Source organism: Collinsella aerofaciens (assembly GCF_015546965.1).
Classification (GTDB): Bacteria; Actinomycetota; Coriobacteriia; order Coriobacteriales; family Coriobacteriaceae; genus Collinsella; species Collinsella aerofaciens_X.
The window spans coordinates 57672-115342 of sequence record NZ_JADMUF010000004.1; the positions used below are offsets into that span (position 1 = coordinate 57672).

42 protein-coding genes, 1 tRNA gene and 1 other RNA gene (2 of these 44 cut by a window edge) are annotated in these 57671 nt (G+C 60.2%); 12 read left to right on the top strand and 32 right to left on the bottom strand.

Features of this window, described 5'->3' with window-relative positions; genetic code table 11:
- The 4 genes from I1M21_RS04310 to I1M21_RS04330 all read left to right on the top strand — a co-directional run.
- Window positions 1–296 carry the 3' portion of a hypothetical protein gene (locus I1M21_RS04310; RefSeq protein WP_195192569.1) on the top strand. It extends 781 nt beyond the left edge of the window, so the window shows 296 of its 1077 coding nt (coding positions 782–1077); the start codon falls outside the window, past its left edge; the stop codon is at window positions 294–296.
- Entirely contained in the window at window positions 296–1339 is a 1044-nt protein-coding gene (locus tag I1M21_RS04315; protein ID WP_195192570.1) for a hypothetical protein, read from the top strand. The genes I1M21_RS04310 and I1M21_RS04315 overlap by 1 nt, the downstream gene beginning before the upstream one ends.
- 45 nt (window positions 1340–1384) lie before the next feature.
- Window positions 1385–3562 (top strand): MurT ligase domain-containing protein, encoded by a 2178-nt coding sequence (locus I1M21_RS09785; RefSeq protein WP_229025593.1) that lies wholly within the window; start codon window positions 1385–1387, stop codon window positions 3560–3562.
- Window positions 3563–3860: 298 nt separating this feature from the next.
- Window positions 3861–3937, top strand: a tRNA-Glu gene (locus I1M21_RS04330).
- 279 nt (window positions 3938–4216) lie between these two features.
- On the opposite strand, the gene I1M21_RS04335 is transcribed toward I1M21_RS04330, so the two are convergent.
- Window positions 4217–4978, bottom strand: coding sequence for a 4Fe-4S binding protein (locus I1M21_RS04335; RefSeq protein ID WP_195192633.1), 762 nt, complete (start codon window positions 4976–4978; stop codon window positions 4217–4219).
- Window positions 4979–5161: 183 nt separating this feature from the next.
- The gene (locus tag I1M21_RS04340) at window positions 5162–7249 is read right to left on the bottom strand and encodes a glutamine synthetase III family protein (RefSeq protein ID WP_117645902.1); all 2088 of its coding nucleotides are present in this window, start codon (window positions 7247–7249) and stop codon (window positions 5162–5164) included.
- A gap of 427 nt (window positions 7250–7676) precedes the next feature.
- On the opposite strand from I1M21_RS04340, the gene I1M21_RS04345 reads away from it, so the two are divergent.
- From I1M21_RS04345 to I1M21_RS04370, 6 genes are all read left to right on the top strand, one after another.
- On the top strand, window positions 7677–8549 hold the full coding sequence (locus I1M21_RS04345) for a methylenetetrahydrofolate reductase (RefSeq protein WP_195192571.1): 873 nt from the start codon (window positions 7677–7679) through the stop codon (window positions 8547–8549).
- The gene (locus I1M21_RS04350; RefSeq protein WP_195192572.1) at window positions 8549–9337 is read left to right on the top strand and encodes a hypothetical protein; all 789 of its coding nucleotides are present in this window, start codon (window positions 8549–8551) and stop codon (window positions 9335–9337) included. The genes I1M21_RS04345 and I1M21_RS04350 overlap by 1 nt, the downstream gene beginning before the upstream one ends.
- A gap of 9 nt (window positions 9338–9346) precedes the next feature.
- On the top strand, window positions 9347–11902 hold the full coding sequence (locus I1M21_RS04355) for a homocysteine S-methyltransferase family protein (RefSeq protein WP_195192573.1): 2556 nt from the start codon (window positions 9347–9349) through the stop codon (window positions 11900–11902).
- Window positions 11903–12010: 108 nt separating this feature from the next.
- Window positions 12011–13375, top strand: coding sequence for a PFL family protein (locus I1M21_RS04360; protein ID WP_118205271.1), 1365 nt, complete (start codon window positions 12011–12013; stop codon window positions 13373–13375).
- A 522-nt stretch (window positions 13376–13897) separates the two neighbouring features.
- Entirely contained in the window at window positions 13898–14581 is a 684-nt protein-coding gene (locus I1M21_RS04365) for a class I SAM-dependent methyltransferase (protein WP_229025604.1), read from the top strand.
- Between the two features lie 158 nt (window positions 14582–14739).
- Complete coding sequence (locus tag I1M21_RS04370; RefSeq protein ID WP_006234690.1) at window positions 14740–15039, top strand: YhbY family RNA-binding protein; 300 nt, start codon at window positions 14740–14742, stop codon at window positions 15037–15039.
- A 69-nt stretch (window positions 15040–15108) separates the two neighbouring features.
- On the opposite strand, the gene I1M21_RS04375 is transcribed toward I1M21_RS04370, so the two are convergent.
- The 8 genes from I1M21_RS04375 to ssrA form a co-directional block, all read right to left on the bottom strand.
- Complete coding sequence (locus tag I1M21_RS04375) at window positions 15109–18108, bottom strand: AfsR/SARP family transcriptional regulator (RefSeq protein WP_195192575.1); 3000 nt, start codon at window positions 18106–18108, stop codon at window positions 15109–15111.
- A gap of 448 nt (window positions 18109–18556) precedes the next feature.
- Window positions 18557–19285: a glucosamine-6-phosphate deaminase gene (nagB, locus tag I1M21_RS04380; RefSeq protein WP_022094631.1), complete on the bottom strand. Its 729-nt coding sequence runs from the start codon at window positions 19283–19285 to the stop codon at window positions 18557–18559.
- A gap of 271 nt (window positions 19286–19556) precedes the next feature.
- The gene (locus I1M21_RS04385; protein ID WP_306421699.1) at window positions 19557–20024 is read right to left on the bottom strand and encodes a PTS sugar transporter subunit IIA; all 468 of its coding nucleotides are present in this window, start codon (window positions 20022–20024) and stop codon (window positions 19557–19559) included.
- Between the two features lie 101 nt (window positions 20025–20125).
- Window positions 20126–21463 carry a phosphoglucosamine mutase gene (gene glmM / locus I1M21_RS04390; protein ID WP_195192576.1) on the bottom strand — a complete coding sequence of 446 codons (1338 nt, stop codon included), beginning with the start codon at window positions 21461–21463 and terminating at the stop codon, window positions 20126–20128.
- 123 nt (window positions 21464–21586) lie between these two features.
- A complete protein-coding gene (gene rpsI, locus I1M21_RS04395) occupies window positions 21587–21982 on the bottom strand; it encodes a 30S ribosomal protein S9 (protein WP_022094634.1) in 396 nt (131 codons plus the stop codon).
- A 2-nt stretch (window positions 21983–21984) separates the two neighbouring features.
- Entirely contained in the window at window positions 21985–22428 is a 444-nt protein-coding gene (gene rplM / locus I1M21_RS04400; RefSeq protein ID WP_022094635.1) for a 50S ribosomal protein L13, read from the bottom strand.
- A 193-nt stretch (window positions 22429–22621) separates the two neighbouring features.
- Window positions 22622–23500, bottom strand: coding sequence for a patatin-like phospholipase family protein (locus I1M21_RS04405; protein WP_138339672.1), 879 nt, complete (start codon window positions 23498–23500; stop codon window positions 22622–22624).
- A 554-nt stretch (window positions 23501–24054) separates the two neighbouring features.
- Window positions 24055–24418, bottom strand: a transfer-messenger RNA (tmRNA) gene (ssrA, locus tag I1M21_RS04410).
- Between the two features lie 239 nt (window positions 24419–24657).
- Here ssrA and I1M21_RS04415 point away from each other — a divergent pair.
- Entirely contained in the window at window positions 24658–25092 is a 435-nt protein-coding gene (locus I1M21_RS04415; RefSeq protein WP_195192577.1) for a hypothetical protein, read from the top strand.
- 58 nt (window positions 25093–25150) lie between these two features.
- On the opposite strand, the gene I1M21_RS04420 is transcribed toward I1M21_RS04415, so the two are convergent.
- The 6 genes from I1M21_RS04420 to I1M21_RS04445 all read right to left on the bottom strand — a co-directional run bounded on the left by I1M21_RS04420 (window position 25151) and on the right by I1M21_RS04445 (window position 32278).
- A complete protein-coding gene (locus I1M21_RS04420; RefSeq protein ID WP_195192578.1) occupies window positions 25151–25666 on the bottom strand; it encodes a type II toxin-antitoxin system VapC family toxin in 516 nt (171 codons plus the stop codon).
- A complete protein-coding gene (locus tag I1M21_RS04425; protein ID WP_195192579.1) occupies window positions 25663–26016 on the bottom strand; it encodes a hypothetical protein in 354 nt (117 codons plus the stop codon). Before I1M21_RS04425 ends, I1M21_RS04420 begins: the two co-directional genes overlap by 4 nt.
- A 143-nt stretch (window positions 26017–26159) precedes the next feature.
- On the bottom strand, window positions 26160–28175 hold the full coding sequence (locus I1M21_RS04430) for a heavy metal translocating P-type ATPase (RefSeq protein WP_324248728.1): 2016 nt from the start codon (window positions 28173–28175) through the stop codon (window positions 26160–26162).
- Window positions 28176–28253: 78 nt separating this feature from the next.
- On the bottom strand, window positions 28254–28499 hold the full coding sequence (locus I1M21_RS04435; RefSeq protein ID WP_055250999.1) for a DUF6110 family protein: 246 nt from the start codon (window positions 28497–28499) through the stop codon (window positions 28254–28256).
- Window positions 28500–28693: 194 nt separating this feature from the next.
- Window positions 28694–30451 carry an ABC transporter ATP-binding protein gene (locus I1M21_RS04440; RefSeq protein WP_195192581.1) on the bottom strand — a complete coding sequence of 586 codons (1758 nt, stop codon included), beginning with the start codon at window positions 30449–30451 and terminating at the stop codon, window positions 28694–28696.
- On the bottom strand, window positions 30452–32278 hold the full coding sequence (locus tag I1M21_RS04445) for an ABC transporter ATP-binding protein (RefSeq protein WP_195192582.1): 1827 nt from the start codon (window positions 32276–32278) through the stop codon (window positions 30452–30454). It abuts the gene before it with no gap.
- A gap of 120 nt (window positions 32279–32398) precedes the next feature.
- Between I1M21_RS04445 and I1M21_RS04450 the strand changes: the two genes are divergently transcribed.
- Window positions 32399–33397: a helix-turn-helix transcriptional regulator gene (locus I1M21_RS04450; RefSeq protein ID WP_195192583.1), complete on the top strand. Its 999-nt coding sequence runs from the start codon at window positions 32399–32401 to the stop codon at window positions 33395–33397.
- Window positions 33398–33461: 64 nt separating this feature from the next.
- Here the strand turns inward: I1M21_RS04450 and I1M21_RS04455 are convergent, their stop codons facing one another.
- The 16 genes from I1M21_RS04455 to I1M21_RS04525 all read right to left on the bottom strand — a co-directional run.
- Entirely contained in the window at window positions 33462–34826 is a 1365-nt protein-coding gene (locus tag I1M21_RS04455; RefSeq protein WP_195192584.1) for an ATP-binding protein, read from the bottom strand.
- A gap of 350 nt (window positions 34827–35176) precedes the next feature.
- Window positions 35177–36853, bottom strand: a complete 1677-nt coding sequence (gene gatB / locus I1M21_RS04460; protein WP_195192585.1) for an Asp-tRNA(Asn)/Glu-tRNA(Gln) amidotransferase subunit GatB — start codon at window positions 36851–36853, stop codon at window positions 35177–35179.
- Window positions 36853–38367 (bottom strand): Asp-tRNA(Asn)/Glu-tRNA(Gln) amidotransferase subunit GatA, encoded by a 1515-nt coding sequence (gene gatA / locus I1M21_RS04465; RefSeq protein WP_195192586.1) that lies wholly within the window; start codon window positions 38365–38367, stop codon window positions 36853–36855. The genes gatB and gatA overlap by 1 nt, the downstream gene beginning before the upstream one ends.
- On the bottom strand, window positions 38367–38678 hold the full coding sequence (gatC, locus tag I1M21_RS04470; protein WP_195192587.1) for an Asp-tRNA(Asn)/Glu-tRNA(Gln) amidotransferase subunit GatC: 312 nt from the start codon (window positions 38676–38678) through the stop codon (window positions 38367–38369). Before gatC ends, gatA begins: the two co-directional genes overlap by 1 nt.
- A 326-nt stretch (window positions 38679–39004) precedes the next feature.
- The gene (locus I1M21_RS04475; protein WP_195192588.1) at window positions 39005–39922 is read right to left on the bottom strand and encodes a class C sortase; all 918 of its coding nucleotides are present in this window, start codon (window positions 39920–39922) and stop codon (window positions 39005–39007) included.
- 1031 nt (window positions 39923–40953) lie between these two features.
- Window positions 40954–42714, bottom strand: coding sequence for a SpaA isopeptide-forming pilin-related protein (locus I1M21_RS04480; RefSeq protein WP_195192589.1), 1761 nt, complete (start codon window positions 42712–42714; stop codon window positions 40954–40956).
- A 114-nt stretch (window positions 42715–42828) separates the two neighbouring features.
- A complete protein-coding gene (locus tag I1M21_RS04485; protein ID WP_195192590.1) occupies window positions 42829–44487 on the bottom strand; it encodes a SpaA isopeptide-forming pilin-related protein in 1659 nt (552 codons plus the stop codon).
- Window positions 44480–47524, bottom strand: a complete 3045-nt coding sequence (locus I1M21_RS04490; protein WP_195192591.1) for a Spy0128 family protein — start codon at window positions 47522–47524, stop codon at window positions 44480–44482. The genes I1M21_RS04485 and I1M21_RS04490 overlap by 8 nt, the downstream gene beginning before the upstream one ends.
- A gap of 268 nt (window positions 47525–47792) precedes the next feature.
- Window positions 47793–47984, bottom strand: coding sequence for a hypothetical protein (locus I1M21_RS09790; RefSeq protein ID WP_229025594.1), 192 nt, complete (start codon window positions 47982–47984; stop codon window positions 47793–47795).
- Window positions 47985–48489: 505 nt separating this feature from the next.
- Window positions 48490–49311, bottom strand: coding sequence for an HAD family hydrolase (locus I1M21_RS04495; protein ID WP_195192592.1), 822 nt, complete (start codon window positions 49309–49311; stop codon window positions 48490–48492).
- A gap of 168 nt (window positions 49312–49479) precedes the next feature.
- Complete coding sequence (locus I1M21_RS04500) at window positions 49480–50766, bottom strand: MFS transporter (RefSeq protein WP_195192593.1); 1287 nt, start codon at window positions 50764–50766, stop codon at window positions 49480–49482.
- A 263-nt stretch (window positions 50767–51029) separates the two neighbouring features.
- Complete coding sequence (mobB, locus tag I1M21_RS10010; RefSeq protein ID WP_195192594.1) at window positions 51030–52331, bottom strand: molybdopterin-guanine dinucleotide biosynthesis protein B; 1302 nt, start codon at window positions 52329–52331, stop codon at window positions 51030–51032.
- A gap of 4 nt (window positions 52332–52335) precedes the next feature.
- Complete coding sequence (gene moaA, locus I1M21_RS04510; RefSeq protein ID WP_271762808.1) at window positions 52336–53391, bottom strand: GTP 3',8-cyclase MoaA; 1056 nt, start codon at window positions 53389–53391, stop codon at window positions 52336–52338.
- Between the two features lie 233 nt (window positions 53392–53624).
- The gene (locus tag I1M21_RS04515) at window positions 53625–54662 is read right to left on the bottom strand and encodes a putative endonuclease domain-containing protein (protein WP_195192595.1); all 1038 of its coding nucleotides are present in this window, start codon (window positions 54660–54662) and stop codon (window positions 53625–53627) included.
- A 214-nt stretch (window positions 54663–54876) separates the two neighbouring features.
- The gene (locus tag I1M21_RS04520; protein ID WP_195192596.1) at window positions 54877–56775 is read right to left on the bottom strand and encodes an ABC transporter ATP-binding protein; all 1899 of its coding nucleotides are present in this window, start codon (window positions 56773–56775) and stop codon (window positions 54877–54879) included.
- Window positions 56768–57671, bottom strand: the 3' portion of a protein-coding gene (locus I1M21_RS04525) for an ABC transporter ATP-binding protein (protein ID WP_271762811.1). The gene runs 941 nt beyond the window's last position; 904 of the gene's 1845 nt are visible here — the last part of the coding sequence; the start codon falls outside the window, past its right edge; its stop codon occupies window positions 56768–56770. The genes I1M21_RS04520 and I1M21_RS04525 overlap by 8 nt, the downstream gene beginning before the upstream one ends.

Below are 57671 nucleotides of genomic sequence, written 5' to 3' on the forward strand. Positions count from 1 at the left end.
AGCACTACTTGCGCATCCTCGCACGCTCGTGCCCGCACGCAGCCGAGGCGCTCTACTTCCAAACCGAGTTTCCCGATGGCGTCTATGCCCGCGTCAATGTGGGCGTGGGCTCCACCGATGAGCTCGTCCTTGCCCTGTCCGAGGCGACGCCGGTGCTGCAGGAGGGCCTAGGCGCGCCCGACAACGCCAGCTTTGCCGCCTGGGTCGCCACCAACGACATCGTGCGCTCCCAAATCGACGAGCGCATCCTACGCGCAGCCGAGCAGGGATTGCCGTTTAAGGGAGGAGACCTCTAATGGATCCGAGCGTCTACATCCCCGCCTATCTGGAGCGCACCTATCTGGCATCGCACCCCGAACTCACCGATGCAGCACGCGAGCTTGTCCGTAACGACATCAGCGCAAACCCTCACAAGTATGCGCAGACCGAGCATGCCCAAGCGCTGCTGTCCTATGCCGGTGTTCATCGTCATTTGCTTGACGAGCTTCGCCGCATCGAGGACATGGGCAGCGACGAGGAATTTGAGCAGACGCGCAACCGCCTGTTCGACGACATGCGCGACGAGCTGCTCAAGATTGTTCGCGTCGATGCGCATGTCCTCGATGCCCAGCTGCTCGCCATCATCCTGGCGGACACGCCCGTCGACGCCTGTCTAGGCGACTTGATGAAGCTCGAGGCGACCACAGCCGATTACCTGCAGCAAAGCGTGCCCGGATTCGACATGGAGGCTCCGCACTACTGGGCCAACAAGGTGCTGGCAGACGGCGTGACGGCGGCCCATCTCACCGCAAGCGAGCCGGCGCTTATCGGGTGGCTCCACACGCTCGAGGCCATCTCGCAGCTGTGCATGGCGAGCGCTCGCTACCGTGCTGCCGTCAACTATTCTCGCCGTGTTCTTAAGGCGGAAGGCTATCCCACCCGAGCTGCAGGCACCGTGCTACTCGCCCTCGCTCGTCTGGAAGACGAGGACGGCTTTTTTGCCCTGGCCCACCAGCTCGAGGAGCAGATGGGGGCCGATGCCCTCGAGAACTCGCCGTGGTATTTGCTCGCCCGCACGATCTTGTTGTTCAAGACAAATAAGATGCGCCCGGCGACACGCGCGCTGCGCGAGTTTGCCAACCGCTGCGAGGGCGGCGCATTCTTTTTGCTGAACCCCATGTATCAGACACCGTACCTTCCCTGCCGGCCCGAACCGCACGACCCCTGGGACCTTTCGCATCAGGCAGTTTGGGAAGCCGACGGCATCATCTCGGATACTCCCGACTTTGCCCCCTGGGCCAACGCTTGCGAAGACGTATCGCAGCTTGCCCAGGAATTTGCGCGCCGTTACGGCTTTTAACGGCGCAAACGCCACGACCATGTCATTCACGTTAGGAACGACTTCATGAACTTCCGCTCTTCTCTCGCCTGCACCTCGAGCGATATCGCCCGCTGGGGGCTGCGCTCCGTCCTTAAGCGCCAGGGCGGCGTACTCCCCGGCCGCATCGCCATGAAGATCGACCCCGAGCTGCTGAGCGACCTCGCGGGCCTTGTCGACCGCAGCGTGGTAATCACCGGCACCAACGGTAAGACCACCACCTCCAACCTCATCGCCGACGCCGTTGCCACCAGCGGCGCCACCGTGGTATGCAACCGCGCTGGCAACAACATGGAACCGGGCGTGGTGGGCGCGTTGCTCGAGGCGCGCGGCGATCTTAAGCGTGCCGGCAGCGGCAAGCGCGTAGGCGTTTTTGAATGCGATGAGCTCTACACGGTGCGCGTCCTGCCCAAGCTCAAGCCAACGTACTTCGTACTGCTCAACCTGTTCCGTGACCAGCTGGATCGCTACGGCGAGATCGATCACACCCAGGAGGTCATCGCCCACGCGCTGGAGCTTTCGCCGGCAACGACGCTCGTCTATAACGCCGACGATCCGCTCTGCGCCTCGATCGCCGCACGCGTCCCCAATATGAGCATCGCCTTTGGTATCGACGGTGCCACGGACACCGAGTCCGATCGCATTAGCGACTCGCGTTTTTGCTCGCAGTGCAACGCGCCGCTGAAGTACGACTATGTGCAGTACGGCCAGCTCGGAGCCTATCATTGTCCTTCGTGCGGTTGGGGTCGTCCCGCGCTGGTCCGTCGCGTGACAGACGTTGAGCTCACCTGCAGCGGCTACGACTTTGACCTGAACTTTGGACCCGAGGCCAAAGCGCCCACCACGCACATCGCCACGCGCTACAACGGCCTGTACATGGTCTACAACGTTGCCGCCGCCTTCTTTGCGGCGCGCGAGTTGGGCGTGGACGTTGCACATCTGCAGCCCACGCTCGATGCCTACGTCCCCGCCGGCGGACGCATGGGCCGCTGGGAAATCGCTGGCCGTACCGTCGAGGCAAATCTGGCCAAAAATCCCGTGGGATTCGATCGCCAGATTCAGTCCATTAAAACGGCAGGCGGCAGGCTCTGCGCCTTCTTCCTGAACGACAACGACGCCGACGGCCACGATGTCTCATGGATCTACGACGTCGACTTCGAGCGCATCGCCGATACCCCAGGGCTTGTCGCCTTTGTCGGAGGTACGCGCGCGCACGATATGCAGGTACGCCTGAAGTACGCCGGCATCGACGCCGGCATCATCTCGAATATCGAGCAGGCGATCGGCGCCGTGACAGACGAGGCCGCCGATGACACCTTCTACGCCGTCGCCAACTACACGGCCTTCCCGCCGCTGGTCAAGGAGCTCGACGAGCTTAAGGGCACCGTTGCGAGCTCGGTTGCCTCCTGCGCCGTAACACGCGCCGATGGGAGCGCTGTCCCCACCGACATTGTGCCGGTCGAGCTTTCGCGCCCCCTGCGCATTGTCTACCTGTACCCCGATGCCCTCAACCTCTATGGCGACGGCGGCAACGTCATTGCCCTCGAGCGCCGCTGCGCCTGGCGTGGCATTCCCGTGCGCGTGGACGAAGTCCGTATGGGCGAGTCGCTCGATCTCACCGACGCCGACATCGTCATGATGGGCGGTGGCTCCGACCGCGATCAGTTGGCCGTGGCACACGAGCTGCTCGCTCAAAAAGACAAGGTCGCGGCCTATGTTGAGGACGGCGGCACACTACTTGCCATCTGTGGCAGCTATCAGCTGCTCGGCCGTTCGTACTATATGGGTGATGATCGCATTGAGGGCTTGGGCGTCATTGCCGCCGAAACCGTGCGCGGCTCCGACCGCCTGATCGGCAACGTCGCCGTCAATACCGACCTGGCATCCGAGCCCTTTGTGGGATTCGAGAACCACGGCGGCCGCACCCTGCTCGATGCAGAGGCCACGCCGCTCGGAACGTCCGTCGTCACGGGTACCGGCAACAACGGCGACGATGGCTTTGAAGGCCTCATCTACAAGGGCGTCATCGGCACATACCTACACGGACCGGCACTACCCAAGAACCCCGAGCTCGCTGACTGGCTCATCGCCCACGCCATCGAGCGCCGTGGCGACGCACAGGCCGCCGCCCTGCTGCCGCTCAAGCCCCTCGACGACGCTTACGAGCACGCCGCCCACGACGCCGCGATGAAGCTCCTCCCCTAACGCCCCGCCACCACAAAGGGGACAGGCACCTTTGTGGTGGTTTTGATCTGCCACGTTTGTTTGTCTCGATCTGTAACATCTAGGCCGTTGAAAGTCGTCTTACTGTTACAGATTGAGATGTTCGTCCCGACGCCCGCCGTCTGTCTCGATCTGTAACAGATAGAGCCGATTTGCCTGCCCAGATGTTACAAATCGAGATATTTGAAAATCGGAATAGAAACCCACTCCTGTGTGGTGGTTTTTCAATCTGCCAACGATATGTGAACGGATAGAAAAGTCTGCTATACTCTTTCCCGCTGTCCCCATCGTCTAGCGGCCAAGGACGCCACCCTTTCAAGGTGGATATCGCGGGTTCGAATCCCGCTGGGGGCACCACAGAATCTGAGAAGCCCGTTACCAATTCGGTGGCGGGCTTTTTGCTGCCCATACGCCGGGATTCGAACCCGGCAGGGTGCGGAGCTGAGGAAACGCGAAGCGTTTTCCAGCGCAGCACGCAAGGAGCGGAGCGACGCAGCGGAAGCGGGCGGCGCCAGCCGCACGCGGACATCCCGCTGGGGGGCACCAACTTTAAAAAGAACGAACCCGCCGGATGTAAGGTCCGGCGGGTTCGTTCTTTTTGCCGTTATAAAACGAAAAGCACTCAATGCCCTTGCGCTAGATAAACAGCTCGCACTCCTTCCGCTCGCCACAGGCTTTGCTCAACATCTTGGTAGCTGCAGAGAGCATGACGGGGTTTAGCACGCGAGCGGCATGCGGACACACGGCAACGCAGCGCATGCAAGAGATACAGTTCTTTTTGTCCACCCGCTTGGGATCGTCTTTGTCGATAGCGCCAACGGGACACACTGCGGCGCAAGCCCCGCAGACGGCGCACTTCTTTGTGGCCTTAGGCACCATACCGGTACCCCCGGCTTTCTTATAGGGACGATTACCCGGAATAGCCGGCTCAGAAGCATCTCCTACAGATATCTTTTGCTGAATCTGATCCGCAAACCCAGCGAGCTGCGCCGCGTCCCGTGCATCTGGCCGACCGGCGGCAAACTGGCGAACAATAGAATGCTCGGCGATGGCAGAAACCGCCGCGATTACCCGAAAACCCGCGCCCTTTGCCGCGTCCTCAAGCTCGACCAGCGTGTCCTCATACGCACGGTTTCCGTAAACACAAACCAAAACCGCCTGCGCACCGTTTCCCCGCATCATACCCAAGCGCTCCGCAGCCACAGCCGGAACTCGCCCGCCATACGAGGGCACCGCGATCACGGCTACATCCTCTTTTGTCATCGCAACCGTGCGAAAACCAAGCCCGCTATCGGTCAGATCTACAGCGACGGTCTCCCCTTCTAACGCATTGACAATGTGGTTAGATACCTTTTCTGTTCCGCCGGTCGGGCTAAACACGATATCGAATACCTTCATCGGATAATCCTCCCTTTTATGAACAAACGCCCGAAACGTCCGCATGCCAAAACAGGTTACAACTTCTAAGATGTCCCGCGTGAAACGCCTGCTCGACCGCAAGTTCAAAGAAGGTCCAAACGGCAAAAAAGAAGGGACCTCGCACAGGCGAGACACCTTCGCACGCAAAATCAAACGTGTCTGTTACACATAGAACAGAATGTCGTCGTAGGTCGGAACCGGCCAGTAGTCGGCGGCCACGATCTCCTCCATGGCATCCACGGCGGCACGCAGCGTATCCATAGCGGGAACGACCTCGTGTGCATACACATTGGCCTGCTCCTGGCCATCGAGGGCCTCGGCCTTCTGATGCACGGCGTCGAGCGCCTTGATGGAGTCGTTGATGGCGGTGATACCGTTGCAGAGCTTGTTGAGCGTGTTCTGCTCGCACTGCATGGCGGCCTCAGCACCGGCGGCACGAATAGTCTCAAGGCCCTTAGCGACCTTGGTGGCATAGGCGGTAATGACCGGGCGATAGGTACGACGCGCCTCGCGAACCATCGTGGTAGCCTCGATATTCATGAGCTTGTTGTACTTCTCGAGCTTGCAGTCGTAGCGGCACTGGGCCTCGGCCTTGGTCAGGACGCCCGTCTCCTCAAAGAGCGCGATAGCCTTATCGGAAACAAAGGCGGGCAGGGCGTCGGCCGTGGTCTTGTTGTTGGCAAGGCCGCGCTTCTCGGCCTCGATGGGCCATTCGTCGGAGTAACCGTCGCCGGAGAACAGGATGCGCTGGTGATCGGTCAGCACCTTCTTGCAGTACTCGAGCGCGGCGTCCTGGAACTTATCCTCGGGCGTACCCTCGAGTGCGTCGGCGAAGGACTTGAGCGACTTGGCCACGGCAGCATCGAGCACCAGGTTGGAGTCGGAGACGTTCTGCTCGGAGCCGCAGGCACGGAACTCGAACTTGTTGCCGGTGAAGGCGAACGGGGAGGTGCGGTTGCGGTCGGTGTTGTCCTGCATCAGCTTGGGTAGGGTATCGGCGCCCAGGTCGAGCACGCCGCGCGTGGCATGGACGGAAGCCTTGCCATCGATGATCTTCTCGACGACCTCGGTAAGCTGGTCGCCCAGGAAGATGGACATAATCGCCGGAGGAGCCTCGTTGGCGCCCAGACGATGATCGTTGCCGGCCGAGGCAACGGAGGCACGCAGGAGCTCCTGATAGTTATCGACGGCCTCGATCACCGCGGTGAGGAAGACGATGAACTGCAGGTTGTCGAGCGGGGTGTCGCCCGGATCGAGCAGATTCTCGGACTCGGTGCCAAGCGACCAGTTGTTGTGCTTGCCCGAACCGTTGATGCCCTCGAAGGGCTTCTCGTGCAGCAGACAGACCAAGTCGTGGCGGGAGGCGATGAGCTTCATCTTCTCCATCATGACCAGATTCTGGTCGATGGCCTCGTTGACCTCGCCATAGACGGGAGCGAGCTCATGCTGGCAGGGAGCGACCTCGTTGTGCTTGGTCTTGGCGGGAATGCCAAGCGCCCACAGCTCATCGTCCAGGTCCTTCATATAGGCCGAGACGGTGGGGCGGATAGCGCCAAAGTAGTGCTCCTCGAGCTCCTGGCCCTTGCAGGGAGCAGCGCCAAAGAGGGTGCGGCCGGTGATGACCAGGTCCCTGCGCTTGCGGTAAGCGTCCTTCTTGATCAGGAAGTACTCCTGCTCATCGCCCACGGAAGGAACGACCTTCTTGGGGGTCTTGCCAAACAGCGCCAAAACGCGCTTGGACTCACGCGAGAGTGCGGTCATGGAGCGCAGCAGCGGGGTCTTCTTGTCCAGGGCCTCGCCCGTGTAGGAGCAGAAAGCCGTGGGGATGCACAGGACATCGTCCTTAATGAAGGCGGGGCTGGTGGGATCCCAAGCGGTGTAGCCACGGGCCTCGAAGGTGGCACGCAGGCCGCCGTTGGGGAAGCTGGAGGCGTCCGGCTCACCCTGGATGAGGTTCTTGCCCGTAAACTTGGTAATGGCGGTGCCGTCGTGGTTGGGCTCGAGGAAGCTGTCGTGCTTCTCGGAAGTAATGCCCGAAAGCGGCTGGAACCAGTGCGCGTAGTGCGTCGCGCCCTTGGAGATGGCCCAGACCTTCATGGCGTGGGCAACGGCGTTGGCCACATCCAGGTCGAGCGGCTCACCGTCCTCGAGGGTTGCAGCAAGGCGCTTCCAAATGTCCTTGGGGAGGTAGTCCTTCATGACTTCCTCAGAGAACACCATGGTCCCGAAGCGGTCAGTAAGTTCGGCCATACGGAACTCCCTTCGTATCGGCACCGCGTGAGAAGCGGTGTTGATTACTAACGAACGAGTCATAGCTTAGACTCGCCGTGTTTCCGCGACATTACCGTTATGTTGCCGTCGCGAAACCAATCAATGAGGTTACCGCATCGCGGCGATGTTGCCACCCTCAACAGCCAATCAACTGTATAAATTGCAGACCTCTCCGCATGGTTTAAGGGTAGTCAATTGGGAACGGGGCTCTATTAACTGGTATTTCACATCAGATACCAGTCACTATAGCCCTGTCCTTCATAGACCGCCCTATTATAGGAAGTACCGATAGCGAAGCGTTTTCGATTGGTATCACCAAATCGCGAGAGAAACTCCACCTTAGCGCGGTCGTGCTGTAGAATCCTTGCAACAAAACATCGCACCTAGGCATCTAAAGGAGCACGATATGCGCGTCGACGAGGTTTTTAAGCAGGCAGCATCCCAGGGCACCGCGCCCATTTCGTTTGAGATGTTCCCGCCCAAGGGCGAGCTGACCCTCGACACGGCTCGCGAGGTGGCAGGCAATCTGTGCAAGCTTTCGCCGAGCTTTGTCTCGGTCACCTGCTCGGCCGGCGGCTCGGGCAACGGTGCCACCACCGCCCCCATCGCGCATATGATTACGAGCGAATTCGATACACCCTCGGTGGCACACCTCACCTGTGTGGGCCGCTCGCACGCCGATATCGCCGCCAAGGTCGACGAATACCGCTCCGCCGGCGTAGAAAATGTGCTGGCCCTGCGCGGTGATCTTCCCGCTGGCGCGACCGAGGACGACAAGCCCGCCTCCGACTACGCCTACGCCCGTGACCTCATCCCTGAGCTCGTCGACGCCGGCTTTTGCGTGGGCGCCGCAGCCTACCCCGAGGGCCACATTGCTTGCGAGGATCTTAACCTCTCGGTCGAGCACCTCAAGCAAAAGCAAGACGCCGGCGCGAGCTTCTTTGTGACACAGCTCTTCTTTGATAACGAGTGCTTCTACCGTTTTCGCGAGCTTGCTGACAAGGCCGGTATCACCGTGCCCATTACCGCGGGCATCATGCCTTTTATGGGCAAGTCGCAGATCAGCCGCATGGTCTTTATGTGCGGTGCGTCGCTGCCCTCCCCCGTCATCAAGATTCTCGCCAAGTACGAGAACGACCCCGAGAGCCTGCAGGCAGCCGGTGTAGATTATGCCGCCCGTCAGCTTTGCGACCTTAAGGAGCACGGTGCCGACGGTCTGCACCTGTACACTATGAATCGTCCTGCGATCGCCGCAACCATTATGGAGCGCCTGAGGTAATGGAAAAACCGCACATCGATACAGCTTTTGGTGAACTGCCGACCGACCTTGCGTCGCCGGCGCTCTACCGTATCGATGCCGCCCATCGCCCCCGAGTCGACCGTGCCGAGATGCTGCGCTACCTGGGCTACGGCGGTCAGCAGATTGAGCCCGAGCTGTCGCAGCGTATTGAACTTGTCGTTGAGCGTCTGGAGCTGGACATTGAGCCCCGCGGCGTGCGCCGCATATTTGCCATCGATGCCACGGGAGTCGATGAACAGGGCGATCCTTGCATTCGCTTGGTCGGCACCAACGTTGAGCTGCGCGGTCGCGATATCTATCGCCACCTCAAAGACGCCCGCTTTGCCGCACTCATGGCATGCACCCTCGGCATGGACGCCGAGCGTCGCCTGCGCACCACGGGGGCCCAGCAGCCCCTAGAGGGAGCCGTGCTCGACGCCGCATGCTCTGCCTATGTAGAAGCCGCAGTCGAGCAGATGGACCAGCAGGTCAAGGCTGCGGCCGCCGCACACGGACTCGCCGGCAACTGGCGCTTTAGTCCCGGCTACGGCGACTGCCCGCTTACGGCCCAGCGCTCAATCGTTGCTGCGCTCAACGCTACGCGGCTCATCGGGCTTACCGTCACACCTACCAACCTGCTCATGCCCACCAAGAGCGTGACCGCAGTGATCGGTCTATTTGACGGCGAGGTCCACGACGCCCAGAGCCGCCCTACCTGCAATATCTGCCGCATGCGCGAGCACTGCAGCTTCCGCGCTGCCCACACCACCTGCTATTCCAGCCATTAGGAGCCCTCGATGTTTACTCCGCTTATCACTCATGATCTGGACGGCGCTGCGCTGGCGGCGCCCGTTGATGCCGCACGCCGTAATGGCGCTGCATACAAGACGCGCACGATCGACGACCTTCGCATTAAGGACCATCGCCTGCGCGCCGCCATCGAGGGCACGGGGCACCTGCTGTTCGACGGCGGTATGGGCACCATGCTGCAGGCGGCCGGCATGAAGGCCGGCGCCCTGCCCGAGCTGCTCAACTTTGAGGAGCCCCAGGTCATTACCGACATTCAGCGCCAGTACGTCGAGGCTGGCTGCGACGTGATCACTGCCAACACCTTTGGCGCCAACGCCCACAAGCTCGACGGAGCCGCCACCGTGGCAGACGTCTTTGCCGCCGCCGTCGCCTGCGCCCGTGAGGCCGGCGCCCGCTACGTCGCCGGCGACATCGGCCCCATCGGCGCCCTGCTGCGTCCCCTGGGCACCCTCAGCTTTGACGAGGCCTATGACCTCTTTGCCGAGGAAGTGCGCGCCAGCGTCGCCGCGGGCGTGGACCTCTTTATTATCGAAACCATGACCGACCTAGCCGAGATCAAGGCTGCCGTCCTCGCCTGCCGCGAGAACTCCGACCTGCCCGTCTTTGCCACCATGACCTTTGAGGAAGACGGTCGCACGTTCCTGGGAACGAGCCCCGAGGTCGCCGCCATCACGCTCGACGCTATCGGCGCCGACGTCCTGGGCATCAACTGCAGCCAGGGCCCGGCCGAGCTCCGAGGGCTCGCCGCGCGTATGCTCACCGTCACCGACAAGCCCGTTATGGTGCAGGCCAATGCAGGACTCCCCCGCGTGGACGATGACGGCGATACCGTCTTTGATATCCAGGCCCCCGAATACGCCAAGGCCGTCGCCGGCATGATCGCCGACGGCGTGGGCGTCGTGGGCGGTTGCTGTGGAACCACGCCGGCGCACATGGCGGCCTTGCGCGCGCTTATCGACAACCACACGCCCAGCCCGCGCCGCCGCAAGCCCAGCATGTCGGTCACGAGCGCCCAGACGGTCGTGGACCTTCCCTGCGACGGCCACAAGATCGCCGTCATCGGCGAGCGCATCAATCCCACCGGCAAAAAGCGCCTGCAGCAGGCCCTGCGCGACGGCGACCTGGACTACGTCGTGAGCCAGGGCATCAGCCAGCAGGAACAGGGCGCCGACATCCTGGACGTCAACGTGGGCCTGCCCGAGATCGACGAGGTCAAGATCATCCAACAGGCGACCGAGCAGCTCCAGGGCTCCACGCTGCTGCCGCTGCAGATCGACTCCACCGACCCCGCCGCCGTCGAGGCCGCCGTACGTCGCTACGCCGGCAAGCCCATCATCAACTCGGTCAATGGCAAACAGCAGATCATGGACGAGATCTTCCCGCTGGTCGCCCACTACGGCACCAACGTCGTCGGCCTCACGCTCGACGAAGGCGGCATTCCCGATACCGCCGAGGCTCGCTTCGCCATCGCCGAGCGCATCGTGGCCGAGGCTGCCCGCTACGGTATCGGCCCGGACCGCATCCTCATCGACTGTCTGGTCATGACCGCCTCGACCAATCAACGCCAGGCCGAACAGATCCTGCGCGCCATGTCCCTGTGCAAGGAGCGCCTGGGCGTCAAATGCGCGCTCGGCGTGTCGAACATCAGCTTTGGCCTGCCTGCCCGCCCGCTGCTGGGCTCGGTCTTTTTGGCCGCCGCCTTTGGTGCAGGTCTGGACGCCCCCATCATGAACCCAGGTTCCAAGCGCTTTATGGATACCGTCTACAGCTATCGCGTCTTGAGCGTTGAGGACGAGGGCTCGACCGGATACATCGAGCGCTACGCCGGCTGGACCGATCCGTACAAGATCGCCGCTAACCCGGCAGCAGCTCAAGCAGTATCGAGCGATGCCGCGCCTGCCGCAAGCACCACCGCAAGCGCCGATGACGATCCCATCCGCCACATGGTCGTCTCGGGCCGCAAAGGCGAGATCGCGGCCGAGACCGAGCGTCTGCTGGCGGATCACGACGCCATGGACCTCATCAACAACCACTTTATCCCCGCCCTCGACGAGGTCGGAGTCCTCTTTGACCAGGGCAAGTTCTTCTTGCCGCAGCTCATGGCCTCGGCCGAGGCCGCACGCGTGGGCTTCGACACCATCAAGCGACTAATGCCCGCCGGCGAGATTGCCGATAAGGGCAAGATCTGTGTGGCCACCGTCAAGGGCGACATCCACGACATCGGTAAGAACATCGTCAAGATGCTGCTCGATAACTACGGCTATACCGTCTTTGACCTAGGCCGCGACGTCGACCCGCAAGAGGTGCTCAAGACCGTTAAGGAGCGCGATATCAAACTCGTCGGCCTCTCGGCGCTTATGACCACCACCGTCGTGGCCATGGAAGAGACCATCAAGCTGCTTCATGCCGAGGTGCCGGGCGTCAAGATCATCGTAGGCGGCGCCGTACTCACCCCCGAATACGCCAAGCAAATCGGCGCGGACTACTACGCCAAGGACGCCGCCGAGAGCGCTCGTATCGCCGAAGAGGTCTTTGGGCAGTAACACAACGGAAACAACCGAGCACCAAAACGTGCCGCACGCGCCACTTGGCACGTGCGGCACGTTAGAATAGATAAGACTATGCTCGTTTTGGCAGATAGGAGCGCAAGGATGGCGATCACGCCCGCAGAAATCGCGGAAACCCGCGGCATGGTTGAGGAGCAGAACCTCGACATCAGGACCATCACCATGGGTGTTTCGCTCATGGGTTGCGGTGACGAGAACCTCGACCGCATGTGCACGAAGATCTACGACCACGTGACGCACACGGCTGAGCATCTGGTCGAAACCGCCGAGAATCTCGAGCGCGAGTACGGTATCCCCATCGTCAACAAGCGCGTTTCCGTCACCCCGGTGGCGCAGATCGCCGCATGCTGCAAGGATGAGGACCTCACCCCCATCGCGCATGCCCTCGACCGCGCGGCCGAGACGCTCGGCATCGATTACCTGGGCGGCTTCTCCGCACTCGTCCAGAAGGGCATCGGCGACGCCGACCGCCGCGTCATCCAGTCCATCCCCCAGGCGCTTGCCACCACCAGCCGCGTCTGCTCCAGCGTCAACGTCGCCAGCCTGCGCGCCGGCATCAACATGGATGCCGTGCTCATGGCGGCTCAGACCATCATCGATGCTGCCAAGCTTACGGCGGATGAGGATTCCGTTGGCGCCTCCAAGTTTGTCTGCTTTGCCAACATGGTCGAGGACTCCCCGTTTATGGCGGGCGCCGTCCACGGCGGTGGCGAGGCCGACGCCGTCATCAACGTAGGCGTCTCGGGCCCCGGCGTTATGGCCGCAGCCCTGGAAACGCTGCCCGACTCCGCATCGATGATGGAAGTCGCCGAGAAGATCAAGCAGACCGCCTTTAAGATCACCCGTGCCGGCGAGCTCATGAGCCGCGAGGCCGCCCATCGCCTGGGTGTCGAGAAGGGCATCGTCGACCTGTCGCTGGCCCCCACGCCTGCCATCGGCGACTCCGTTGCCCGCATCCTCGAGATCATCGGTGTTGGCACCTGCGGTGGCCCCGGCACGACCTGCGCGCTCGCCATGCTCAACGATGCCGTCAAGAAGGGCGGCGTCATGGCCAGCTCCAGCGTGGGCGGTCTCTCGGGCGCCTTTATCCCCGTGTCCGAGGATGCCGGCATGATCGCCGCCGTCGAGGCCGGTGCGCTTTCGCTCGAGAAGCTCGAGGCCATGACCTGCGTGTGCTCCGTCGGCCTGGACATGATCGCCATCCCCGGCGACACCCCGGTCGAGACCATCGCCGGCATCATCGCCGACGAGATGGCCATCGGCGTCATCAACAACAAGACCACGGCCGTGCGCGTGATTCCCGCCATCGGCAAGGGCGTGGGCGACTGCGTCGAGTACGGTGGCCTGTTCGGCCGTGCGCCCATCATGCCGGTGAACCCCAACGCCGGCACCGTGCTTGCCCACCGTGGTGGACGCTTCCCGGCACCGCTGAACTCGCTCAAGAACTAGCTGAGGGGTTCGGGCGAGGAGCCCCGGGGAGGGCAAATATATAAGGTCGCCTGCTCGGACAGTCCTGACTCGCACGGAGAGCACATTAAGTGCTCTCCGGCTCGTGCGGAACTCGCGATCGACCTTATATATTTGCCCTCCCCGGGGCTCCCGCACAACGGGACCTCGGTTGAGTTCTATCCCTTTGGCAGTCGCTTCGCTTCTGCCCTACTTGGCTGGTATGGCGGTTTGGCGTTGGAACGGTTCTTTTTCTGATATATGCTGGTTGCGGCTCTTCTTTTGGGGGGAGTCGCTTTTTTGTTGCTAGGAGGTTGGCCCGTGGTTGATGGGGATGCTCGCTCTGAGCTTCTTTCTGCTGATTGGAATGGCGAGTGGATGCGTCTGCAAGCTGATCGGCGGCGGGCTGATGATTCTTTTGAGTGGGATAAAAGGGCTCGGCATTTTCGGCCGTTGGAGACTGCCCCTTATGCTCGGGATTTTATAAAGCTGCTGGCGCTTGAGCCTGGCGAGTCGGTGCTCGATATGGGATGTGGGGCTGGGTCGATTGCTATTCCGCTTGCGCAAGACGGACATTCCGTGATTGCCGCCGATTTTTCCCCTGCCATGTTGGGCACGCTTGATGCCGGCATTGAGTACTACGGGCTCGAGGGGCGCATAACGCCGCTTGAGCTTGCTTGGGATGATGATTGGGATTTGGTTGGACCGGTCGCGAAAGCGGTGGATGTTGCCTTTGCCAGTCGTTCGGTTACGACGACCGATCTGAAAGGCGCGCTTGCCAAGCTTGATCGTACGGCTCGTCGGCGTTGTGCTGTCACGATGGTCGCCAACTCCAGCCCGCGCTATGATCTGCACTTGATGAACGCCATCGGCGCCTCCGTTACCTGCAGCAATGGCTTTGTGTATGCCTTTAACATTCTCATTCAGATGGGTGCCCTGCCGCAGGTTACGTACTTTGAATCGCCCCGTCGCGACACCTTCGATAGCCTTGAGGCGGGCGTGGCAGATTTTTCCCGTATGCTCGAGCACGGCAACGAGGATAAAATCGACTGCCTGCGCGACTACATCGCTCAACACATGATTGAGAACCCCCATGCCGGTGAGCCGGGCTCCAAGGGCGTGCCGCAGGGGCGCTATATGCTCGATCATGTCCGCAAGGTTCGTTGGGCGTTTATTTCATGGGAGCCGGTCTCTGCGCCCAGCTCATAGCCTGTTCGCAGCCCGCACCGCCCACCCGCCCGGCATCCGCATTCTTTTTGAACTGGGCAAACGCGCTCCACACCGCGCCGTTCCTGCGCTATCGTGGGACAGCTCACGTAGATTAAGGCCCCGTCGCGGGGCGCCCCATACATAGAAAGCGAGAACCCATGGCACTGACAGGAGCCCAGGTCAAGCAGCTTCGCAGCATGGCCCATCACCTCAACCCCGCCATCATTATCGGCAAGTCCGATGTCAACGAGGGCACCGTCGAGCAGACGGTCGCCTACCTGGAAAAGCACGAGCTCGTTAAGTGCTCCGTGCTCGATGGCTCCAGTCTTTCCGCCCGCGAGGCCGCCGAAGAGCTCGCTGAGCGCTGCCACGCCGAGGTCGTCCAGGTCATCGGCCGCAAGTTCTCGCTGTATCGCGAGTCCTCGCGCAAGGACATCGAGAAGATCAAGCTCGTCTAAGAGCCAATGATCCGGCAAGCCAACACATAGCAAGCATACGGGTGCCCAAGTACTTCGGGCGCCCGTTTTTTATCGCTCGACCAGCACGCGATTGAGCCGCCCCTCCACCAAACGCTCGTATAGACGCCGCGTCTCGGGCTCGGGCACGCCATTGACCTGCTCCCTCAGATGGTGCATATGCCCGCTGTACAGCTCGACGATATCGCGCCGTCGCCCCGCCGCACTGTAGACGCGCATGGCGCAGCGCACCATATCCTCACGCGCCGTTTCCTGCCGAAGCCCCGACTCCGCCAGCCAAATCGCCGACTGCAGATCGTTTTCTTCTAGAGCGGCATTTGCTCCCTTAATCATGCAATCGATGTACTTTGACTGCATAATGCGTCGCATACGCAAAAAGTAGGTGGGATTACAGCCATTGGGAACATACAGCGGTCCAGCATAAAGCTGCTCAATCTTAAGGCACAGTTCAACTAAATGGGGCCCGCGCGCACCCGTGCGATTTCCCAAAACCTCGCGGCTTATCTGGTCAAACAGCCGTACATCGGTCTTGACGTAGTCGCCGTTGAGTCCGATGCATTCATTTTGGATGAGCACACACGACTTGCCATCCGGCGTCGGCCCCAAGGCCGACCGCAAGCGCGATATCGTCGAGTACAGGTTGTTGCGGGCGCTATTGAACTCGGCATGGGGCCACAGCTCCATGGCCAGCGTCTCACGATCGACGAGCGCATCCATGCCCAGCGCAAGCCGCTCGGCAAGTGTCGCCGCCTTCTTGCGGCGCCACATTTTGTCCGTGATGGGAAACCCGTCGCGCTCGGCGCGAAACGCACCAAACATGCGAATCTCGATATGATCGATGGTATCAACGGCTTCAACCTCGCCGGCCTGGAACAGGCGCTCGCTCTTCCCTTCCAAATCGTCGCGCAGCGAGTACCGCGACAGCTCGCGCACGGGAAGCTTCTTGCGTATCCTGCCCGCCGGCTCGCCCAGACAATGCATGGCAAGGCGCGCAAAGAGCCGATACGATGGCTCTAGAATCCCCGCACGATTCATGGACATCCAGGCCGCAAGGTCGCTGTCTCGCCCCGCACAGGCCAAATGCAGCGCCACCATCCAGGCCTCCGCTCCACCAACCTGCGTCTGGCTTATATCGAGCAACTCCGCTTCCTCGCGCACCGAAACCATCGATGTATTTCGCAGATACGCTGCGCGCTCCAGCAGCAATGCGTTATCGCGCATGTACGCAATCGACTCCTCGGCAAGTTTGAGCACTTGGACCGCACGGAACTTTGCATTAACCGGCCGTCCCTCTGCCAGCGACTGCCAGCCTTCTAGCAATAGGCCAAACAGCTGAATCTGGTTGTCGCGCATGCGCACGGCAAAACGATCGAGCTCGTTGAACGCCGCGTCGTCGGTTACCGGCAAGCCGGAAAGGAGCCGCCGTGCCGCCAACACCATGCGCACCCAGATAGCCATCGCCTTAAGCCCGCGTACGTCGAGCGCCTCCCGCACCACCGTCATCTCGTCGTCGCGCTCGTCGGTTCCCGCAAACGACCCGTCAAAGAGCTCCACCAGCATGCTATCGGCCCGTATAACAATCCCCGCGATGTCGAGCTCGCAGTCGTAGGCCTTGCTCGTTTTGAGCTGCTGTAGAACGCCGCCGTCATCTCCCCGCTCGGTCAGACAGCGCTTGACCTCGATATGAGCAGACAACATATCGAGTGCGGTATGGGACGTCTCTATTTCTGGCACGGCCAGGTTCGTAGGGAGCCCAAGTCCGTTGTCCCCGTAGCAAACAGCCGTCAGCGTCTGGGCCACCCTCCATGAAACTGGGTCTATTTCGCAGGCCGCCCGTTCGCCCCCGCGCTCGATGACCGATGCCATATAGCGAGCGAGCTTTGTATTGGACACGCTGACCGCTGCCAGATATACGCCGAGCGCCTCGGCAGGCGTTGGCTCTGGAGCCGGATCGTCGGCATCGATCGTGCCCAGCGCCGCTCGGCAGATATCGGCCCCGTGCCCCGTCAGAGCCAGATCGACCCCATACTGCCCAGCAAGTTCAAGGACCGCCTCACGGTCCAAAAAGGCGTCCGCCAGGCCCATCGCCGTATCGCATCTACCCGCCTTAAGCAAAATCCGGGCCGCCCTCGGAACAAGTTCGGGGCGAATCTCGGCCACCAACTTACGCAAACGCAAGCGTCCGTTATCCTCCGTGCCCAGACACGTAAAGCTCCGCTCGGCGGGATCCAAGCCAAAGATCGGGTAGTCGCGTACAAAGTAGGACTGGTCGACCATCGACAGCCTTACCCCGCAAGCCTCGAGTTCTGCGATATTGCCCTCGCCCATCAAAACCATGAGACATGCCACGCAAAACAGCGCATTATTGTCGAGCGAAGCCAGATCGACAAGTGCCGCGCCATATACGTTGACAATCTCGTTTTCGAGCAGACCGGCTACGTCGCCTTGGCCATACAGACCCGTCTGCAATGCCGAAACGAGCTCGGGCACGCCCTGCGTGAGCTGATAAAAGTCGAGCGATGTGCTGATCGAAAACGCCGATGCCCACGCCGAATACTCATAGGCATGCACCTTGAGCATCTGCGCATTGATCTTAACCGAATCGCCCAGCCCATGAATCAGCTGACGATTTGAAGGACGGCAGGAGATAAAGACCCCTATCCCCATAGCGCGCAGGCCGCGAATCCTGTCGATGAGGTCTTCGGTATCGTGCTGATCGAGGTTTGGCACATTATCAATCGCGATAAGGGAGTGCGGTTTGTCTTTGAGTTCTTCGGCAACCACCTCGAGCTGCATAAACACCTCGCGCCCAATGGCGCGATCGGCCTCGATAATCCGCACGGGGCCTCGCGTCGGGTCGCATTTAACCTCATGGGTGTACTGAAGCAGCACCGAGGTCTTCCCAAACCCGTCGGGCGCATAAAGAACCACGATGCCGGCCTTTCGGCCCTTGGCGATAAGCTCATTCATCAAGCGTTCGCGTCGCACCATATAGCCTCCGCCCAGCGGCATCAGCTCGAGGTCGTCTATACCGCTCAAATCGTTTACCATGCCCGCTCCTCAACTCGACCGTATGGACACTGTAGCCGCAAGACCATACAAGCCGCGCTATGAATAGAGCGACCTTGTGTTTTAGGTTGTCTTTTGGTACGCAAGCGGCAAGTTTTTGTACAGCGAAGGCCGATTGCTATTAATCCCCCGACTAATCGGTCTTTAAGCAGGTAAATGAGCTTGTCAGCTTGTCCCATCTAAGCGGCAGTGTAACGCAGATGAACAAGGTTCAGCCATGTCATTCAACTCGCCTAGCACCCGCTACCGTCTACGACCTTCTAGTGGCATTTTTGCATAGAATCTGGTATAGAATGAATCAAGCTGTTGGGCATCCGGCATTCGTCAAGCTTGCGGCAAGTTTTTGGTCAAGTGGGCAAAAAGGGATAACAAAAAGGCCCCCGCAAAGCGGAGGCCTTAATCAAGGCTATGTCGAGGTGCAGGATTCGCGCTACTCGCAGAGCGAAAGGGCGGCCTCGTCGGCAACGACAACGCAGTTGGTGTGCAGCTGCAGGATCGAAGCCGGGCACTCGGGCGTAACCGGACCATAGCACATGTCATGCACAGCCTGAGCCTTGGCCTCACCGTTGGCGACGACCAGGATCATGCGGGCATACATAATGGTCTGAGTGCCCATGGTGTAGGCCTGACGGGGAACATCGTCGATGCTGTCGAACAGGCGGCTGTTGGCCTGAATGGTGCTCTCGGTGAGGTCGACGCAGTGCGTGCCCTTGGAGAAGTGGTCATCGGGCTCGTTGAAGCCGATGTGGCCGTTGTTGCCAATACCGAGCAGCTGCAGATCCGGGTAACCGGCCTCGGCGACGATCTTGTCGTACTCAGAGCAGGCAGCGGCGGCGTCGGGGTTGGAACCGTCGGGCACATGCGTGTTGTTCAGGTCGATGTTGATGTGATCGAAGAAGTTCTCACGCATGAAGTAGTGATAGCTCTGGGGATCGTCGTGCGAAAGGCCGCGATACTCGTCCAGGTTGTAGGTGCTGACCTCGGCAAAGTCGACGTCGCCCTTCTCGTACCAAGCAGCGAGCTGCTTGTAGGCACCGATCGGGGTGGAGCCAGTGGCAAGGCCCAGCACACAGTCGGGCTTGAGGATAACCTGCGCCGAGATGATATTGGCGGCCTTGCGGCTCATATCCTCGTAGTCTTTAGCTTTAATGATCTTCATTACGCGTCCTTTCTCGTACAAGAGAGGCAAGGCTCCCTTACAAGCACTTGCCCGCGGCCCGCGTCGGCCGCAACCAACGTGTGCGGCCACCAGGGCGAGGTCGCGTAATGTATGTGTCTCGTGTCTAACCGCGTCGAGGCCCCTGCCCGTCCACGGTGACCCAAAGCCTTTTAGCTTCGGACAAATCCCATCTTGCCACGGAGGGCGTCCTCTTTCAAGGGCGCCCTCCGTAAACGTGTTTGAATTGTAGGCTAATGGCCACGTGCACTTGCTAGCGCTCGCGAGCAACGATGAGCTGGTCCATCTCTTCGACATGCACGCCAACGGAGCCCTTGATGCTCGAGAACTCAACGGAGTTGCACACCAAGATGGGAACCGTCACATCGTAGCCCTCGGCAGCAATTGCCTCGCGATCGAACTCAATGAGTACATCGCCCTTATGGACGATGTCACCCACTTGCGCATGTACGGTAAAGTGCTTGCCCTCGAGCTGAACGGTATCCAAACCAACGTGAATGAGCACGTCCAAGCCATCGACCGTGTTAAGCGCAACGGCGTGTCCCGTGGGAAAAATAGCCTCGACCTTGGCATCAGCCGGCGCGATCACGCGCGTTCCGGTGGGCTGAATCGCCACGCCCTGGCCCAAAAGGCCGGTAGCAAACGTCTGATCGTTTACCTCGGAGAGCGGAATAACGTCACCCGAGATGGGAGCATCCAACGTAAGGACTCGACCACGCATACCAAAAGACCTTAGGACTTTAGTGAACATGCTCCCCCTCGGACATACCGATCAACCAAAATAACCTTAACAGTTTACCACTTGGCACCCGTTTTTGACCATTAGGGAAGTTCGCGCTTGACAACCTCGACGATGTCGTCGACAACGCGCTGGGTCAGCTCGTGCGTCTCGGCCTCGGCCATCACGCGGACCAGCGGCTCGGTACCGCTCGGGCGCACCAGAATGCGGCCGCGGCCGTCAAGCTCCTTCTCGGCAGCAGCAACGGCGTCCCAGATGGGCTGGCAATCGTCCAGACCAGCCTTGTTGTCGGAATGCACGTTGACGAGTACCTGCGGGTACTTCTTCATGATGCCGGCAAGATCGGTGAGGGTACGACCGGTGCGCTTGAGCACGGCCAGCAGTTGCAGAGCCGTCACCAGGCCGTCACCGGTGGTGTTGTGCTCCAGGAAGATGATGTGGCCGGACTGTTCGCCGCCGATGACGGCGCCGTCCGCGAGCATGCGCTCCAGAACGTAGCGGTCGCCCACGGCGGTCTGGACCATCTCGAAGCCCTGCTCCTTCATAGCGATGGAGAAGCCCAGATTGCACATGACGGTCGAGACGATCTCGGAGTTGGCGAGCTTGCCGCGAGCGGCGAGGTCGGAACCGCAGATAGCCAGGATGTAGTCGCCATCGATCTCGTTGCCCTCGCTGTCCACGAACAGTACGCGGTCGGCGTCGCCGTCGTGGGCCAGACCGATATCAGCATGGGTGCGCAGCACGAGCTCGCGCAGGGGCTCAAGGTGAGTGGAGCCGCATTCAACGTTAATGTCAGTGCCGCAGTAATCGGTGTTGATAGCGTGCACCGTGGCGCCCAGGCGCTGCAGCGCGGCGGGCGTAGTCTGGCAGGAAGCACCGTGACCGCAGTCGACGGCAACGACCAGGCCATCGAGCCTCAGGCCATCGAGCGTATCGATGGCGTGGTCGACGTATGCCTTGCGAGCGTCCTTCATCTTGATGATGTGGCCCACGCCGGCACCGGTCGGCAGCGTATCGGCAGCCATGGCTTCCACGGACATGACCCAGGCGCTGATCTCTTCCTCGACAGCATCGGGAAGCTTCATGCCCTTGCGGCTAAAGAACTTGATGCCGTTGAACTCCGGCGGATTATGCGAAGCGGAGATGACGATGCCGCCATCGAGCTCGTTCTGAACGGTGAGCAGCGCCACGGCAGGCGTGGGGATGACGCCGCAGCAGTGCGGACGGCCGCCCTCGGCCATAATGCCGGCGGTCAGAGCGCTCTCGAGCATGGTGCCCGAAAGGCGCGTGTCGCGGCCGATGCAGATGTCCGGACCAAGGAACTTGGTCGCCGCGCGGCCCAGGCGAAACGCGAGGTCGCACGAAAGATCGGCGTTGGCGACGCCACGGACGCCGTCGGTACCGAAGATGTTCTGGGGCATAGGATTGCTCCTTCCCTAGCAGGCGATATGCAACCGCCCACCCTAGTCGAAAAAGAAAAGCGGGACCCGCCGAGGAATCGGCAGGCCCCGCTTGTACATTGTATCTCGAAAGGAGATAAAACCTTAGCGCTTGGAGAACTGGGGAGCGCGGCGGGCCTTCTTGAGGCCGTACTTCTTGCGCTCGACCACGCGAGCATCGCGCGTAAGGAAACCGGCCTTCTTGAGGTCAGCACGGTAGTCGCCAGCGTTCAGAAGAGCGCGAGCGATGCCCAGGCGCAGAGCGCCGGACTGACCGGAGATGCCGCCGCCATCGCACAGAGCGATAACGTCGAACTGACCGGCGGTGTCGGTCACCTTGAAGGGAGCAAGGGCGTTCTCAACGAGCTGATGACGGCCGAAATACTGCTCGGCGTCACGCTTGTTGATGGTCACCTTGCCGGTGCCGGGGACGAGACGGACGCGGGCGACGGCGTTCTTACGACGGCCGGTACCCTGGTAGACAACGGTGTTCTCAGCCATCTTTAAGCCTCCAGCTCAATCTTCGTGGGGTTCTGGGCAGCATGCGGATGCTCGGCACCAGCGTAGACCTTAAGCTTGGTCATCTGGGCACGGCCGAGGGTGGTCTTGGGCAGCATACCGCGAACGGCGCGCTCGATGACCTTCTCCGGGTGCTTCTCCATAGCCTGGCGGAAGCTCTCAGCCTTGAGGCCGCCGTTGTAGCCGCTGTGGCGATAATAGGTCTTCGTGTCGGCCTTGTTACCGGTAAGCTGGACCTTATCGGCGTTGATGACGACAACGAAGTCGCCGCAGTCGCTGTTGGGCGTGAACTGGGGCTTGTTCTTACCGCGCAGGATCATTGCGATCTGGGTGGCAAGACGGCCCAGGACAGCACCATCGGCGTCGACGAGAACCCAGTTGCGCTGGACCTCGCCCTGCTTGGCGTAGTGAGTCGATTTCGAAATCACTTAGACTCCTCCATGTACAGTACGTGTTGTTACAGAGATTCACGGGGCTCTGCAAGTAACCCGTCCATATTACCCCGCTCGCCGTACGAGTCAACAGGTATTTTGGCTCCGACCAGAGTTTCTGCACATGTCATCCACGAGCCATGATTTTTCCAGCTCTTTAGCTGTTTCATTTTTTGAGGGTTCGCCGTCGCTAGCGTTCAACGAACTCTTGGATTTCCGCGAGCAGGCGCTTTGCCTCCTGACGGCCCTGGATATACAGGTCCAAAAGCTTTGCCGAATCGTGCTCGACATGGCCGACCTCGACCGGCTTTTGCGGAGCGACGACCAGCGCACGGCCCTCGCGCTCATACTTCCACAGGTGCATGCGCTGGATGTTGTAACGGTCGTGGCGTGTCTCGATAGCCTCGAGCAGATAGGGGTAGTCGGCATAACGCGCACGCGCGGCCGGCAAAAACTCGTAGGGCTTTTTCTCATACGAACGGTCCTGCGTGACGATGACGACCGCACGGTCGAAGCCCGCCTCCTCCAGCACGTGCTCGATGGGGACCGAATCGGCCACGCCGCCGTCGACGTATTTGTGCCCGTCAATCTCGACCGGCGGCGTCACCAGCGGCAGCGACGTCGAGGCGCGCACGGCATCGAGGTCAAGCACGGCGCTTTTGACCGGGAGATACGTGGCGGTTCCAAAGAGCATGTCCGTCGCGACGGCGAACATCTCGATGGGGCTCGCGTCGAACGTCTCGCTGTCAAAGGGATCCAGGCGGTCCTGGACATCGTTGAAGATGAAGTCGTAACCCACAATGGAGCCCGTGGACGCAAACGATGCGGCGCCCATGAAGCGGCTATCGTTGCAGAAAGCCAGGTTGATGCGGTTGGCACGGCCGATCTGGTGCGACTTGTAGTTCACGCCGTTGAGGGCGCCGGCCGATACGCCATATACCGCCGGAATCTCGACGCCGGCCTCCATGAGAACGTCGAGCACGCCCGCAGTAAACTGCCCGCGAAAACTACCGCCCTCCAGGACGAGCGCGACCTTGCCGGCGTTCTTTGCCTTATCTTCTGCAGTCATGTTGACCTCCTGCGATTGCGTTTTGGCTTTCTTCTACCCAGTTTTGGGATGGCGAGCGCATGGGTTTTTCGAAGCGGCAGGTGAAGCGGAAAGTCTGTCCCAGTTTGAGGCGAGATTCCGGGATGCACTTTCCGCTTGAGGCATCATCCGGAAACTACGTCCCAGTCTGAGCGCGGATTCCGGGATGGGCTTTCCGCCTGGGCTGCCATTGGGAAAGCGTGTCCCGGCCTGCGTTGCCAAGGCGTTTTCCTAACGCCCGCGCCCTACATAGAGTTCGATTCTCCGCGCGTGGGGGGGATCCGTTGATGCGGCGCATGGCAAGCTGAGATTCGATAACATCGCATTTATATAGGGTTGAGGCTTTGCGCGGAGAATCCGCGTATTTGCTTCGCAAATACGCACCGGCTTCGGCCGCCTGCCGACGTCCTCGCCCGCTCGCTACAAACGCTCCGCGTTTGTTTAACGCTCGCGCCCTGCACAGAGTTCGATTCTCCGCGGTACGGACTAGAAATAAAAAGGCAGGTAGATACGAATATCTACCTGCCTGTTGCTTATGGTGGAGGCGCGGAGAATCGAACTCCGGTCCACGAAAGCCCCCTGATTGGCATCTCCAAGCTCAGTCGCTGGTTTAGTCTCGGACGCTTTGCGCGCAGCGACACGCTCGCGGCGTCCTAACCGGTTCGGTCTTAGCCTGCGCCATACCGATTACGTGCGCAGGAGCATTCCCCTAACATGACGTCGCGCCGGTGTCGGGGAAATCACCGGGTTGACGCGCCGCTATAAACTAAGCAGCGAGAGCCATAGGCTCAAAAGAAGAGTTGTTGTCAATTCAATTTGACGGTACCCCTGTTTAACGAGGCGAGGAGACCTCGGCTTGCTTCCTCTCTCAGAGCTATCGTGTCGAAACCAGTCGCCCCCGAATGTTGGGAAAGTCTGGATGGTATCAGGCCTGCAAACACCCGATAACCGTCGACTTTTCAAGGAACACGCGGGGCGAGCCCCGCTCGTGGATAGCTATCTTACCACGTTCTAAAGGCAGACAGCTGTTCTATGCACGAGCTGTGAAGACCCCAATGTGCGCCGCACTTCGCACTTTTGCTACCGATCGCGTCACGTATATTTTCGCCAAGCAAAATTGCCCCGTCGAAAGGACCGTTATGGATACCAAACAGCAACTCGTCAATGCCCTCGCAGGCCTGGGTTCAACCATTACCGAAGCTATGGATGTCATCGAAGGCTTTGTCCCCTGCGGACATCCCGCCCTCACGGTTTCGAACGCCCTTGTTGCGCTGGACGCTGACGATGATGCAGCTCTCGCCCAGCAGCTTGAGACCGTCGAGGGCTTTATCGACCACGTGAGTGAAAACCGCGGCGTGGCCGCCTACCACGGCATCGAGGTCGAGCTCGCGGGTCCCAAAGCCGATCTGCTCGCAGCAATCCGCGAGGTAGGCGCCCTTATGCAGACTGCAGGCGTCAAGAACACCCAGGTCAACGAGTGGGTCTACCGCAGTCTGGCAGCACTCGACAGCTCCGACGAAAAGGCAGTCGAAAAGCTCGCAGAAAGCCCCGCCATTAAGGCCGAGCTTTTGTAAATAGCAGACGCGGGTCCCTTGGCGCATCGTCGTCCAAGAGGCCCGCAAACAGTTCGCGTCAACCGATAGCCGCGCCGCCACGTTCGGCCAAAGCAAGAATCGGCATCATTTGGTGCGGGGTCTTTGCTGCAAGATCGGCATGTTCGAGCAGCTTACGATCGTTGGTCACCAAGTAATCGACCTGCGCGCGCTTGCACGCGGCGAGCACCAAGTTGTCCTCGTAATCGCGATGGAGCGCTAAGTATTTGTCGGCCAGCCAAAGGTCCGACGCATCTGCACCCACGGCCGTAGCGTTTTCGGTCATATTCCGAACAAACGCCAGCGCCGCATCGCCAATCGCGCGGGCAGAAGCCTCGTCGAGCGCTCCCCCGCTGGCAAGAACGCCACGCTTCAGCTCGTGTTGGACAACGTACAGTACGTCCTTAGCGATATGCACCGGAAAGAACAGCGATGCCCCCGCCTCCGTCGCCTGGCCAATAAACGCACGCGCGGCAAGCGACTCGGCATGGTCAACACAAAACGAATCAACCCACACATTCGCATCCACCATGATTTTAAGAGGGGCTCCGCTCACAGGATCATCCCCTTTTGGCGATAGCGCTCGTCCATGGCTTCGGAATAGATTGCGTCCCAATCGCGATCGTCGGATACGGGCGACGCAGCGATGCCCAAATCTGCATAAAGCCGGTCTGCCGCTGCCCACGACGCGGCGAACGGAGTATCGTGCGCGACGGTCTGTTGCCGGTCGTCGACGGCCGCAAGCACTTCCTCGCACTGCCCGCCGCCCTGCGCGACCTTGGCCACGACCTTTTTGATGAGCTCGGGCAGTGATCTGTCCGAAAGCCGCAACGCTTCCTCCGCATGGTCCTTGACCTGGCGATCCACGCGAACGTTCACCTGCGCCATGCCGCTAACAGCACCCACGTTGATCCCGCTCCCTTCAAATGCTAGCACCGCTAGCAACACTATATAGAGAAGCTAGCAAATGGTCAAATGCAAAAGGCCTGCGTCCGGACGACACCGATGCCGTCTGGGCGCAGGCCAGATAACGTGGGCGAACACGTCCGCTAGCGCAGGTAAGCCTTTGCGTTGCCCAGGCTGTAGGCGATCGTTGAGCCGTTGTGCAGCAGCGACGACGCCTGCGGAGTAATCATGCCGGTAATACCCAATGCCAACAGCGCCGAGTTGGTGAGCATCACCTTGGAATACGAACTCGTCAGACGGTCGATAAGCCCCTGACTCATGCGGCGCAGGCGCACGATCGCGGCGAGATCTGTATCGGTCAGGATGATATCGGCGACCTCCTTGGCGATGTCGCTTCCACCGCCCATTGCCAGCCCCACGTCGGCCAAACCGAGTGCCGGCGAATCGTTGACGCCGTCGCCCACCATGGCAACGTGGCGCCCCTCGCCCTTAATGCGCTCAACATACGCGTACTTGTCCTCGGGCAGCAGCTCGGCCTTAAACTCGTCGACACCCGCCTCGCGAGCAATGCGCTCGGCCGTGCGCTCCGAGTCGCCCGTGAGCATGACCACGTGCTTAACGCCCAACGCGTGCAGGTCGGCGATGGCCTCGCGAACCCCGGGCTTAAGCGGGTCCTCGATACCGAGCACGCCCACAACGGTGCCATCGACCGCCAGGTACAGCGGCGACAGCCCCTGCATCTGGGACTCGACTTGCTCCTTAATGTCGGACTCGAGCTGCGCGCTCTCATCCTCAAATACAAAGTGCGCGGAACCGATGATGGCGCGACGCCCTTCAATGGACGAAGCGATGCCGTGCGCCACGATGTACTCGACGGCGGCATGGCGCTCGCGGTGCTCGAGCCCGCGCTCGCGGGCGGCGTTGACCACGGCACGCGCCACCGGATGCGGAAAATGCTCCTCCAAGCAAGCGGAAAGGCGCAGGATCTCGTCCTCGCTCCAACCATCGGTGGTGAGCACGCAGGCAAGACGCGGCTGCGCCTCGGTAAGCGTGCCGGTCTTATCAAACACAATGGTGTCGGCCTTGGCAAACGACTCAAAGTACTTGGCGCCCTTGACCATAACACCCATCTTGGCAGCATCGCTCATGGCAGTCATGACGGCGACGGAACCCGTGAGCTTGAGTGCGCACGAGTAGTCGACCATCAGTGCCGCCGAGGTCTTGATGAGGCTGCGGGTGGTAAGCGCAACCAGGCCCGCGAGCAGGAAGTTCCACGGGACGATCTTGTTGGCGAGGTCTTCCATGTGCGACTGGCCCTCGGACTTGAGCGAATCGGCCGTCTGCACGAGCGAGACGATCGAGCGGAGCTTGGTCTGCGCCGTGTTGGCGCGCACGCGCACCAAGATGCTGCCGTCTTCCACGACGGTACCGGCGAACACATCGTCGCCCACGCTGCGCTCGACGGCCAGCGGCTCGCCGGTCAGGGTCGCCTGGTTGACCATAGCGCTCCCCTGCTCGACAACACCGTCGATGCAAATGGACATGCCAGTGCGCACGGCGACCAAATCGCCGGGCTCGAGCTCGGTCGCGGCAACGCTTACCTCGGTGTCGCCGACAACCTTTTGCGCCTTGTCGGGCACATCGAGCAGCGAGTTGATGAGCTCGTTTTCGCTCATGGCGCGAGTGTAGTCCTCGAGCAGCTCGCCCACGTTGAGCAAGAACATTGTCTGGCCCGCGGTGTCGACATCACGCTTGACGAACGAAATGCCGATGGCCGAAGCGTCGAGCACAGGAACGGTCAGGCGCGGCTGTGCCAGCTCATGAAGGGCAGCGCGCAAAAATGCCATGTAACCGGCCACGACAAACACCGCACGCAGAGGCGTCGGCAAGAACCAACGGCGCGCGTAGTGGGCGCCGATAAGTGTGGCAAGATCCATGACGAGCTTGTGCTTGCGCGGCTCGAGTTGCATCACGTAGCCCGACTTGGCATCGGCGATAGCTTGAGCATCGAGCGCGCCCAAGGCATCGAGCACGCTCGCGCGGCGCGGCTCGTCGTACTCCAGCGCCATCTGGCCAATGCGGCCATACACGCGCACCTTGCGCACGCCATCGATGTCGCCGCCAAGCTTTAGAAGCGCATCGAGATCGCTCTCTGGCACAGGACCCGCCAACTGAAGGCGGGTCCTGCCAGGGATCTCGCTGATAATCGAGAATCTCATAGTTTGTGCCTGGGAGCGCTACTCGGCTGCCTCGTCAGCAGCGGCCTCGCTCTGGGTGATGTAAGCAGCCTCGGCAACCATGTCGTCGACATTAGCCTTGGCCTGCTCGACCATGTCCTGGTAGCCGTTCTTGATGCGCATGCCGCACGCGATACCCTGCACGCAGGCATTCTTTACCGGAGCGCTGGTAAGCAGCTTGATGCCGGCCGTGCCAAGCAGAAAACCGCCACCGACAAGCAGGGTGTTAAACGTCGACTTCTTCATGTTGCTTCTCCCTTTTGCCGCACAAGCGCGGCATGGTGCCTTAGCACCCGAGTTCATTAGTTTGCTCGAGCACGCTTTTGAAATACCTTAATTCTATCTAACTATCTAGGTCAGCCATAGCTAACCTTTTGAAAATTAACGATGCGGAGTAACCGATTGTCAATGTGACAAAGGGACTGTTCCTTTGCCCCTTCTTACAGCTGCCAGGCAGCCGCTTCCTTTTGCAGCGCAACCATGCGGGCGAATTCTCCACCTGCCGCCTTGAGCTGTGCCGGAGTGCCCTGCTCGGCAACCACACCATCCTTGAGTACAACGATCTTATCGGCATTTTCTACCGTGCGCATACGGTGGGCGATCACGATAACTGTCTTTCCTGCGAGCAGGCGGGAGAGCGCCTGCTGCACCACGGTCTCGTTCTCCACATCCAAACTCGCCGTCGCCTCGTCCAGCAACACAATCGGCGCATCTTTGAGCAGCGCGCGGGCGATGGAGATGCGCTGGCGCTCGCCGCCGGACAGCTTGGAGCCGTTCTCGCCGATCATGGTGTCATAGCCCTGCGGCATGCGGCTCACAAACTCGTCGCAGTTGGCGGCACGCGCGGCAGCAAGCACTTCCTCATCGGTGGCATCGCGACGACCAAGACGGATGTTTCCCATCACTGTGTCGTCAAAGAGCAGCACGTCTTGGAACACAATGGCGTAGTCGCGCAGCAGCACCTCGGGATCGACGCTCGCAACATCCACGCCACCCACGGTGACCGTGCCTTCGGTGGCGTCCCAAAAGCGCGCGGCCAGGCGGCTCACCGTGGACTTACCGGAACCCGAAGGACCGACCAGTGCCGTGACCTCCCCTTCTTTGGCGGCAAAGCTCACATCGGTAAGAACTTTCTCGCCGGCGCGGCCGTCCTCGCCCGCACCATAACCAAATGCCACGTGATCGAACACCACGTCATGACCTACGGGCTCAAACTGCTCGCTGCCCCGCGCCACGGGCTCTTCCATGATGGAGCGCATGCGCTTGGCCGACGACTCGGCGGCAAACAGCTCGGACATCAGCATCAGTGCCTGATCGAAGGGCGCATAGATGCGGCTCACCATGAGCAGGAAGGCAAACATCACCAAAAAGTCGACCCGGCCGGAGGCGACCATCGCAGCGCCCGTGACCAACGTGGTGGCAATCCCCAGGCGCAGGATGGCAAAGGCGGAGTTGACCAAAAGCCCGTTGGCGAGCTCGCCTTTGGTGGTCTCGCGCTCCTCGGCATCGATCACGGCGTTGAGCCCCTCAAGATAATGGGCCTCCTGGTTGGTGGCGCGAATCTCGCGCACGCAGTCGAGCGTCTCCTGGATCGCCTCGGTGACCTTGACCTTCTCGGCGCGCACGCGGTCGAACACCGGGGTCATGGGGCCGCGTGTTAGATACAGCACGGCAAAGGCCACGGGCACGCTCCAAAACGCCGCGATTGCCAGCTGCCAGCAAAAGAACAGCGACGCCACGAACACAATGGCGCTTGCGATGACGGCACCCCAAAGCTCTCCCAGCACGTGGCTGTAGGCGTGCTCCATAGTCTGAACGTCGCCCATGATGGTTTCGGTTAGATCGGCCAGATCACGACGGCCGAAAAACGACAGCGGCAGTTTGCGCAAGCGCTCGGCGATCTCCATGCGCTGCTTGCCGCACTCCTCGTAAAAGATGCAGTAGGTGTAGTAATACTGCTGCCAGTTAGAGGCAAAGAGCAACACGAAAAAGACCAGGAGGCCGCCCACGATCGGCAGGGCATCCGGCAGGTCAGCCCCGCTGGCGAGATGCTCGACAAAGCCGGCCATAACCAGGAATAAAAAGCCCATGCCGGCCATGGTAATGAGATTGGTGAGCGTGGTCCAGAAGACGCCGCGTTTTACGCCGGCGACGCCTTTATCGGATAGGAAATACTTCTTTTGGAATGAGGCGAACATTTAGGCCTCGCCTCCCTTCGTGACGGCGGCATCCGCGGTCGCAGCAGTGATCTTCCAGCTCGCGGCCTGTTCGTATTCGGCCCACATCTTGGCATACAGACCCTCTTGGGACAGCAACTCGGCATGGGTACCCGACTCCTGCACGCTGCCCTGGTTGAGCACCACGATTTGGTCTGCGCCCACTACAGTCGAGAGTCGGTGCGCAATCATAATGACCGTGCGACCCGCCGCCAGCTTGCTAAAGGCGCGCTGGATGAGTGCCTCGTTCTCGGGGTCGGCAAACGCCGTGGCCTCATCGAGCACCACGATAGGCGCGTCTTTAAGGATCGCGCGGGCGAGTGCCACGCGCTGGACCTCGCCGCCCGAAAGATATGCTCCGCCAGCACCGAGCATGGTATTGATGCCCTGTGGAAGCTTTGCCACAATGTCGTCGCACTGAGCTGCGGAGAGAGCTGCACGCACTTCGTCGTCAGTGGCCGTAGGCTTGGAGGCGCGCACGTTATCGGCAAGTGTTTGCCGGAACAGCTGGTTGGTCTGGAACACGAAGGCGACCTGGTCCATAAGCTCGTGCGGATCCATATCGCGAACGTCCACACCGCCTACGAGCACTCGACCCGAGGAAACATCCCAAAAACGCGGGATCAGGCTTGCGCAGGTTGACTTACCGCCACCCGAGGGACCCACCAGGGCGAGGGTGCTACCAGCGGAAACGCTAAAACTCGCATGGTTGACGGCAGGCGCTTCGGCGCCCTCGTAGGTAAAGCTCACATCCTCAAATCGCACGTCGCTGCTGGCAGGGTGCTTGGGTTGGGCGGGCACGGAGAGCTGCCTGGAATCCATGATGCTTCGAATACGAGCCAGCGAATCGGCACTCATCTGAGAGGCCTCGCCCACAAACATGAGCTTGGTCATGGCCGTCGGCACCACGGCCGAAAATATCGCGTAAAACGTGAAGTTTGCCATAAAATGCGCGAAGTCCGTCTCGCCCGGCGCCAACAGCAACGCCACGGGCAGCAGGAATGCCACAAGGCCATTGAGCGCGGTAAGGTTGAGTACCTGTGGACCTCGGCAGAACGTGCCCGCATAGCTTTGTGCCATGTCGGCGTATTCGGCAATCGCATCGTGGAAGGCCTTGAAGGAGTAGACCGTCTGCTGAAACACCTTGACCACGGGGATGCCGCGTACGTATTCGGTGCCGGTCTTGTTCATCTTGACCAGCGCTCCCATGTAGGCCTTCATGAACTCGGCGCCTTTACCGCTCATCATGGTGGCCATGGCGCCAAACGAAACGACGACCGAGATAAGGCATGCCGCCCCCAAACGCCAATCGAGCGCGAAAAGCAATACGAGCAGGCCCACGACCATGGCGGCGGCACCTGCGATGTCGGGCAGCATGTGTGCGAGCAAAGTCTCGGTGGAGGCGGCACATCCGTCTACAACACGACGCAGCTCACCGGTGGCGTGCGTGTCAAAGTAGCCAAGCGGCAGCTTAAGCAGGTGCTCGCTCGTAGTCTTGCGGATATTGGACGCACAGCGAAACGCGGACAGATGCGTGCACATGAGCCCCACGAAATAAGCTACGATGCTTGCCAGGGCAAAACCCACGGCCCACCAGCCATACATCGCGATGTCGCAGGCTTCGCTCCAGTTAGGCGCCACGGCGATCAGATCGCGCGCGACAAGCCAAATGCACACGTACGGGCCAAAGCTCAGCAGCTGCGAGAGCGCCGAGAGCGCCATGCCCAAATACGTTAGGAATTTGCGGTCACCGGCATACGCGAGCAACTCGCCGATGCCTCCACCTTCCCTTTTTGATCCCTTTGCCATGAGATTCCTTTCTAACGGCTTGAGAGTTAACCGTACTCAACTTATCATTGATATGTTAGCCAAGGCACACAATCGAGCCAGGCGTGGACGTTTTCGCAAAGGAAGGGGACGCTTTTGAAAATGCATCGGGCTGCGACCGACATAACTGAGCTCTACGCACCACAGTTTGAGCAGTTTGGCCTGGAGCTTTCCGGCAAGGGCGCTGTCTTTACCGGCGAGGTGGCAAACGATCGGGCGCACGGACGCGCATGGATCATGCCTCTCTCCCCTGCCTGCATTGTCATGGAGCATTTCATCACCCCGACGCACGATATGTACCTGGCCGAATACACACCCGAGCCATACGCCTGCGTGAGCGAGGTCAGCGCGCCCACACTTACATGCATGCCCGAGGCTGGCATAACGCCCGCGAACCTTAAACCATTGCATGGACCGTGGCCAAACAATGCCGTTTGCAGCTTTATCCAAGATAGCTGTGGCGAGGAATTAAGCCCGCTGTTTGCGGGACGGCTTTATCACTCGCGCTCGGTGCTCTTTTTGCCCGGATATTTTGACGACCTGGAGCACCGCTATCCCACCGAGTTCGCGGGAACCTTTGAGGCGTTTGCCGAGCCATGGCACGAGGAAGCGACGTCTGCGATCTGCCACACGCTGCGCCGGATTAACGAGGACCGTGCCCAAACCGTAGGCGGACACGTCTATATGCAGGGCATCGTGGAGACCATGGTCGCGGAGCTCGCCTGTTCGCGCGCGGCCCACAAGCAGGCGCGGCAGGCGGCAGACACACGCGTCAGCATAACCATGGCCGAAGAAGCAACGGCAATGATTGAGCGCACGCTCGACAAAGGCAGACATGTGGGTATCAACGAGGTGGCCGAGAGGCTCTACACAAGCCGCTCCAAACTATGCGCCACCTTTAAGGCCCAAACCGGCGAGTCCCTGGGCGCCTACATTCGCAGACGCCGTATGGAGCGAGCGCAGGACCTTTTGGCAGATAGCGCGCTCACGATAGCGCAGGTGGCAGAGCGTCTAGGCTACCCTCAGCAGGCCGCCTTCGCCCAAGCCTTCAAGCAATACACCGGCATGACACCCACGGCTTGGCGAAGCAAGCATCGCTAAGGCCCAAGCTCCCTGGCCGTAACGGAGCGATTAATTAGCCGCCGCCCGTCAGCTCACCCAGGATCTAAACGTCAAGATGCGCACAATCAAGCGCCTTTTTGATAAGAGGGACAGATCGATCAGCCAAATACAACGGAATGTTGAGCACCCCGTCGTCGAGCTTTAGGTTCTTAAGTGAGTAGCGGACCCTCAATGGAGTCGTCTCCGCATGCTTGTCGGCATAGTACTTAAGGCTCTTGGAATGAACGACCTCTCCCGATTTGACCTCGACGGGAACGATTTCGTTTCCGACTTGAATCAAAAAATCGACTTCGTGCTTCGGCTTCTCGTTTGTCCAATAACGCGGAGCAGCATCTAACTGTGAAAGTAATGCCTGAAGCACATAGTTCTCGGCGAACGAACCTTTGAACTCCGAAAATAGCGCATCCGAGATGGCAAAAGCGGACGCATCCAGCCTTGCCATGCGGCGCAGCAAGCCGACATCAAGACAGTAGACTTTAAATGCCTTGAGGTCATCGTACGCAGAGAGCGGCACACCACCGGCAGCATTAAGGCGAACCGCCGTGATGAGCCCAGCATCGGCAAGCCATTCCAGAGCATCCTCGTATTCTCGAGCACGAGCCCCCTCGCGCACCGCACCCCAAACGAACTTTTTGTTCTCGCGCGCCAACTGAGCTGGAATCGAGTTCCATATTTGCGAAAGCTTGGCGAACTGCGCACGGCCACCATGCTTGGCAAAATCGCGCTCGTAGGAATCCAAGAGATCAGACAACACCTTATCGACCTGAACGATATCGCCCGTCTCCACCCACCGGCCAAGAGCCTCTGGCATGCCGCCGCATGCAAAATAACGACGAAGATGCTCGACGAGACGGACATGGAAGAAATCGGGCACTGTCTCGATCTGATCAAGGCCGCCAAGGTATTCGTCGTAGTTTGCAGCGCCCTCGGCTTTCAGAAACTCGGAAAAGCTCATGGGGCGCATCTCCATGAACTCGACCTTTCCCACCGGAAAAGCGCTGGTCTCACGGGACAAGCGAACGCCCAACAAAGACCCTGCGCATGCGACGTGATACTCGGGGGCCTCGTCACAGAAGTATTTAAGGGCGCCGACTGCAGGAGGACAATCCTGGATCTCATCAATAATAAGCAGCGTCTCGCCGGGTTCGATAGGCTGTCCAAGTGCCAGGGAAAGATTTGAGATGATCCGTCGAGGATCGCGCGTACCTTCGAAAAACTGAGCGTACTCGCTCTGTACCCCAGGTGACGGCTCCTCGAGCGTCAGATACACAAAATTGCGGTACGAGGTTCGGCCGAACTCCTTAAGCGCCCACGTCTTTCCAACCTGGCGCGCCCCCTTAAGGATAAGCGGCTTACGATATTCTGACGCTTTCCAAGCGTTAAGCTTGGCAATGATATCTCGCTGCATGGCCGAACCTCCCGCAAAGAAACTTCCGTAAACGTGATATTTCCCACATTTTACCCTAGGTAAAACGTGACATTTATCACATTTACAGAAGTTTTAAGCTCATTTCGCCACACTTTCATCACATTGAAAAGGCGGAGGCGCATTTTGCGCCTCCGCCACCATCTTTCCTATCAGCCCGCCTGACCCGAACGGCCGAGTCGTCACGGAACCCGGGAGCCCCGGCAGGGCGGGTGCTTGCTCAAAATGAGTTCCGCACGCAAAGAAGGCCACTTAATGTGGCCTTCGTCTTGCGCAGGACTGTTCGAAATTTTGAGGAAGCACCCGCCCTGCCGGGGCTCCCGGGTTCCCGCTTACGAGAGCGACGTTCTCAGCAACTCGTTGAAGAGCTTCGGGTTGCCCTTGCCGCGGCTCGCCTTCATGCACTGGCCCACCAAAAAGCCGATGACCTTCTGGTTGCCGTCACGATACTGCTGCGCCTGCTCGGCACAGTTTGCCAGCACCTCGTCCACAATCGGCTGCAGCGCGCCGGCGTCGCTCACCTGACGCATGCCGCGCTCGTCGACGATCTTATTGGGGTCATCACCGGTCTGGGCCATGGCCTCAAAGACCTCGTGCGCCTGGTTGGAGCTGATGGCATCGGTCGCCAGCAGCTTGGCAAGGGCTGCCACCTGAGCCGGCGCGATGCCGGACTCGGTGAGCGACACACCCGCGCCCTTAAGGTAGGCGATCATCTCGTTCACCAGCAGGTTTGCGACCGTCTGGGCCTCCTTGCCGGCCATGCCGGCAGCGGCCGCCTCAAAGAACTCGGCAAACTCGGGGTCGCCGGCAATCTGCTCGGCGTCGGCCGTCTTAATGCCAAAGTCGGCTTCAAAACGGACGCGCTTGGCATCGGGCAGCTCAGGGATCTCGCCACGGCAGCGGTCGATGAACTCGTCATCCAGATCAAACGGCGCCAGGTCGGGATCGGGGAACAGGCGATAGTCGTCGGCCGTTTCCTTCACACGCATGACCACGGTACGCTTACGACTGGGCTCCCAGTGGCGGGTCTCCTGGTAGATGATGCCGCCCTCCTCGAGCACCTCGGCCTGACGGCAGATCTCGTAGGCAAGGCCATCGTGCAGGCTCTTAAACGAGTTGAGGTTCTTGAGCTCGGTCTTGGTACCCAGCTTGGTCTCGCCGCGGCGGCGCAGCGACACGTTGCCGTCGCAGCGCATGGAACCCTTCTCCATGGAGCAATCGGAAATGCCCAGCGTCACAAAGATGCGACGGAGCTTCTCCATAAACAGACGCGCTTCCTCGGGCGTGCGCAGATCGGGCTCGGTGACGAGCTCAATCAGCGGCGTGCCGCAGCGGTTGTAGTCGACGAGCGACTCGGCCGCGGCGGTAATGCGGCCCTCGGCACCGCCCACATGGACCATCTTGGCGGCGTCCTCCTCCATGTGGATGCGCAGAATGCGGATGGGCACCGTGTAGGAACCGTCCTCGCGACGCTCAGGCATCTGCAAGTTGGACGCATCATAGCTGGCCAGGTGACCGGCGCGCTGGTTACCCTCGCGCATGGTCGACGTCATGGACGTGGACAGACCCTCGGCGTTGGCCGAGGCGCTCGCCAGGCTCTGGGCCTCGGCCTCGCCAAAGGCGCAGTCGGGGCGCTCGGCGGCACCGCGACCGGTCACGTCCAGGTCCAGGTGACCGTACATGGCAAAGGCGACCGGACCCTGCGTGGTCTGGAAGTTCTTGGCCATATCGGGATAGAAGTAGTGCTTGCGGTAGAACATCGAGTGGCGCTGGATCTCGCAGTTGGTGGCGAGACCGGCCTTGACGATGCTCTCGATGGCGCGCTTGTTGGGCACCGGCAGGGCGCCGGGCAGGCCCAAGCACACCGGGCACACGTTGGCGTTGGGCTCGTCATCGTGGCTGAGCTTGCAGTTGCAGAACATCTTGGTGTCGAGTGCGGTGAGCTCGGTATGGATCTCCAGGCCGATCACGGCCTCCCAATCCTGCAGGACCTCGGAAAGCTCCTTCATTACAGCTCGCCTCCCTTCCCGGCAAAATCGGGCGCGACGGAAAGCGCGGGCGCACCCGTGGCGGCATCGGCAAAGCCGCGCTCCAGGGCGCGGGCAAACGTGAGCAGCTGACGGTCCTTAAAGGCAGGTCCCACCAGCTGGGCAGAAACGGGCAGCTGAGTATCCTCGCCCAGGCCCAGCGGCACCGAGATACCACCGTTGCCGCAGATGTTGAGCGAGATGGTGTACAGGTCGGAGAGGTACATCTGCGTGGGGTCGCTGATCTCGCCAAACTTAAAGGCCGTGCGCGGCGAGGCGGGCATGAGGATGGTGTCCACCTTGGCATACGCGGCGTCGTAGTCCTGCGTGATGAGCGTGCGGGCCTTTTGCGCAGCGTAGTAATACTTGTCGTACACGCCCGAGCTCAGCAGGTAGGCGCCGAGCATCTGACGGCGCTTGGCCTCGGCGCCAAAGCCGTGGGCGCGCGACAGCGAGCTCTGGTCGGACAGGTTGGCGCAGCCTTTCTCCTGGTAGCCGTAGCGAATGCCGTCGAAGCGGGCCAGGTTGGAGAACGCCTCGGCCGGGCCGATGACGTAGTAGGCGGCGATGGCGGCGTCCAGGTGCGGCAGGTCGACCTCGACCAGCTCAGCGCCCTGGTTCTGCAGCTCCTGGGCGGCGCGCTGAACAGCGGCCTTGACCTCGGGCGTCAGGCCCTCGGCCTCCATAAACGCAGGGATAATGCCCACGCGCTTACCCTCGATGCTGTCGTTGAGATGCTCGGTAAAGTCGACGGCGCAATCCTGGCTGGTGCAGTCGTACGGATCGTGGCCCGCGCCGGTAAGCGCATTCATGGCCAGCGCGACATCCTCGACCGTGCGGCCAAAGGGTCCCACCTGGTCGAGCGACGAGCCAAAGGCAACCACGCCGTAACGGCTCACGGCGCCATACGTGGGCTTAAAGCCCACCACGCCGCACAGCGATGCCGGTTGGCGAATGGAGCCGCCGGTGTCCGAGCCCAGCGAAAGCGCGACCTCGCCCGCGGCAACGGCGGCAGCGGAGCCGCCCGAGGAGCCGCCGGGCACGCGCTCGGTATCCCAGGGGTTGTTGGTGCGGTGGAAGGCCGAGCTTTCGGTAGAGCTGCCAAAGGCGAACTCGTCCATATTGGCCTTGCCCATGGGCAGGCAGCCGGCGTCGAGCATACGCTGGACGCAGGTGGCGGTGTAGACGCTCTGGTAGTCCTCCAGCATGCGGGAGGCACAGGTGGTGCGCGTGCCCACGAGGTTCATGTTGTCCTTAATAGCCAGCGGCACGCCCGCGAGCGGGGGCAGTGGCTTGCCGGCGGCACGGTCGGCATCCACGCGCGCGGCTGCCTCGAGCGCGAGCTCGGGCGACACCTGCAGGAATGCCTGGACCCCACCCTCGCGCGCCTCGATGGCGGCAAGGGAGGCCTGGGCCACCTCGGTAGCGGTAAAGTCGCCGGCGGCAACGCCTGCGGCGATCTGGGCGGCGGTAAGGGAATCGAAGCTTTGCGCCATTACTCGCTCTCCCCCTCTCCCAAAATGGACGGCACGCGGAAGTAGCGGTCGCGCGCGCTACCCGCGTTTTCCAGTGCAACGTCGAGCGGCAGGTCGCGCTCGGGCTCGCGCAGGTCGTCGCCCATCACGTTGGACAGGCTTCCGATGGGATGGAACGTGGGCTCCACGTCGGGCAGGTCATATTGCAAGACGGGCTCGAGCATCTGGACGGCGTCGTTCATGTAGGACGTCATCTGGGTGAGCTCGTCATCGGTCAGTGCGATCTTTGCGTACTCGGCGATGCCGAGCACGTCTTTCTCGCTGAGTGCCATAGGCGCTCCCTTCCGCATAACAGATAAACCGCTCTAGTATACAAGCCAACGGCGCTTGGAGCAGGTGCTTTACCCAAATGCAGCGAAAACGTAACGAGGGCGGCGGGCTGGCAGGCAACGAGCTGGCGGTTCTGCTGCGAAATCGCACCGTCCATAGCGAAAACCGTCCTGTCCACAGCGAAAAGCATCCCGCCCACAACGAAAACCATCACAACATTCGACGCTTTTCGCCAAAATCGCGATTTTCATCGAATGTTGTGATGGTTTAGAAGCCCCCGACCACCACAAAGGCGCCTGTCCCCATTGTGGTGGTTCTGAACGATGTCCTATGCCGAGGCCTTGGCCTTGCGACGCTTGCGGATCGCGTGGATCACGATGTCCAGCAGCAACAGCACAATGGCTACGACCACGATGAGCACGGCAAACTCGCGCTTGCCCCAGTGGCGGCCGGCCAGCGACTTTTGCTTGTCGACGTCCTTCTTGTTGTACTTGGTGCGCACGCAATGCACCAGCAGGCGATGGTCGTTTACGCCGTAGGGCGTGCAGGTGACGAGCGTCACCTTGTCGGCGCCGGGCTCGATGGTCAGCGACTCCATTTCCTCGGGCAGCACCACCTCGGAGTCCACCATCTTGTAGGCAAGCGTCTTGTTCATGGTGTGCAGCAGCACCAGGTCGCCGGGCTCCAGCGAGTGAATGTCGTCGAACATGCTCAGGTTGCGCATACCCGAGTGCGCGGTGAGCACGCAATGCGTCGAGGTGCCGCCCACCGGCAGGCTCGTGCCCTCCAGGTGGCCGACGCCCGCCATGAGGACTTCCTCGCTCGTGCCGTGGTAGATAGGCATGCTCACGTCGATGGAGGGGATCTCGACCCAGCTCATCATGGGGTCGCGGTCAAAGATGAGCTGCTGGGCGTAGGGCTCGATCTGGTCGGCGGGAAGCTCGGTGGCCTCGCCCGCCAGCTGCTCGTTAAAGGAGCGCGCCTGGAGCAGGATGCGCTCGCGCTCCTCGGCAGACAGCGCGTCCACGGTGCTGGACACCGTGCTGATCTGGTTGAACACGCCCGAGGCCTCGAGCCGGTCCAAGATCCACGGCCAGGTCATAAGGCCCACGCCAATAAGGATGATGACGATGGTGATGAGCCGATCGGCCCAGCGCGGCAGTCGCTTGCGGCGGCGCTTGGGCTTTGTTTGAGGTTTGGGTTGAGGGCTTGAGCCACCGTTGTCCGCGGCGTTATTGCTCTTCATATGTTTGGCGCCCTGCACCATCGCCGGTCACTCCTCTATAGCTCAGGTTGTCTAAACAAATAATAGCCGATTAACAGGCTTCTAAACCGGATAACACTGCCAGACTGCATTATCCGGTCGGGCATAGACTCATATTTGAGTTTTCAAAATATCTCGAATCAACTGAGCGATTCGGGATACAATGTCTATAGAAAACGACGCACCCCGCGTAAGTGTTGAGAGCGCGGGCGGCCTAGTTTTCAGCTTTTGTTAAATGCCCGGGCCTCTAACCCCGGGCATTCTTATTTGCGCTTGTTGTGGCGCAAATGCCTTCTACCGTCCGCACCGCGCGTGCGCCTACGGACCTTAAACCGAACCTCATACGAGTCAAAAAACGCGATGACGAACGAGCCCACCGCCGCAAGGGCGGCGAGCACGTTAAGGAATTTCAGCATTTGGGGACCTCCGATCGAGTCGTCGGCCGCCCGCGCACGGAATGCGTCGCAAAGCCATTTTACCGCGAGTACTCGCACTTACAGCTGGTATACGCGATTTTGACAAACATTTGTTCGATAGTCATACGCTCGATCCTTCGGACAGTGAAGCCCAACCGCATTGTCCGGCATATTTGCGTTTTCAAAACAGCCCGGATTGGCGGGGCGATCCGGGATACAATCGTTTCAGGAAACGACGCCCCGCGTAAGCGTTCGAAAGCGCGGGCGACCAGTTTCCGGTGTTGTTAAATGCCCGGACTCCGAACCACGGGCATTCTAATCTTGCACGCGCGGCGCAAATGCCTTCTACCGTCCGCACCGCGCGTGCGCCTACGGACCTTAAACCGAACCTCATACGAGTCAAGAAACGCGATGACGGATGAGTCCGCATCGGACGGTGGAGGCTGTCTGTGTTGTCCAAAAAGAACGGGGCAGACTCCAGCGCGGAGTCTGCCCCGAAAAGAGAATGGCAAAGCAAGAACGTGGATGGACGAGAAAAGTGTCCGCAAGTCTCATGGCCATCACATCCCACCTGCCAAAGGGGTGGGTGAACTAGCGTTACTCCTGCTCGGACTCCTCGGCCTGCTTACGGCTGCGGATGAGGTGCGCCACGCCAATGCACAGCACCGCGCCACCAGCGATCCAAGTGAAGGTCACACCGTTAAGACCGGTGAGCGGGAGGCCAGAGCCCTTCTTGTTCTTGATGGTGACGGGAATCATGGTCGTGGTCGTGCCATCTTCAATCTTGGCAGTGACCATATCGGAAACAGGAGTCACGCTGAGCTTTTTAAGCGTGCCGTCTGCATTGAATTCAGGCGTCACCGTGATTTCGAAGTCGGCGATGGTGTTGTAGCCCGCAGGCGTCTTGCTCTCGGAAATCAGGTATGTGCCCGCAACAAGCCCGGGAATAGAGACCGTGTTGTGCTCCCCCGTGGTTTCAAACGTATAGGCGTCGTTTGCGTTGTTGCTAAAGCTGCCATCTTGCTTCAACCATTTTTCAACGGTTTTATTAGGCCCTTCCTTGATCATTTTGACCGTAAAGCCAGCAAGGAGGTTCGCAGAGGGGTTTTCCGGGTCAATCTTAGTGACATCGAAGCCAAAGACGTAATCAGAGACCTTCTTGGATTCGGAAGTGCCGGTGCCGTTAGACATAGGATCGTTGGAATAGACAAGTTTGACCTCATTGGTGTTACCGGCAGTCGTGTACTCGGCCTCGCTGGTGAGTGTAGCCTGATAGGTCACAACGACATTTTTAATGTCACCGGCTGCAATGCTAGCGTCGTTGGTATCTTCGATGGCCTTAAGGTCAGCAAAAGAGACCTTGAGCAGTTCTGTCTTGGAATTCTTGTCCTTGGTCGCAGTTGCCGTATAGCCCTTGCTAGCATCATACTTGACCTCAGCATGAGTGTCGTCTTTTTTAACGATATAAACCTTAAGATTCAACGGGTTGTCATTGGCATCCTTCACAACATCCAGACCTTTGCTCAGCGTATCTTGGAATTCGTACTGATATGTATCATACGATGCAATATTGTCCGCAACAGTACCAGTCAACTTGTAGTCGATTACCTGCCCAATCCAGGCATCGCCCATGTTCTTCCAGTCATCCGTTGAAGCGCTATCGGCCGTCTTGTCCTTAGTGTCATCGAGGATCTGCTTGCTGACGGTAGGAATGCTGGTCTTCTCGGCAACGACCACGGGATTACCGCCAACAACAGCAAAAATCGGAGAAGTACCAGTGTTCTTCTTGTTCTCGGTCAACTGGCCAATGCCGGTGTCATCGGTCAGGAAGAGGTAATAGCCCGTGTTGGAAGTATTGTCAGCATTCATAGGCTTAAAAGCAGTGCCCGCGCTAAACGAATTGCCCGTCGGCGTGACCTTGTCCTTAACAACCTTGGCAATTTTATTGAGAACGCTGTCCTTGTCGACACGTGTCGTCTTGGTGGTACCCTGCACATTCTTGGTCAACCAGTTGGCGACATCCTCCGGACTGGCACCGTCCTGCAACGCAGTGTCATTAATGGCTTCGATAATGGCCTTCTGGGCGTCAGCGTCTACGCCGTCGGCCCAATTGACGTTGGAGACGATCTTATCAGTCGCCCCCGCCTCAGTAGAATCCACAACATCGGCTTTAAAGATCTGGTATGCCTTGAAAGTGGTGGCCGCGTTGTCCTTATTCTGCGTGATGGTGATGCTGTTATTCGGAAGCGTCGTAGTACCCTCAGCGAACGCCATGGTCACCGGGGCCATCACGCCGCCGAAGCTCAGCGCTGCTGTGAGGCCGGCGGTTACTGCCAGGCGTGCGATGTTCTTGCTCATGCTCATCTTCTTTTCCTCTGCTTTCCTTTTGATTTCCATTCGATCGGTCATCATCTGTCTGTGTCTTAGCATCTACTTCGCTACGTCTCGCCCCGCTCTCTGTGGGGCTGCCAGCTACTCTTTATGGCTGCCACCTCCCCGCTTGACCAGGAGCGCGACCACGATGAGCGCGGCTCCGGCGACCGCTGCGGCGGCCGCGGCGTACATTGCCATATCGCCAGTCGAGGGCATAAAGCCTCCGGTGGTAATGCTAGGGGGTGTGCCGGTGGGCGTGTTGATGAGCGACGCCTCCAGGCTGCCCGTCGACCCGTCCGCGCTGTCGGCGCGCAGGGGCGACTCGGCCGTGATGGTGAGCTTGGGCTTGGCGGCGGCCACCTGATCGACGTCCAGGCCCTCGGCCTTGACCGTCACGGAGCGCGTTCCCTCAAAGGCGGTGTAGCCCTTGGGCGCCTTGAGCTCGCGGACCTCCAGCTTGCCCGAGTCCACGCCCGAGACGGTCACGCGGCCGTCCTCGCCCGTGGTGACGGTGGCCTTGCCCTCCGCATCCCACGTGCCGTCGGCCGCCAGCGTGCGGCCGCGGTCGTCGGCGATGCTCAGGACCGCCCCGGCAAGCGGCTTGTCGCCGTCGCTGCCGCGCTTGGTGAGCGCGAGATCCCAGGTGTAGGCGCACGCATCGTCGCTCGGCGTGCGGGTAAAGCCGGCCTCGCCGGACTGGTCGGCAAAGGGAGAGCGCGGGTAGCGCAGGTAGACCTCGTTGGGGTTGCCCTTCGCGATGCCGTGGTTGCACGCGCTGTTGAGCGGCGCGTTGTACACGGCGACCACGCGGGCGCCCGCGGCAAGGGCGTCGGCCCCGCCGAGCGCGGCGATGAGGTCACCGGTGCGCACGGTGAAGGTCTTGCCGTCGGCCGCTACCTTGGTGGCGCACTGAGCCGTGATGTCGGTCCAACCCTTCGCGGGTTCGGTGCCGGCGCGGCCGTCCTTGTCGGCCGACACGACGTCGAAGCCGCCGTCCGCGCCCGCCGCCACGTACACGCGCATGCTCGCGGCCACCTTGGAGGGGTCGAGCCCCGCGCTCATGGTGTCGACGAACTGCACCGTATAGGTGTCGTAGGCGGTAAGACCCGCCGGGACCGTGGCGGAGAGGCGCCAGTACAGGTCGTCGGCGACCGTGGCGTCGGCGGCCTTCTGCCATGCGGCGGTGCTGTCCTCCAGCACGTGCTTGGCGACCTTGGGGGTCGCGGCCTTGGGCTTGACGGTGACGGCGCTGCCGCCAACCAGCGCCATGATCGGCGCGGTGCCGGCTTCGTTCTGGGAAATGGCGTCGTCGTCGGCGACGATGAGCCAGTAGCCACAGGGCAGCTCGGCCGTCGTGCCCGCGTTAAGGGTCGCAGGCCTGGCGCCAGAGCTCTGGAGGGAACGAGCGAGCTGTGCGCTCAGCGCGCTCGTAAGGTGGGAATCGGCGTTGAGCCACTCGGCAGCTTCCTGCGCGGTGGTCTTGGAATTGGGCATGCCCGCGCTGTGCAGCACAGGCAGGACGGCGTCGCTTGCCCAAGCGAGGTCGGTGGCGATCTTGGCGTCGTTGTCACCGTCGACGACATTGGCGCTAAAGATCTGGTAGGCGTCGTAGCTGCTCGCCACGGTGCCGCTCACCGTAATGGAACCGGTCGAGGTCGGCGCGGCCTGCGCGGAAGCGGGGAACACGACCGCGCAGGTGCCGATCAAGAGGGCGAGCAGCGCAAACAAGATCGGGAAGGAGCTAAACTTCTTATTCACGACGCTCACCTCCCTTCGCATTCGCCTTGCGACGAATGTGCATCCAGGCCGCAGCAGCGCAAAGCACCGCCGCACCGGCAAGGTACGTCAGAGTGACGCCCGACATACCAGAAAGGGGCAAAGAGGTGGAGTAGGTGTTGGTGAAGACCGGAACGCTCTGGTTCTTACCAGTGGCTTCGTCCTTAGCTGGAACGTAGGTGACCTGCTTTTGCTCATTCTCGGGGATATCCTTGTCATCGGCATTGACGATCTTGGTGTAGGTCACATCGCACTTGATCGTCTTATCAGACTGATCAGTTGCCGTGACCGTGATCTTGTAGACCGACTTGTCGTATTTGTAGTTCGTGAACGGTGTGGTCGGCTGCTGTTCGCGAACGTAATAGGTGAAGGTCTTAGAAGCGCCACGACCAGTAGGGTCCTTGCCCTTGTTGAGGTCATTAAGTTTGTACGTGATTTTATCGACAAAACTCAGAGTCTGGGGGTTATTGGTACCGTCGGCCGTTGTCTTCACCGTCTTGGCGTCTTCAAACTTCTCGTTATCCGCAAACTCGAGCGTAAACTCCTTCATCTCGCCACCCTTAACGACCTTAGTCGCCTTAGGAGTCCAAGAGCCGGTAGATTCGTACGGAGTGTACACGTTGGTGAAGGTCTTTTCCTCATTGGAGCCAGCGACCACATAATAATAGCCGTCAGAATCTGCCCGCACAGGACGCGGATTGCTAGTTAAATCACCGGAGTGCTTGGTTACAGTCATGCCCTTGATCGTGTAGTTATGGACTGTAAGCTGTTTGGTCTCGGTCGCATTATCCTGAATCGGAACAGACATGAGCACATCTGGCTTGCCTTCTGCGAGTTCAACCGTAATCTCGTACACGGCCGGGTCGTACGTGATGTCGGAATCAGTGCCAACATTTTCAACCAAATAGTATGTAATCGTGCCAGTCGTACCGTTCGCTGTGAACTGCTCACCAAGGTCAAACTTGATGATGCCACTTGCATCATTACTCGCAGTTCCAACCTCGGTGCAAGCGTCAGGAGTGAATACCCCGCGAGCGATAGGATCACTCGAATCCTTGCGGTAGACCGTAAAGGTGAAATCCCCAGCCTTAAGCTCACGGCCGGTCAACTTCTTGGTCGCCTTCAGCTTAAGGCTCGGGTAGACGTACGTATCCGCAGGCACGCCTAGGTACAAGTCGCCATTCGACATGATGCCGCCACCATGGTCCCAGGAATAGTTGCCCGTGATGAAAGTTCTGGCAGCTTTCTGCGCATTATTCGCTTCATCACTTCCAACTTGGACAGCCGAAGTCAGACCGACGCTCCGATAAATCTTCACGCCGCCATTGGCAGGGATCTTGATAGCCTCATAGAGTTCGTCGTTATCACTGAGTTCTTTGTTATCACTGCGTTCTTTGCTTCCCGAATACTTGGCGTCTCCGTCGCCGAGCATCTTGCCGATTACCGCCGCAAGCGGTTCCTGATGGCCAGCCGCTGCCGCAAGGAAGAAATCGGCATGACCGTTCTCGCGAAACACCTTCGAGTTGTATGCATCTTTATCTTGATTCTTACCACTACCACCACCTGAAAGATGGGGTTTAAGGTCATTGCCGGTATTCTTCTCTTTGTCGTAAGCATTTCCTTTTTCAAAATGAACTTCGTCATGCTCAGCGCCAGCAGACGAATTGTCAAAGATTGCCGTGCCCTCAGTGTTCGTTACCAACGTCTTGCCCGTGGGGCAGACTGCAACGCCACCGCCGTAGCCGCCAGCTGTATTGGCGCTAATGTACGAGTTATATATGAATAGCCTACCAGCAGTATATTCCTTGCCTTGATTTGAGTTTCCCTGAACAAAGATGCCGCCGCCACCCCAGTCAAAGCGAGACATGCAGTGATTGTTAGTGATATAGACTTTATTGTTTTCAGTGCCGTTAATCATCGCGTCGACCATCTGGCCAACGCGGATACCAGCGCCCTCAGATCGGAAGCTCACATTAGAGGCAATTGTTCCTCCCGTAATGTTGAGCCAAGCCGTATCCTTGCGAGACCAGTCTTGTCGACCAACATCGGTAACGTAAACGCCACCGCCAGCTTCCTCGGAATAGTTGCCAGTAATCTGGCCACCGGAAATGGTGACATGGGCGCCGTTATTGGCAGCAAGCCCAGCGCCACCGTGGTTACCGCTGCCATCTTCGCCGCAGAATTTAGCCATTCTATTATTCGTGATGTAACCGCCGGAAACAGCAACGCTTCCGCCTACGGCCATAATACCGCCGCCATAGCCAGCCTGATCGTTTGCCCCATTGAATGTCGCGTTGCCCGAAATGACAGCGTTTTCAGAAATAGAAACGTTCGAGTAAGCCGAGTACACGCCGGCGCCCTGGGGGGCGTAGTTTGCAGCGATAACACCACCGGTCAGATTAAGGGTCGAAGCATTGCCATTCGCATTAACCATAATGCCCGCGCCTTGGCTCTTAGAGGAAGCACCGCAAACGTAGCCACCGCTCATATTGACGGTCGAGCCGTTCTCGGCATAGATGAGACTGCCGACATTGCAGCCCTCTTTCTGCGTAAGCGTACCGCCCTGAAGGTTAAACTTGCCGCCCTCATAGACGTTAATGAGCTTCAATGCGGAATCCTTGGGCGCAGTTGAGACAATTGCACCCTTGATGTTGACCTCATATGTTTTAAGCGTTTCCGTCGTGCCCGTACCCGTACCGTTAACGGACGACGTGGTTACGCAATAGGTGAGCTTGTTCGGGATGTCGTTGTCATAGCCGACCTTGCCATTTTTGCCATAATAATCGGGAGTGAACTTCTGGCCTTGATCATCCAGCACCACGCTTGGTAAGGGCCCATCACCAGCCTGATTAGGATTATCCGTAATTGTAAACTCGGCACCATTACTCACACTGAAAAGCGGCTTGTTCTGGTTTTCGCCCGAGTGCTTTATTTTGAAGCCATTAAGATTAAGGGTGATATTGCTTCCGCTATTCCTGAGAAAAATCTCGCCGTTGTACTCGATGTTCTGCATCAGCATGAAACTGGCGGACTTACCCTCCTGAACACCCTCAAGTTTACTGCGAAGTTCTTCTGTGCTAGTTATTTCCCAAGCAGCCGCTTTAGTTTGCTCGTTTTCCGCAACCGCAGCAACGGCTTCACCATCCGAAGTCGTTGTGTCCTCGTTCTGCTGTTCTTCCTCGGACTGTCCCTCAAGTCGGGCATCGTCGCCAGTCTCGTCGCCCTCGGCGTCGTCGCTATTCTGGTTTTCGGTATCCCCGTTGGTGGTGTTGTCTACATCAGTAGACTCACTTGAGGAACCCCCCCATTACAGTTTCCTCGGTAGGAGCCGTCTGGGCATCGTTGGCGATGGCCTGGGAGATCGGGGGCATGACGAGCGACAGTACCAGGCTCAAAACGGAGGCTCCGCACAAAACGCCTGCCAGTACACGGCGCGTCGCTTTATTACTCTGCTTAGTTTTTTCTGAATTCGCTTTCATCGATGTCTCCTCCCCAAGAGACCGCGATCTTGCTCTTTCACTATCAAACGTATCTGCGCAATCTGTAATTGCGCACGCTTAGTAATCCATATTGTAGCAATTGTTTGAACATCTAAGCAAAAATACCGATAGTTTTGTAGCGAATTCTCAATTCTCTTGACATTTGCTCGGATTTACCTTCGTTTATTCGCTATCTATTTTTTGTTTCTGCTGGTAATTTAGTTGCCTATTATTTTTTAATGGCATTAGATTTATTTGCACAACATTTTGCTCAAGAGCAAACATCCTGTGAACGGTCGAAAATCGACCGTGAGCGGTAGGTCATTAACCGGGAGGAATAGACTACTAAATTGATGGGAATATCTTTAACCCATCGGTAGTTAGAAGCATAATGTTCAGACAACGTTATTTGGGTTTTCGCGCAGATTTTAGGCATCAATTCGCCCAAATCGCCTGAGACCACCGCAAAGGAGCCTGTCCCCTTTGCGGTGATTCTCCCCCGGCGCTACAGCAGATGCTCCTCGATAAAGATCGCGATGCCGTCTTCGTCGTTGCTGGCGGTTACATAGTCCGCAGCGGCGCGGGTGGCATCGCTGCCGTTTGCCATGGCCACGCCCACGCCGGCGTCAGCCACCATGCAGGTGTCGTTATCGGCATCGCCAAACACGCAGATGTTCTGGAGCTCCATGCCATTGAGCTCCGCCACGCGCACAAGGCCGCGTGTCTTGGACACGCGCGGATCCATGAACTCGTAGAGCCGCTGCGTGGTTTGCAGAGCCGCCGCCTTAACAGTGTCATCGACAAACGTCGACGCCCGCTCAATCACCCGCGGCATTACCTCGGGCGCCATGGTAAACATCACCTTGGGCTGCGGCTCGCGCAAAAACTCAGCAAAATCGACCACCTGGTAGGGCACGCCGTCGACGCGCGACAGATGCTCGACGCACGCGTTGCTCTCGGGCACGTAGAACACGCCGTCTCGGGGGCAGACGGGCGTTGCCGGAAGGTCCGCCATGTGTTTGCAGATGCGCGCGATGGTCTCGCCCGGCAGCGGATAGCTTAGCTCGTTGATGTCGTGCGCGCGGTCGATGACCTCGGCACCACCGCAGCCCACTAGCACGTCCACCAGGCCTTCGATACCCCAGAGCTCGTACATGGCCTCGGTCGCGCGGGCGTCGCGCCCGGTGCACAGGCCAAAGAGTACGCCGCGCTTGCGCAGGGCGCGGATCGCCGCCACAGTGCGCGGGGACACCGTGTGCTGGCTCGTGAGCAGCGTACCGTCGATATCGCAGAGTACGGCTTTAATGTGGCTGAAGGTGGCGTCCATGGGGGCCTTTCTGGGTAGTGTGGCGGTGTTGGATGCGCATTCGCGCGTGCAACATGGTATGTCAAAGTTCGGCCAAAGCCAGCTAGAGCAAAAACCACCACAAAGGTGCCTGTCCCCTTTGTGGTGGTTTTGGTGCTAGCGATCCACATCGAATGTTATGATGGTTTCTTACCGTTCTGCAGCACGATCAAAATGTTTGTGTCCAAACAGCAGCAGCGCCGCGGGGACTGCCGTTACGACTATGCCCGCACCAACGAGCGTCTGCTGCACGCCAAATGTCGACGCCAGCCACGGGGCAATCGCCAGCGGGGCCACGCCGGCGAACATGTTGCCAAAGCCCATGACCGAGTTGACGCGACCGACCTGCCCGAGCGGCGCCGTCGTTTGCACGATGGTGTTGTGGAGCGGGTTGACGACGCCCCAGGCCACGCCCAGGGCGATCTGGCCGACAAGGGCCACGACCACGTACGGCGTGCCCACGTAAAGCAGGCTTCCCAGGCCCACGGACATGAGTGCCACGAGCAGTGTTTTGAGGCTGACGAAGCGCGGCGGCATGCGGAGCGCCACCACGGCGCCCAACACCGCGCCCACACCGCTGGCCGAAGAAAGCCAGCCCATCCACTCGACTCCGACGTGCAGGACGTCGCGATAGAAGAACGACTCCAGCGGATCGAAGGCGCCGTAGCCAAAGTTCGAAAGAAAGATGATGCAGAAGAGCAGGGCGAGGACGCTGTTGGTGAAGACCGTCTTGATGCTGGTCGCGAAGGTGGCGCGGGCGGACGTGCTGGAGTTGGAGCGGTTGGCTTGGCTTGCGCGCTCCCCTTCCTCCGCCGAATCGACGTTCTCCTGTCCGGCGACGCGACCTTCCTGCGACTTAAATCCCCAGCCGGCAATGAGCGCAAGCAGGGTGAACAGCATCATGAGCACGAACACCGCGCGCGACGATGAAGCCGCCGCAACAAAGCCGCCCAGCGTGGGGCCGACGATGATGCTCACGTTGGAGAACATGGTGATGGTGGAGTTGATGTCTTTGAGCTCGACGGGGTCGTCGGTGAGGTAGGCAGGATAGGACGTGGCGATGGGCTGGGCAAATCCCATCACAAAACCTAAGAGCGCCGCGCCGGCAAGGACGATCCCGGTCGCGTCGCCAAAGGCGATGATCGCCGCACCCGTTGCCAGCGTGCCGACGATGCTCAACAGAAAATGGTGGCGAGGCCCCCAGGCGTCGAGCGCTGCACCGCCCGCAAAGGACCCCAGGATCACGAAGACGTTCATAAACAGGACGGCCAGCGACGTCGCGACGACCGAAGCGCCGTCCGCATAGGTGAGCGTTCCGATAACGCCGATAAAGTAGCTGGTTTGGAAGCCGGTATAGATGAGAAACCGCATTGCCACCAGGCGCTTGGCCTGAGCAGACAACGACGAGTGAGATTTTGAGATTAGAGATAGGGACATGGGCGCTCCTTGTTGCATACGAATACGGGCCGCGGGCATTGACCGCCGACCATCGACTCAATCTTTTCGCATGCCACGTTAAGGACGCATCGGGCCCCTTCTCTCCGTCTTCGCCCGGATGAACTACTTGGTAGATTTTAAGGCATGTCCCAAAAATCTACCAAAGCAAAAACCACCACAAAGGTGCCTGGCCCCTTTGTGGTGGAAGTGACGTTTGCCCAGATAAAACCTGCCAAAATAAACCTGTCCCTTTTTGGCAGGTTTTAGGCGAGATGATCTTGAATCAAATCACAGATGGCTCGGGCGTCGTTGATGTTGATGGCTCGGGTCGCAAAACCGGCATCGAAGGCCTGACGCGCCAGGGCCTCGTTGCAGGCAAGGGCCAGCGTGTGGCCATCGACTAGGTCGAGCGAGCTCTTGCCGCGCAGACGGTCGACACCGGAGCGCGCGACCACGATATTGTCGAAGCCCTCGGTCTTGTAGCCCTCGATGATCACCACGTCGACATCGTTGTAGCGCGACAGCAGCTCACGCGCGGGCATCTCGTCCTCCTCGCGCGTGTCGGCGTACTCCGCCCAGCGCGTGGCGCAGATAAGGCCCACGTGCTTGGATCCGGCCTGGTGATGGCGCCACGTATCCTTAGCGGGCACGTCGATATCAAAGCCGTGGTGCCCATGATGCTTGAGCGAACCCACGCGCAGGCCGCGGCGGGTGAGCTCGGCGATGACCTTCTCGACGAGCGTGGTCTTGCCCGAGTTTTGGTAGCCGATAAACGCGATCGCGGGGACGGCCGGCGCCGGAGCTGCGGGCGCAACGGCGACGGGTGCGCTCGCGGGCGCGGCACCGTCAGCGGCCACGGCCCCAACAGCAGCGGCCTGGCGCTCTGCACGATCCCACACACCCGAGCGGCCGCCCTCCTTGTGCAGCAGGCGCACGTCGACGATCTCCATGCCGCGATCGACCGCCTTGCACATGTCATAGATGGTCAGGCACGCGGCACTCGCGCCGGTCAGGGCCTCCATCTCAATGCCCGTCTTGCCCGTCACGCCGGCCGTAACCAGTACGTGAAAGCCGACCTGTCCGTCCGCGCGCGCCTGCGCCCAGCCCTCGGGCACGTCCTCGGCCGGCGTCCCCGCCGCAGCGATGGGCGCAATGTCGCACTTGCTCTTGGTAATGAGCAACGGATGGCACATGGGAATGATGTCGCTCGTGCGCTTGATAGCCATGATGCCCGCCACGCGAGCGCAGGCAAGCACGTCGCCCTTTTTGGCGCGGTCCTGCAGCACCATGGTCTGCGTCTCGGGGTGCATGAGGATGGTGCCCTCGGCGATGGCGATGCGGTGCGTCTCGGCCTTGTCGGACACGTCGACCATGCGTACCTCGCCCTTGGCGTCCACGTGCGTCAGCTCGTCGCGACGGGCGTCGCGGGCGGGCTCGGCGACAGCGTTGGCAGACGGCTGCGCGGCTGCGACGGCGGCGCCTTTGTTGGCAGCCGTGACTTTATGGGCAGACATCGCGGCCCTGCGAGCGGCCTTGGTGGCATCGGCGTACCTGCTCTTGGCCATATGATCATCCTCCGATTTGGGACATAAATCGTTGCGTGCCCTCAATTATCGCGTGTTCCTGCGGTTTGTGGGCCACGGCATCGCGCCAAATCGAAAGTACCTGCATATCATCACCACGGTGCAGCGCCTCACGCACCGAATACTCGGCATCGCTGAACAGGCAGGGGCGCACACTGCCGTCCGCCGTCAGGCGCAAACGGTTGCAGCTCGCGCAAAAATGGTTGGACATGGCGCTAATGAAACCGACCGTGCCCGCCGCGCCCGGAAAGCGCCAGTAGCGCGCGGGACCGGCACCGGCGGGGGTGTCGCTCATGTCGAGCGGCTCGAGCTCACCCAGACCCGCCGCCGTCGCCGCGGCATCGATGCGCGCCCGCAGCTCATCGCTCGGAATGGTGTCGCTCGCGTCCCACAGCTCGGGATTGAGCGCAGGCGTATGCGGATCCACGGCGCAATGCGAGCTCGTGCGCTCGTCGCCGATGGGCATGTACTCTATAAACCGCAGGTGAATGGGACGGTCGACAGTCAGGCGCGCAAGGGCCGCCACGTCCTGGTTGAGTCGACGCACGACCACGCAGTTAAGCTTAACTGGCTCAAAGCCCCAGGCCAGCGCCGCATCGATGCCGGCCATGGTTTGCTCGAGCCGACCCAGGCGCGTAATCTTGCCAAACATCGCGGGGTCGAGGGTGTCGAGCGAAATGTTAACGCGATCGAGCCCCGCATCTTTGAGCTGTGGTGCCAGTTGGGGCAACAGGGCGCCGTTGGTGGTAAGCGAGATGTCCTGGATCTGCGGAATCGCGCGAATGTCGCGGATGAGCGGGATGATGCGGCGGCTGACCAGCGGCTCGCCACCCGTCAGGCGCACGCGGCGGATGCCCTCCCCCGCCACCAGGCGCACAAAGCGGGCAATTTCCTCGGCACTGAGGAGTTCATCGTGCGCACGCGGGGCCACGCCGTCGGCGGGCATGCAGTAAATGCAACGGAAATTGCATTTGTCAGTTACGGCAATGCGCAGGTAGTTGATATCGCGGCCAAAACCATCATGTTGCACGCGCCCGTCCACGCAGCCCTCCCCTCGCGCAGCAATTTATTCTTCGGGAAACATAATACCCCACAAGAGAATCGTGCCGACACGCGTACGACAGGACAGGCCATTCGAGCAAGAAGGGCTTCCCGAGCCCATCTTCAGCATTCAAACCGTCCCAACATTCGATGTTTTTCCCGATATTGGCAAAAAACGTCAAATGTTGGGACGGTTTAGGTGTTCGCAGAGCTCGAAAGACGAGCTAGACGCCCCTAGAGGCCGCCATTCCAGTGCCGAATCACGAATTCCCGCAGGTCATTCTGCCGTTTCTGAAACACCTCGCTTCGGTCGCATTTGAGACCCATAGCGAGCGCGATGGCATTCATCGTCCGGTGCAATTGCAGCTGATGGGCAAACTGAGTCCCGGTGAGGACGATCATCCTAAAGCCCAGCGCGCTCAGCACGGTCATACGCTCCGCATCCGACGCGCTGCGCTGTTTATCAAGATGGTCCGAGCCGTTGTATTCAATCCCCGTACCACTCGCAGGCGCATATACGTCAATCTCGAAATACCCGGACTTAGCGAGATACTTGAACTCGTTGGGAACATCGACCCGATGGTTGAGCTCGATCTTGGCGTATCCCAGCCCTCCCTGGGAACGTTTTGCTACGACCATGATTGCGGTGGCCGTCTCCATAGGCGAACGGGCAGCGTCCTTTACACGCTTGAGCAACGAGGCCGCGCGTTTCACGCCTCGACGCGAAGGATTCTGCTCGCAAAAAGTACGCAGGTCGGCGACGGCATATCGCTGCGAGGCCTCGACATAATCATCGCTCGACAGATGGTTAAGGTGATACCGAGCACACACTTCAAATCCGTACTCAAGCTGCTCGAGCTCGCTCATCCACGAGCCCGCCTGGACAAAGCACATGGCCTCATCAACCACCAGAAGACCCTCTGCCACCTCGATAAGATGATCCGAAGGTATGGGCGCCCCAAACACATGGCGTCGGAGACCCGCCGGCCGAGAGCGTTCAAAATCGAAGCTAACCAGCGTATCAATACGGTCGAGTTCCTCTTGAGGAATACCAAGTGAGACCAGATAGTCGGCGACAATCTCGACCGCTGCAGATATCCTCAATCCCTTGGCATCGAGCCCCAATTTGGGGAGGCTCGCAGTCGGCTCCACCTCGCCAGCAAATGAGTCTTCGTCGTATAGGCTGCTTGCTCGCGAGAGCGGCTCGAACAGGCGCGCCACGTTGTGGTACAGCCAGGCAGTCTTATGGGACAGGACGATCGGCAGGTCCATGAGCCCTCCAATGGAGTCAGATAACCAACCTTATTCCCCTGCTCACGGATTCGCACACTTCCACGTACAAGAAAGCATTCCACCCGTACGAGCGACAGAAAAACCGTCCCAAAAATCGATGCTTTTCTTCAATATCGAGAAAAACATCGATTATTGGGACGGTTTGGGGCGAGGTGAGAGGTCGGAGGGCCAGAGCAAGCCGCACTCCAACGGGTTAATCCAGCTCCTTCAATCCGTGTGCCAGCTGCCAGTATTCCCCGTGCTGGGCGAGGAGCTCCTCGTGGGTACCGCGTTCAATGATGCGGCCGTGTTCGAGGACCATGATGGCATCGGCGTCGCGGACGGTGGACAGGCGGTGCGCGATCATAAACGTGGTGCGTCCGCGCATGATGTGGTCCATGCCGCGCTCGATGAGCTTTTCGGTGCGCGTGTCGATGGAGCTTGTCGCCTCGTCCAGGATGAGCACCGGCGGATCGGCCACGGCCACGCGCGCGATGGCGAGCAGTTGGCGTTGGCCCTGTGACAGGTTGGCGCCGTCCGCGGTCACCGGCGTGTCGTAGCCTTGTGGCAAGCGGCGGATAAACGAGTCGGCGCAGGCGGCCTCGGCGGCGGCGCGCACTTCCTCGTCGGTCGCGTCGAGCTTGCCAAAGCGGATGTTCTGCGCAATGGTGCCGCTAAACAGGTGCGTATCCTGCAACACAATGCCGAGCGACCCACGCAAGCTGGCCTTGGCGATGTGCTTGACGTCGATGCCGTCGTACGTGATCTCGCCGTCATCGACCTCGTAGAAGCGGTTGATGAGGTTGGTGATGGTCGTCTTTCCGGCGCCCGTCGAGCCCACAAAGGCGATCTTTTGTCCCGGCTTGGCAAACAGGTTGAGGTCCGTGAGCACGCGCGTGCCCGGCACGTACGAAAAGTCCACGGCATGGAAGCGCACGTCGCCGGCAAGCGGCACGAGGCCGGTGACAAGCTCGGTACCGTCGGCGGCCACCGCACGGCCTGCGTCATCGACCGAGGCCACGTCGTGCAGATGCCCGTACGCGCCCACGCCACGGCCCTCGGGAATCTTCCACGCCCATGCAGACTCGCCCGTCTGCACCAGCTCCACGCAGCCCTCGTCCACCTCGGGCTCAAGGTCCATTGCGGCAAACAGGCGCTCGGCACCGGCCAGCGCGTTGAGCAAAAAGTTGCCCAGCTGCGTAAACTGGTTGATGGGCATTGCCGCCTGGCGCACAAAGACCAGGTAGCTCGCGAGCGCGCCCACGTCGGCCAGGCCGTTGATGCAGAGCATACCGCCCGCCACCGCGACGATCGCGTAGTTGGCATACCCAATCACCACGGTCATGGGAACCATCGAGTTGGCGTAGGCCTGCGCGGCGCCACCGGTGCGGCGCAGCTCCTGGTTGCGCGCGTCAAAACCGGCCACGTTGGCTTGCTCGTGGTTAAAGACCTTGATGACCTTTTGGCCCGAGACCATCTCCTCAACGTATCCGTCCAGGTCGCCGAGCGATGCCTGCTGGGCGGCAAAGAAGCGCTTGGAGCGAATGCCCGAGTAGCGCGCGTACAGCACAATGGCCGCGTCGCGCACAAGCGTGATAATCGTGAGCTGCCAGTTGAGGATGATGAGCATGGCCGTAGTGCCGATCACCTGGATCGTCGCCTGAATCACGTTGGCAAAGCTGTTGTTGAATGCCTCGGAGACGGTATCGACGTCGTTGGTGAAGAAGCTCATGATGTTGCCCGAGCGCGTGCTGTCGAAATAGCTGAGCGGCAGCGTCTGGATATGCGCGAACAGGTCGCGGCGAATGTCGGACACCACGCGCTGGGCTGCGCGCACCATAATCTGCGAGTAACCCAGGGCCGAGAGCACACCCGCGGCGTAGATGATTGCCGTGAGGATAACCTGCTTGGCGAGCAGCTCCTCGCCACCCGTGGCAAGACCGTTGACGATAGGGCGCACCATGTAGGTGCCGGCGAGGCTCGCAATGGCTGCGACAGAGGCAAGCACACCCACTGCCAGCAGCGAAAACTTGGCATGGCCCATATAGCTGAGCAAACGGCGGAGCGTCTGCCCCAGATTGGCCGGGCGGGCCTGAGCAGATGTCTTAGGCACGGCACTCGCCTCCCTTCCGGGCGTCGGCTTGCGAGACGTAGGCGGCGACGGGCTCCGGCTCTGCTAGCTGCGAGGCCGGGGGTTCAGACGCGTCCTTGCTCTCCCCCTCACCCGCAAACTCCATCTGCGAGGCGTAAATCTCCTGGTAGATGTTGTCGTCCGCCAGCAGTTCCTCGTGCGTGCCCACACCGTGGATGTGTCCGTCGTCCAGCACCACAATGCGATCGGCATCCATGACGCTCGCGATACGCTGGGCAATGATGATCACGGTCGTATCGGGAATCTGGGCGATATGCTCGCGGATCTTGGCGTCGGTCGCCATATCGACCGCGCTCGTCGAGTCATCAAAAATGAGCACGCGCGGATGCTTGAGCAGCGTGCGCGCGATGCAAAGGCGCTGCTTCTGCCCGCCCGAGACGCCGGCACCACCCTGGCCCAGCTCGCCATCAAGCCCGCCGATGCGGTCCAGGAACTCGTCCACGCACGCCGCACGGCAGGCACGCAGCAGCTCCTCGTCGGTGGCATCGGGCGCGCCCCACTGCAGGTTCTCGCGCACGGTCCCCGTAAACAGCACGTTCTTTTGCAACACGATGCCCACGGCATCGCGCAGGGCAACAAGGTCGTAGTCGCGTACGTCTCGTCCGCCCACCAGCACGGCGCCCTCGGTGGCGTCGTACAGGCGCGCGATGAGCTGCACGAGTGAGCTCTTGCCCGAGCCCGTGCCGCCGAGCACACCCACCGTGGAGCCGGGCTCGATGCGAAGGTCGATATGCTCGAGCACGTCCTCGGCAGCATCTGCGCGGTACTTAAACGACACGTCGCGAAACTCGACGCTCCCGTCGGCCACCTCGCATACAGCCGCATCGGCAGCGGGCGCCTGGATAAGTGACCGCTCG

Coding starts and splice junctions, on each gene's coding strand:
- I1M21_RS04315 (WP_195192570.1), top strand. CDS start 296: ATGGATCCGAGCGTCTACATCCCCGCCTATCTGGAGCGCACCTATCTG.
- I1M21_RS09785 (WP_229025593.1), top strand. CDS start 1,385: ATGAACTTCCGCTCTTCTCTCGCCTGCACCTCGAGCGATATCGCCCGC.
- I1M21_RS04335 (WP_195192633.1), bottom strand. CDS start 4,978: ATGAAGGTATTCGATATCGTGTTTAGCCCGACCGGCGGAACAGAAAAG.
- I1M21_RS04340 (WP_117645902.1), bottom strand. CDS start 7,249: ATGGCCGAACTTACTGACCGCTTCGGGACCATGGTGTTCTCTGAGGAA.
- I1M21_RS04345 (WP_195192571.1), top strand. CDS start 7,677: ATGCGCGTCGACGAGGTTTTTAAGCAGGCAGCATCCCAGGGCACCGCG.
- I1M21_RS04350 (WP_195192572.1), top strand. CDS start 8,549: ATGGAAAAACCGCACATCGATACAGCTTTTGGTGAACTGCCGACCGAC.
- I1M21_RS04355 (WP_195192573.1), top strand. CDS start 9,347: ATGTTTACTCCGCTTATCACTCATGATCTGGACGGCGCTGCGCTGGCG.
- I1M21_RS04360 (WP_118205271.1), top strand. CDS start 12,011: ATGGCGATCACGCCCGCAGAAATCGCGGAAACCCGCGGCATGGTTGAG.
- I1M21_RS04365 (WP_229025604.1), top strand. CDS start 13,898: ATGGGATGTGGGGCTGGGTCGATTGCTATTCCGCTTGCGCAAGACGGA.
- I1M21_RS04370 (WP_006234690.1), top strand. CDS start 14,740: ATGGCACTGACAGGAGCCCAGGTCAAGCAGCTTCGCAGCATGGCCCAT.
- I1M21_RS04375 (WP_195192575.1), bottom strand. CDS start 18,108: ATGGTAAACGATTTGAGCGGTATAGACGACCTCGAGCTGATGCCGCTG.
- nagB (WP_022094631.1), bottom strand. CDS start 19,285: ATGAAGATCATTAAAGCTAAAGACTACGAGGATATGAGCCGCAAGGCC.
- I1M21_RS04385 (WP_306421699.1), bottom strand. CDS start 20,024: ATGCGTGGTCGAGTCCTTACGTTGGATGCTCCCATCTCGGGTGACGTT.
- glmM (WP_195192576.1), bottom strand. CDS start 21,463: ATGCCCCAGAACATCTTCGGTACCGACGGCGTCCGTGGCGTCGCCAAC.
- rpsI (WP_022094634.1), bottom strand. CDS start 21,982: ATGGCTGAGAACACCGTTGTCTACCAGGGTACCGGCCGTCGTAAGAAC.
- I1M21_RS04405 (WP_138339672.1), bottom strand. CDS start 23,500: ATGACTGCAGAAGATAAGGCAAAGAACGCCGGCAAGGTCGCGCTCGTC.
- I1M21_RS04415 (WP_195192577.1), top strand. CDS start 24,658: ATGGATACCAAACAGCAACTCGTCAATGCCCTCGCAGGCCTGGGTTCA.
- I1M21_RS04435 (WP_055250999.1), bottom strand. CDS start 28,499: ATGAAGAAGTCGACGTTTAACACCCTGCTTGTCGGTGGCGGTTTTCTG.
- I1M21_RS04440 (WP_195192581.1), bottom strand. CDS start 30,451: ATGTTCGCCTCATTCCAAAAGAAGTATTTCCTATCCGATAAAGGCGTC.
- I1M21_RS04445 (WP_195192582.1), bottom strand. CDS start 32,278: ATGGCAAAGGGATCAAAAAGGGAAGGTGGAGGCATCGGCGAGTTGCTC.
- I1M21_RS04450 (WP_195192583.1), top strand. CDS start 32,399: ATGCATCGGGCTGCGACCGACATAACTGAGCTCTACGCACCACAGTTT.
- I1M21_RS04455 (WP_195192584.1), bottom strand. CDS start 34,826: ATGCAGCGAGATATCATTGCCAAGCTTAACGCTTGGAAAGCGTCAGAA.
- gatB (WP_195192585.1), bottom strand. CDS start 36,853: ATGAAGGAGCTTTCCGAGGTCCTGCAGGATTGGGAGGCCGTGATCGGC.
- gatA (WP_195192586.1), bottom strand. CDS start 38,367: ATGGCGCAAAGCTTCGATTCCCTTACCGCCGCCCAGATCGCCGCAGGC.
- gatC (WP_195192587.1), bottom strand. CDS start 38,678: ATGGCACTCAGCGAGAAAGACGTGCTCGGCATCGCCGAGTACGCAAAG.
- I1M21_RS04475 (WP_195192588.1), bottom strand. CDS start 39,922: ATGAAGAGCAATAACGCCGCGGACAACGGTGGCTCAAGCCCTCAACCC.
- I1M21_RS04480 (WP_195192589.1), bottom strand. CDS start 42,714: ATGAGCAAGAACATCGCACGCCTGGCAGTAACCGCCGGCCTCACAGCA.
- I1M21_RS04490 (WP_195192591.1), bottom strand. CDS start 47,524: ATGCTGATGCAGAACATCGAGTACAACGGCGAGATTTTTCTCAGGAAT.
- I1M21_RS09790 (WP_229025594.1), bottom strand. CDS start 47,984: ATGAAAGCGAATTCAGAAAAAACTAAGCAGAGTAATAAAGCGACGCGC.
- I1M21_RS04495 (WP_195192592.1), bottom strand. CDS start 49,311: ATGGACGCCACCTTCAGCCACATTAAAGCCGTACTCTGCGATATCGAC.
- I1M21_RS04500 (WP_195192593.1), bottom strand. CDS start 50,766: ATGTCCCTATCTCTAATCTCAAAATCTCACTCGTCGTTGTCTGCTCAG.
- mobB (WP_195192594.1), bottom strand. CDS start 52,331: ATGGCCAAGAGCAGGTACGCCGATGCCACCAAGGCCGCTCGCAGGGCC.
- I1M21_RS04515 (WP_195192595.1), bottom strand. CDS start 54,662: ATGGACCTGCCGATCGTCCTGTCCCATAAGACTGCCTGGCTGTACCAC.